This is a genomic window from Actinobacillus delphinicola, assembly GCF_900638385.1.
Taxonomy (GTDB): Bacteria; Pseudomonadota; Gammaproteobacteria; order Enterobacterales; family Pasteurellaceae; genus Actinobacillus_C; species Actinobacillus_C delphinicola.
Genome location: NZ_LR134510.1, coordinates 1,095,760 through 1,153,430, shown reverse-complemented (window position 1 = coordinate 1,153,430; position 57,671 = coordinate 1,095,760). Strand labels below are relative to the sequence as shown.

Here is a 57,671-nt window from a genome sequence, read left to right as displayed (position 1 = left end):
AACATTATTTGATAAAACTTCCGTTTCTTGTTTAGGAATATCCTGTAATAAATTTTGTTGTAGTTCCAATTTAGATTGTTCTAAATTATCTAATAAGCCTTGTTCTTCATCTTCTTGAATTTCTTTCAGACGATTAAAATAAAAGGCTTTATTTAACTCATCACGTACATGATCCGTAGAAATATCACTACTTTTGCTACGCCAAAGTGGATAAAATCCTATTAATGCAGCGACGAAGGTTATTAATAAACAAATTATCCAAAAATTCATCTAATTATCCTTTTTATTCAGTAATTCCTGCAAACGTTGCTCGTCATCCTGTGAAAGCTCTGTTTTATAGGTTTGAAGCGTATCATTCATTTCTGCTTTATTCTCAGAAACATCATTAAGGGTGTCATTCGGTTTATTAAATAAAAACCGTGGTCGCCATAAGAAAAACAACGCAAAGATAAGTATGCCAAATGGCACCACCCAAAGAATAATAGTAGAGGGTTCTATCGGTGGATTATAGGTAACGAAATTACCATAACGTTCAACCATATAATGAATAATTTCTTTTTCGGATTTACCTTGTTGTAACAAGGTAAAAACTTTACCTCGCATGTCTTGGGCAATCAGTGCATTTGAATCGGCAATATTGTTATTTTGACATTGCGGGCAACGTAATTCTTGCGTTAAACGATGATAGGCATCTTCTTGTTGCATATTCTGAAAGTTTAATGCATCAATCGCCCCCCAACTTACCGTTGACAAACAAAAATACGCAAGGACGATACTTAAAATTTTCTTGATCATTTATGATCTCCCTCGGCTTTATACTTTTCATAAAGTGGACCTAATGTATTTTTCCAGCCATCCGCATCCAAATTACCCGTCCAGCGGTAACGAATAATACCTTTACCATCGACTAAAAATGTTTCTGGCGTACCATAAATACCGAGATCGAGTCCTAATACTCCATTGCCATCATTAATGACCGCTTTATATGGATTGCCATATGTATGCAACCATTCTCGAGCAGCTTCAACGCCATCTTTATAATCTACCCCAACAATAGGTACGCCACTTTTTGCAAGTTCATCTAAAAATTGATGTTCTGCAAAGCATGTTGGACACCAAGTTGCCCATACATTTACCAATACTGGCTTACCATTTTTAAAGAGTTCATTGTAATTTAGGTGTTTACCCCAAAGCCCTTGTAAATTACTTGCAGGCATTGGTTGTCCAACCAACGCACTTTCTAATGCACGTGGATCATCACCATGTTCATTACGCAAAAGTTGTACAAAGAAAGCTATTGCGATAAGTAAAAATAAAACTAAAGGAATATAACGCTTTTTCATACCATATCCTGTAAAAATATTTCCGAAAATGGGGGCGTGAAATATTCTTCGCCCCTTTTCCTCTCTATTTTTGATCTTTTCGTTTTAATAAACGCCCAAAGCGATAACGTCCATCACCCATGCAAAGCAATCCACCAAATGCCATGAATAAGCCACCAAGCCAAATCCAACGTACAAATGGTTTATAATATAAGCGGAATGCCCAGCTACCATCATCAAATTGTGTACCAAGTGCTACATACAGATCTCGTGTAAGTCCAGCTGAAATAGCAGGTTCAGTCATCGTCATTTTACTTACGGTATAGAAACGTTTCTGCGCACGTAAGGTTGTGACATATTTACCATCACGAGTCACGGTTAATTTTGCAAAACCACCAATGTAGTTTGGTCCATTTTCATTTTCGATACGATCAAATTTAAAATTGTAACCTGCAACATCAACATGATCGCCAATACGCATTCTTACATCTCGTTCTACACTATAATTTTGACTAAAGGCAATGCCCCACACTGTCACTGCGACCCCAATGTGAGCGATGACCATTCCCCAATGAGAACGCGAAATTTTACGGATGCCTTGCCACACACTATGACGGTAAGTCGCTCTTTCTAATAATTCATATACACTTAGAATGAAAATGAAGACTGCCATCATTGCGCCCAATACTGCCGTTGCTTTTTCTTGATCGCCCAATAAAGGCGGTAATGCAAATCCAGCAATAATCATGATAATTAAGCTAATAATCACAGGACGACGTAAGCGAGCAAAAGAATCTCGGCGCCATTTAACCAATGGTCCTATTCCCAATAATAATGAGAATGGAATCATAATGATAACGAACATTTGATTAAAGAACGGCGCACCAACAGAAATTGAACCTAATCCAAGCTGTTTATGCACTAGTGGCAAAATAGTTCCAATAAATACCACCGCTAATGCCGCCATCAATAAAATATTATTTAAAAGCAACATCGTTTCACGAGAAAAACGTTCTGCATTTTGACGTGAGCGGATTTGATTTCCTTTGAATGCATACAATGCCAAAGAGCCACCGATAACCACAACAAGATAAGCTAAAATGTATAATCCACGCGATGGATCGGATGCGAATGCATGTACAGAGACTAAAATACCAGAGCGAACCAAGAACGTTCCTACTAAGCTAAGAGAAAACGCAAGAATCGCAAGTAAAACAGTCCATGCTTTAAAGCCCGCACGTTTTTCAGTTACAGTTAATGAGTGGATTAATGCTGTTCCTGCAAGCCATGGCATAAGAGAGGCATTTTCTACTGGATCCCAGAACCACCAGCCACCCCAGCCAAGTTCATAATAAGCCCACCACGAACCTAGAATAATACCGAGAGTTAAGAAAATCCAAGCGGCTAATGTCCAAGGGCGTGACCAACGTGCCCATGCTGTATCTAAACGCCCTGTCATTAACGAAGCGATAGCGAAAGCAAAGGCAACTGAGAAACCAACATATCCCATATAAAGTAATGGTGGATGGAAGATTAAACCAATATCTTGCAACATTGGGTTTAGTTCTTGCCCTTCCACAGGGAAATCAGGGAATGTGCGTAAGAATGGGTTTGAAGTAAAGATGACAAAGGCAATAAAACCAATAGAAAGTAACCCCAAAATACCTAACACACGTGCCACCGCCTCACGAGGCAAGCTACGGCTAAAGGTTGCTACTGCAGCTGTCCATAGACTTAATAACCATACCCATAACAATAATGAACCTTCATGCGAACCCCATACAGCAGCAAGCCGATACATCAGTGGTAAATTGGTATTCGAGTTATTAACAACATATTGCACCGAAAAATCATTTACGGCGAAAAGGTAAAACAATGAACCAAAGCTAAATGTTAATACAATAAATAAACTATAAGCTAATGGTCTTGCAAGACTAACAAATCGAGGTTGCCCTATTTCAGCGCCCCAAAGCGCAAAAAAGGCTAATAAAATTGCAAGCGCAAGACTTAATGCTAACGCATAATTTCCTAATTCGGCTACCATTATTTCACATCCTGCGGGTTTGCTTGAAGTTCACTACTAGAAACGCCATAATTTTTATGAACTTTTTCCATTTGTTTTTCTAAATCAGGTGGAACATATTTGGAATCATGTTTCGCTAATACTTGAGTCGCATCCAATACCGTCGGCGCAACCAACGTTCCTTGTGCAACAATTCCTTGTCCCTCACGGAATAAATCAGGAAGAATTCCCTCATAATGTACAGTAATAGATGGACCAATATCATTTAATTTAAAGGTCACTTTTAAAGTGTTTGGATCACGAATGACGCTACCTTTCACTACCATACCACCAACACGAATATGTTGTCCTACATTAGGTTTTTCAGATGGATTATGATCTTTACCATAGATAATTTCTGATGGCGTATAAAATAAGTCAATATTTTGTCGTAATGCATAAAGAACCAGCCCTGATGCGATAGCAAGTCCAATTAAAATGCTGACAATAAAAAAGAGTCTTGATTTACGTCTTGGATTCATACGCTCCCCCGCATTTTTTGGCGTTTTTCTCGTTGTTCAGCACGTTGCATTTCTTTGATTAATGCTTTGCGTCGCCAACTTTCTTCTGCGATTAATAAAATAATTGCCAGAAATGATAAACCATAGGAAAGCCAGACATAAAAGCCATAGCCCCCCATATTTATAAAATCCGACCAAGAATGAAAAAACATAAAGCCCCCTCTCTCCTATTCGATTATTTTTCTTTAAGTAATAATGCTTTTACCCACGGACGTTTCTGTTCAGCTAAAAGTAAGTCTGTACGATAACGAACGAGTGTGAGCCAAATATACAATGCTAGAAATCCAAAAATACATAAAATAAGTGGAATTAACATTGGTTCTGCGATTGATGATTTTCTAAAGCTTGTGATGCTTGCGCCTTGGTGTAAGGTATTCCACCACACAACAGAGTAATGGATTATTGGAATATTAATTACCCCAACAAGACATAAAATTGCTGCCGCTTTCATTCCTGTTTCTCTATTTTGAAAAGCAGAATAAAGTGCAATAACACCTAAGTATAGGAAAAATAAAATAAGTTCGGATGTAAGACGTGCATCCCAAACCCACCAAGTCCCCCACATAGGTTTTCCCCAAATAGCGCCCGTAATGAGTGCAATAAAGGTAAAAACTGCGCCAATAGGTGCCATCGCAATCATACTGATATAAGCATTTTTTATTTGCCATACTAAAGCTATCAAGCCAGCAATTGCCATGGAAACATAAATGCCCATTGACCAAATAGCAGAAGGCACATGGATATACATAATCCGAAATGCATTGCCTTGTTCGTAATCAGCAGGTGCAATAGCTAAGCCCCAGAATAATCCTACAACTAATAACAAAACTGATAAGACAGCAAAAAATGGAATAAATTTCCCGCAAATATCATACTGAACTTCAGATTTTGCATAGGGATGTAACCACTTCCACATATTTTTGTTCCTTTAATTTATTGATCAAGAGTCATACGCAATGCGGCAGCAATAGCAAATGGTGAAAATGTTATCGCTGTTACAAAAAACGCGCCTAAAATAGCCAGTTGTCCTTGGTAAGGTAAACCCAATGTCGCAGCTTCTAAAACAGAAGCAGCAAAAATTAAAACTGGAATAAATAAAGGTAGGACTAATAGACTTAACAATACTCCACCTTTCCTTAACCCAACCGTCAAAGCAACACCAATAGCCCCTAAACAACTTAATACTGGCGTACCAAGCAATAATGTCAAAACAAGCGCCCACCAAACAGGTTGTTCTAAGGATAAAAGTAATGCAGCTATTGGAGATAAAAGAATTAAAGGTAGCCCTGTCAATAACCAATGTGCAATTACTTTAGCTAATGCTGTTACATACAGAGGTTGCGGTAATAAAACTAATTGTTCTAATGAGCCATCAAGAAAATCATCTCTAAAAAGACGCTCAAAAGACAATAATGCTGAAAGCAGTGCAGCGACCCATGCTACACCCGTTGCTATTTTGCCTAATAAATTTGGATCAGGTCCAATCACTAATGGGAATAATGTAATAATAATTAAGAAAAACCATAGAGGATTAAGAATTTCAGCCTTTTTCCGGGTCGCAATTTTTAATTCACGTTTAATAATTTGTATGAAAATCATTCTCCCCCACCTAAATACTGGTAGTTCTCTAAATTTAATCGAGAAAGTTTACGACTCGGAATATCTTGATGGCTAGTTAAAAGCACAATACCGCCATTCTCCACATGCTTTTCGAAAAGCGTAGCAAGATTCTGTACGCCTTGTCTATCAATTGCTGTAAAAGGCTCATCCAATATCCAAAGCGGTGCTTCACTCAACCAAAGTCGGGCTAATCCTATCCGTTTTTGTTGCCCCGCAGATAACTGCCCTGCTGGCAAATCTTCTCGACCAAAAAGTCCCACTTTATCTAAAACTTCCCATAAAATTTCATCTCCTTGTCTACATGGCGTTACTTGTTGATAAAACTTTAAATTTTCCCAAGGAGTTAATTCTGGTTTAATGCCACTTTGATGCCCAAGATAAAGTAAATTTGCTGCGAACTCTTCTCGTTGTTTTTGAATATCCTCGCCTTGCCAAAAAACTTTACCGACTTTTGGAGTCGCTAATCCAGCAATTATTCGTAATAGGCTTGTTTTACCAATACCATTATGCCCCTCAATCTGCACAAAATCGCCTGATTTCCATTGTGCATTAAGATCAGTAATGAGCGTATTATCGCCACGTTGAATACAAATATTTTCTAAGGTGAGTTCTAATGTCATACAAATATCTTCAATAAAATAGGCAAGTTTGGCATTCTAACATAGCTTTTCTAAACTCCGACTAAATCTCAAGAATTTTTTATAATTTTTGTATCATTTCTATGCTAAAAATTTCCTCACTAAACTTAAACTATGATTTTAATCATTTTTTTGAATAATTTTAATTGGCTAATTCTATTAACTCATTAATATTAGCATAATATTTAAACAATAAATCACAAATAAATACCCCATAAAGATTAATAAAAACGTATTTTTTTGGGATTTTATTTGCAATTTTTTATCTACCATAATAAACTTACAATGTGTTTTAAAGTGGTGTTTTGTGGGAAATTATCTGTAAATTAAGACAACTTGCTATTTATTTTGTCTTTTTTATAAAAGAGGCATAAATCATGTTTCGTGGCGCATCAGCAATTAATTTAGATAGCAAAGGAAGGATTGCCATTCCTAAACGTTATCGGGCTGAAATTGTTGATAAAAGTCAAGGTTTATGTATTTGTACTGTAGATATTCGTCAACCTTGTTTGTTACTTTATCCATTACATGAATGGAAGGTCATTGAAGAAAAATTATTGACCTTATCGAATATCGATCCGATCCAACGTAGTCTTCAACGAATTATTTTAGGTTATGCGACCGAATGTGAGTTGGATTCAGCTGGACGAGTGTTATTAACTGGGCCTCTACGCCAGCATGCTAAATTGGAAAAAAATATCATGCTCATTGGGCAACTCAATAAATTCGAAATATGGAGTGAAGCCCTTTGGAATACACAAATCCAAGAAGATATTGCATTAGTTGCAAATACAGATTTAACCAATAGTGATGCCTTGTCCAACTTCTCACTATAAGCACCTATTCAGTTTTTTAATTGCTCCGATTCATAAATATTTCCGAAAATCGGGGCGTGCAGTATTTAAAAAGTATAAAGGTTGTTTTCTATGGACTTGCAGGCAAAATTTTCTTCCCAATCACATTTTACCGTTCTCCTCAAAGAGGCTGTTGACGGGCTTGCAATTATTCCTAATGGGACTTACATTGATGGGACTTTCGGTCGTGGAGGTCACTCTCGCTTTATTCTTTCTCAACTGGGTCAAAATGGTCGCTTAATTGGTATCGATCGTGATCCACGTGCTATCGCTGAAGCACAAAGAATCCAAGATCCTCGTTTTCAAATAGAACACAATACTTTTTCATCCATTTACCAAATTTGTGAAAAAGAAAATCTCATTGGTAAAGTCAACGGTATTTTACTCGATCTCGGCGTATCTTCACCTCAACTCGATGAAGCAGATCGTGGCTTTTCATTCATGAAAGATGGTCCTCTTGATATGCGTATGGACACAACACAAGGGCAATCTGCAAGTGAATGGCTCCAAAATGTTTCTGTTGAAGATTTAGCCTGGGTTTTAAAAACATTTGGTGAAGAACGTTTTGCTAAACGCATTGCTCAAGCCATTGTGTCTTTCAATCAGCAAGCGCGTCAAAATAACACTCCCCCACTTACACGCACTTTACAATTGGCGCAATTGATAGCTGATGCGGTTCCTTTTAAAGATAAACACAAACACCCTGCAACTCGCAGTTTCCAAGCTATCCGCATTTATATTAATGCTGAATTAGATGAATTAGAGAAAGTTCTTCAAGATGCACTTGCTGTACTAGCACCTGAAGGGCGTTTATCAATTATTAGCTTCCATTCACTTGAAGATCGTATGGTAAAACATTTTATGCGTAAACAAGCTAAAGGCATTGAAATACCTAAGGGTTTACCAATCCGAGAAAGTGAGATTGACCGTCAACAACAATTAAAAGTTGTTGGAAAAGCCATTAAGCCAACGGAAGAAGAGATTGCACAAAACCCACGTTCTCGTAGTGCGGTTTTACGTGTAGGAGAAAAATTGTAAATGCGTAAATGGTTTTCCTTCGGATTATTCAATGCGATTTTTTCTGATCTCGGAAAAAGTAATAAATCCGTTTTGTTTTTAACTCTCCTATTATTCATTACAGGGCTAGCAACCGTGTGGATTACACATGGTACACGTCTCATGATTATGGAAAAAGGAAAACTGACTTTTCAAAACCAAAGCCTTGCCCACGAAGCTGTGAACCTTACATTGGAAGAAACAACACTTTCTGATAAATCCCGTGTAGAAGATATCGCACAAAACTATCTTCACATGCAACCGGTTAAACATACTCAGGAAGTTTTATTGATGGAATAATTTATGGCAAAAATAAACAAAAAAAACCGTAAAAAACACAAGCTTCCAAGTTTTAAGCCTGTAAAAATAGTTTCTGGAGCAAAACCTGATGAGAAAAAAGATGAAATTACGTCTTCTTTTCTCCGCTCTCGTTTTCGCTTTATTATTATAATTCTGATTTTAAGTGTCATTGCATTAATCGCACGTGCTATTTATGTACAAGATTTTAATGCAAAATTCTTAAATAAAGAGGCAGATAGCCGCTCTTTACGTGAACAAAAGTTATTATCAGAACGTGGATCTATCGTTGATCGACACGGTAAATTACTTGCGGTAAGCGTTCCTATGTATGCCGTCATTCTCGATCCTAAAACAATTTTAGATAATAACGAGCTTACTGAGCGTAAACGCTATTGGCAGGCATTCGCTCAAGCCTTAGATACATCATATAGTGATATCAAAAAAGAAGTGGAGCGCCATCCACAATCACGCTTTATGTATGTATCACGTCAAGTATCTAAAACCATGGCAGATTACGTAAAAAGCCTTAAATTAAAAGGTGTTTTACTTGAACACACTTCTCGTCGATTCTACCCAGATGGTGAAGAAACCGCTCATATCATTGGTTACACCAATATTGATGGTGTCGGAATTGATGGTGTTGAGAAAAGTTTTGACTCTTTCTTACGTGGTAAAGCGGGAAGAAGAACTTATCGTAAAGATATGTTTGGCAAAGTCATTGAAGATGTATCTGATATTAAAAAACATGATGCACCAACACTCGTACTTAGCATTGATGAAAAATTACAATCCATGATGTTTGAAGCAATGCAAAAAGCCGTGAAAATGAATAAGGCCAAATCAGGTTCGGCAGTATTAGCTGATGTAAATACTGGTGAAATTCTCGGTATGGTAACTGTGCCTTCATATAATCCAAATGATCGTAGCACATTAGATCCCGCAACATTACGCAACCGTGTTATCACCGATACCTTTGAGCCTGGATCAACCGTGAAACCATTTGTAGTGCTCACTGCATTGCAATATCACTATGTAAAACGTAACGAAATTATCAATACGGGACCATTAAAATTAGATGGTCATGAAATTAGAGACGTGGCTCCTCGTGATCGCCAAAGCCTCGATGATATTTTGCGTAACTCCAGTAACCGAGGGGTAAGCCGTATTGCATTACGTATGCCTGAAGGACTTCTACGTGAAACTTACCATAAAATTGGTTTCGGCGAACCCACAAATCTTGGATTAGTTGGTGAAACTTCAGGTCGCATGCCATTCCATCCAAGTGATGGTCGCCCACATTGGTCTAAACTCGAACGTGCAACGATTGCATATGGCTATGGTATCAGTGTAACTCCATTACAATTGCTACGTGCTTATGTGACGTTAGGTAGTTTTGGTATTTATCGCCCTCTGTCTATTACCAAAGTCGATCCACCTGTACTAGGTACTCGAGTATTACCTGCTGGTGTCACACACGAAGTAGTAAACATGCTTGAAGAAGTTGCAGAAAAAAATAAACATGCTCTCGTTGAAGGTTATAGCGTAGGAATTAAAACAGGTACCGCAAAAAAACTCGTTGGTAAAAAATACGGTGATAAATATCTGTCCTACACAGCGGGCATTGCTCCACTAACAAAACCACGTTTTGCACTTGTTATCCTCATTGATGATGCAACCGCAGGTAAATACTACGGAGGAGCGATTGCAGCACCTGTATTCTCAGAAATTATGGGATATGCACTTCATGAAATGAATGTGCCACCAGATCGCTTAGGCGACAATGATAAAAATAAAATTGCACGTCGAATGGTTTATCTTGATGAGAAAAATCATTCTACCGCTTTGCAAGTAAATTAATTTGTATATGAAGAAGGCTAAAAATGGCAACACTTAAACAAATACTTGGTACTGAAAATGCAAAATATTTCTCGAAAATCGAGGCGTATTTAGATTTAGATTTCCGTACAATTTGCTCGGATAGTCGCCAAGCTCAGTCAGGCGCATTATTCCTTGCTGTTAAAGGGCAACAAGTAGATGGCCGTAAGTTTATTGATAGTGCCATTGCTCAAGGCGCAAAAGCCGTTTTATTTGAAACAGATATACCTGAACAACACCTAAACTTTGTCTTCAATGAGCATATTCCTTGCTTTGCATACTATCATCTTGGTCAGTCTGTTAGCCTATTAGCAGGAAATTTTTACCATCATCCAGCTGAAAAATTAACTTTAGTTGGGGTTACTGGTACAAATGGTAAAACCACAATTAGCCAATTACTCGCACAATGGGCAAACCTTCTTGGCGAACGTAGTGCCGTCATGGGTACAATTGGTAATGGTTTACTGAATCACCTCCACACAAGCCAAAACACCACAGGTTCACCATTACAAATTCAACAATGCCTTGCCGATTTCATTAAAGAAAAAGCGACTTTCTGCGCCATGGAAGTTTCTTCTCATGGACTCGATCAGTATCGTGTTGCAGGTTTGCCCTTTAAAGCGGCTATCTTTACTAATTTAAGTCGTGATCATTTGGATTACCACCATACTATGGCAAATTATGCCGATGCGAAAAAACGCCTATTTAGCGATTTTCATTGCCCGCATAAGATCATTAATGCAGATGATGATATTGGTAAAAAATGGCTTATCCAATTCAAAGATGCTATCGCAGTAAGTTGTCAAACAAATTTTGTTCCAAACCAATCTCAATGGCTTCATGCAAGCTCCATTCAATTTAATGCAAATGGTGTCGATATCACTTTTAATTCGACATGGGGAAATGGGATTATCAAAACTGGATTAATTGGTGCCTTTAATGTGAGTAATCTCCTTTTAACATTAGCCACTCTTTTAAGTTTAGGTTATCCACTTTCCCAATTGTGCCAGACTGCTTCCCAACTTAAAGGCGTATGTGGACGCATGGAAATGTTGAATAAAACAGGTTTTGCAACCGCAATTGTAGATTACGCTCACACACCAGACGCCTTACAAAAAGCATTAGCTGCTGCACGTCTCCATTGCCACGGGACTTTATGGTGCATTTTTGGATGTGGTGGAGATCGAGATCGAGGTAAACGTCCAATTATGGGAAGCATTGCTGCAGAATTTGCTGATGAGGTTATCCTTACAGATGACAATCCAAGAACAGAAAATGCGGCTCAAATCCTGTTGGAAATTCAAACTGGTATGCCACAAGATCATTCACACTGGCAGGCTATCCATGACCGTAAACAAGCAATCGAATATGCGCTCTCTCATGCGACAGTAGATGACGTTATTTTGATCGCAGGAAAAGGGCATGAAGATTATCAAATTATTGGAAAAGAATATTTACACTTTTCCGATCAAGAAGTTGTTAAAAATTATCAAGAAGATAAAACATTATGATTAAGATTACCACAGAGAAATTAAGCGAAATCTTAGACGGTGAACTGGTTGGTAATGGCGATATCACGCTAAGCAATATCAGTACGGATAGCCGTAAACCGTGTCAAGATGGCATCTTTTTTGCATTAAAAGGTGAAAATTTTAATGGTCATCGCTATGTAAATGATGCGATCGAGCAAGGTTGCCGTGCATTAGTTGTTGAAAAACTCTGTAAAATTTCTGAAGACGCTCAAGTTGCGCAAATTATCGTTAAAAATAGTAAACTTGCGCTAGGTAAATTAGCCAAGTGGTTGAAATTCACACTTTCTCCGCAAACTGCTGCTATTACAGGCTCATCGGGAAAAACAACCGTCAAAGAAATGACGGCAGCTATTTTGCAACAAACTGCTCATCGCCTCGGTTTAAATAACGATGCCGTCTTATTTACTCAGGGTAATTTTAATAATGATATTGGCGTACCGCTTACTCTTTTACGCTTAACTGAACAAACAAAATTTGCAGTTATTGAGTTAGGTGCAAATCACCTTAAAGAAATTGCCTATACCACTAAAATCGCTAATCCAGATATTGCAGTCATTAATAACTTTGCACATGCTCATTTAGAAGGTTTTGGTTCATTACAAGGCGTCGCTAAAGCAAAAGGCGAAATTTTCCTTGGGTTAAAAGAAAATGGTACGGCTGTTATCAATTTAGACTGTCAAGATCTTCCACTATGGCAAAAAAATATTGCAGATCGTGAAATTCAATCTTTTTCCATAAAAGATCCGCAAGCCGACTATTTTGCAGATGATATTTTGCTCCTCGCACAAGGTACTACCTTTAATTTACATACCCCTGCTGGCGATATGGAAATTTATCTTCCATATGCGGGTATGCATAATGTCAGCAATGCTCTTGCTGCTACCGCACTTGCAATGAAATTAGGAGCAAATTTAAACGACGTTAAACAAGGATTGCATCAGCGTATGCAGGTTAAAGGTCGTCTTTATTTTGAAGATATCAATGACCATCTAACCCTCATTGATGACACTTACAATGCCAACGTGTCTTCTATGAAAGCGGCTATCTCTGTTTTAAAACAGCAATCTGGTTTCCGCATTTTAGTTTTAGGCGACATGGGTGAACTTGGTGAAAATAGTACAACTTGTCACCAACAAGTAGGCGAATTTGCTAAAAATGCACAATTGGATTGTGTTTTCACGTTAGGTGAGAAAAGTCAAAGTATTGCTAAGATTTGTGGCGGTAAAGCCTTTTTCAATCTAGAAGATATGATGGCATTCCTTATTCCTTTTGTTCAATCTAAATGCCAACAACAAAAAGTCACATTACTCGCAAAAGGATCTCGTTCAATGCATATGGAAAATGTCATCAGTTCATTAAAGGATAATTTATCATGTTAGTTTGGTTAAGTAGTTATTTACAACATTTTTATACTGGTTTCGGTGTTTTTCAATATCTCACCGTACGTGCCATTATGGCTTTGCTTACAGCATTACTTATCTCACTTTGGATAGGACCAAAAGTCATTCGTCGCTTACAAATTTTAAAATTTGGACAAGAAGTTCGTAATGATGGTCCACAAAGCCACCTCAGTAAACAAGGTACACCAACAATGGGCGGTATCATGATTTTATTCGCGATTACCGTTACAACTTTACTTTGGGCAAATTTAACTAATCCGTATATTTGGGTATCATTATTTGTTCTCTTAGGATTTGGGGCTATCGGTTTTGTCGATGACTATCGCAAAATTACGCGCAAAAATACTGACGGTCTTGTTGCCCGCTGGAAATATTTTTGGCTTTCTGTTGTGGCGCTAATCGCTGTTTTTATTCTATATGCAATTGGCAAAAATACTGATGCGACACGTTTAATCGTACCATTCTTTAAAGAATATATGCCACAACTTGGGCTCTTCTATATCGTACTTTCTTACTTCGTAATCGTAGGGACCAGCAATGCAGTAAACCTTACTGACGGTCTAGATGGTTTAGCCATCGTTCCAACTATTTTAGTTGCTGGTGCATTTGGTCTAATTGCTTGGGCGACTGGGAACGTTGACTGGGCAAAATACCTCTATATCCCCTATATTAAATACGATGCCGAAATGGTCGTATTCTGTACTGCTATTGTCGGCGCAGGTTTAGGTTTCTTATGGTTTAACACTTACCCTGCCCTCGTTTTCATGGGGGATGTCGGTTCGCTTGCTCTAGGGGGAGCATTAGGAATTATTGCGGTACTTGTTCGCCAAGAATTATTACTTGTTATTATGGGAGGCCTATTCGTCGTAGAAACTCTATCAGTAATCTTACAAGTTGGATCTTATAAATTACGTAAAAAGCGTATTTTCAGAATGGCACCTATCCACCACCATTTTGAATTAAAAGGCTGGCCAGAAACACGCGTTATTATCCGTTTTTGGATCTTATCTTTTATCTTAGTGCTTCTTGGTCTAATCACCTTAAAATTACGCTAATAAATTCATACGTTAGAAAAGAGAGAAAAATATGAAAAGCCTTTTTAAAAATAAAAATATTTGTGTTGTAGGTTTAGGGAAAACAGGCTTATCTTGCGTGGATTTTTTACAAAAACAGCAAGCGAATATTTTTGCAATGGATACACGTAAAAATTTTACCTTACCTCAAAATTTTCCGAGTACAGTTGCCGTCGAAATTGGTAGCCTAAATGAAGAATGGCTTCTTAAAAGTGATTTAATCATTTTAAGTCCTGGTCTCTCTCTTAAAACACCTGAAATTCAATCTGCTATTTCAGCGGGTAAAAAAGTTGTAGGTGATATTGAAGTCTTTTGCCAAATGGCAAAAAAACCGATTCTAGCAATTACAGGTTCAAATGGAAAAAGTACAGTAACAACATTAGTTACAGAAATGGGGAAAGCTGCTGGCTTAAATGTTGGTATGGGAGGCAATATTGGTATTCCTGCACTTTCTTTATTGGACAAAAACTGTGATTTATATGTATTAGAACTTTCTAGTTTCCAACTAGAAACTACCTATAGCTTAAGCGCTCAAGGTGCGACTGTGCTTAATATCAGTGAAGATCACCTCAATCGCTACAAAGACTTAGAAGATTATCGCCAAGCAAAATTAAAAATTTATCAACGTTGCCGTTATGCAATAACCAATGGTGAAGATCCGCTTACAAAATGGGAGTCTTATATTCAAGACGCCCCAATTTTCGATAAAATTTTTGCGGAAAATGGTGGCGATTACTGGATCAAAACGAAAAATGATAAACGTTATTTAATGGCAAAAGACGAAACAATTCTTGCTTGTGATGAAATGGGAATTAAAGGTCGTCATAACGAAATGAATGCTCTTGCTGCAATTGCACTTGCTGAAAGTACCAATATTCCTCGAGATGCCATCCGCCAAGCACTAAAAGAATTTACAGGGCTGTCACATCGTTTCCAATGTATCCATGAGAAAAATGGCGTGCAATGGATTAATGATTCAAAAGCAACTAACGTAGGTAGCACGGTTGCCGCATTAGCGGGCTTACCGCCATTAAAAGGCAACTTGCATTTACTACTTGGTGGTGATGGTAAAGGGGCTAATTTTGATGAATTAAAGCCTTACCTAAATAAGCCTAATATTTATACCTATTGTTTCGGACAAGACGGCCAAACATTGGCAAATTTATCCAAACAAAGTACTCATGTATCAACAATGAAAGAAGCCATTGATCTTATAAAAACACAAGTGAAGTCGGGGGATATGGTTCTACTTTCCCCTGCTTGCGCAAGTTTAGATCAATTCCGATCATTTGAAGAACGTGGGGATATTTTCACTGCTTTAGCGAAAGAATAAAAATTATGAATATGCTCCGCAATTTTTATCGAAAATATGAAAAATGGTTCCAAATTACGCCACCTGACGCAAGTTACGATCGTGGTTTGGTCTTACTATTTATCTTTTTTCTACTTCTCGGTTTAGTTGCTGTTTTTTCTGCGTCAGTTCTCGATCCTGCTTATTTAGCAATGAAACCTGCCCAGAAATTAACACATCATCCTGATATGTTCCGTTTTTTAAAAAGCGACACTAAGAATGTTATTTTAGCCTTTATCCTATTTTGTATTGTACTTTGCATTCCAATGAAAACTTGGAAAAAGAAACTCAATGCGCCTCTATTCGTTCTTACATTGGGTATGCTAATTCTCCTTGCACTAGGAATAGGACATAAAATTAATGGGGCAACACGCTGGATCCCGCTCGGCATAATGAACTTCCAACCAGCTGAATTATCAAAACTCGTACTAATCTGTTTCCTTGCTAGCTATATTGCTAGACGTTACGAAGAGGTCCGTACTAAAAAACTGAGTTTGGCTAAACCCGCAGCAGTTGTTTTACTTTTCGGCGTTCTACTTTTACGTCAACCCGATACAGGAACAGCGGCAGTATTAGCGATGATCATGCTAGCCATGTTTATTATGGCAGGCGTTAAAAAGAAACAAATTCTTGTCACTGTTGCCATTTTAGGAGTCGTATTTACTGCAACAATTTTAATGAACCCATATAAATTAGCTCGGGTATCCAATTTTACGAATCCATTTAGTGATCCTTATGGTAAAGGTTATCAATTAAGTAACTCACTCATTGCCTTTGGGCGGGGAGGAATTTTTGGTGAAGGTTTGGGAAACTCTATCCAAAAATGGGCATATCTACCTGAACCGCATACTGACTTTATTATGGCCGTATGGGGAGAAGAATTGGGCTTAGTTGGTATTTTATTCATGATTTCCCTTTTATGCATTCTTATTTGGAAAGCATTAAAAATCTCTAAAGATGCTTTAGAACTCGAAAATCGTTTTGGTGGTTTTTTTGCTTGCGGAATCGCAACGCTCATATTCTGCCAAGGCTTTGTAAATTTAGGTGCAGCGCTAGGTCTATTACCAACGAAAGGGCTTACCTTTCCTCTCATCAGTTATGGCGGCTCAAGTTTATTAATTATGGCAACAGCCATCGCCGTTTTATTACGTATTGACTATGAAAATCGTCAACAACGTTTACAAAATAAAGAAGAACAAGGACAGCAAGATTATGCAACAGCATAACAAAAAAAGATTACTCGTAATGGCAGGCGGTACTGGAGGGCATGTATTCCCAGCCATTGCCGTTGCTCAAGAATTACAAGCAAAAGGCTGGGAAATTTTCTGGCTTGGTACAAAGGATCGTATGGAAGCCCAATTAGTGCCTAAATACGGCATTCCTATTGAATTTATCCAAATTTCTGGATTGCGGGGCAAGAGTTTTAAAAGTCTATTAAAAGCCCCTTTTGCTATTTTCCGAGCAATTTTGCAAGCTCGAAAAATAATCAAAAAAATTAAACCTGATGCCGTTTTAGGAATGGGTGGATATGTTTCAGGTCCAGGTGGTGTCGCAGCAAAACTCTGTGGCGTCCCTGTCGTACTCCATGAACAAAATGCAGTTGCAGGCTTAACAAATGCATGGCTTGCTAAAATCGCAACAAAAGTCATGCAAGCATTTCCGACCGCATTCAAAGATGCAGAAGTAGTCGGTAATCCTGTGCGTGAAGTGTTTTGGGCTCAACCTCTCCCAAATGAGCGTTTTGCGGATCGTAGTGGGAAATTACGTATTTTTGTTGCTGGCGGTAGCCAAGGTGCAAAAATTTTAAATGATGTTATCCCCCAATTTGCCGCCCAGTTTAAAGATAAAGTCATTATCCATCATCAAGTGGGTGCAAATAATATCGAGAAAGTCAAAGCACTTTATGAAGCTAATCATGCGATGAGTAATGATATCCAATTATCTGAATTTATTGATGATATTGCTACCGAATATGCATGGGCAGATTTAGTAATTTGCCGATCTGGTGCCTTAACAGTATGCGAAATAGCAGCTATTGGTGCAGCTGCGATCTTTGTACCTTTCCAACATAAAGATCGCCAACAATATCTAAATGCAGAATTTCTTGCGAAAAAAGGGGCGTCAATTATTATTGAGCAAAATGAATTTACCCCTGAAAAACTTGCACATACCTTTGAAAAGCTTGATCGCTCAGTACTTCTAGAAATGGCCAATATTGCCAAAGATCAAGCTACACCACAAAGTGCAAAAATTGTAGCGAATGAAATTATTAAAATTACAAAATAAAAGTAAAGGATTATCAATGCAACATAAAAATCAAAATGCTTTTATCCCAGCAATGCGTCGTATTAAACGCATCCATTTTGTCGGCATTGGCGGTGCTGGCATGGGGGGAATCGCAGAAGTTTTATTGAACGAAGGATATGAGATTAGCGGTTCAGATTTACAGCCAAATGCCACAACTATTCATCTTATGGATAAAGGGGCAAAAATTACCTTTGCTCACCAAGCAGAAAATATTGATAACGTTGATGTAGTGGTAATTTCTAGTGCTATTAAAAAAGATAATATCGAAATTGTTACCGCAATCGAAAAACATGTTCCTGTTATTCAACGTGCGCAGATGTTAGCAGAAATTATGCGTTTCCGTTACGGTATTGCAGTAGCAGGTACACATGGGAAAACCACGACCACTGCGATGTTAGCCACTATTTTTGCACATGCAGATCTTGACCCAACTTTTGTAAATGGTGGATTAGTAAAATCACTTGGAACGAATGCCCATCTAGGTGACAGTCGTTATCTTATTGCGGAAGCCGATGAAAGTGACGCTTCATTTTTACACTTACAACCTATGGTATCAATTGTTACCAATATTGAACCTGATCATATGGATACCTATCATGGTGATTTTGAAGAAATGAAACAAACTTATGTGAACTTCCTTCATAATCTACCTTTCTATGGTCTTGCTGTCCTCTGTGGAGACGATACAGAATTAATGAGTTTACGGGATCGTATTGGTCGCCCTATTCTTACTTATGGTTTCTCAGATAATGTCGATTATCAAATTAAAAATTACCACCAACAAGGATTCCAAGGTCATTTTGATATCGCTTGCCCTAGTGGTAAAGAATTACACGTAACACTCAATGTTCCAGGGCACCATAACGCCTTAAATGCCACAGCTGCCCTTGTTGTGGCTAAAGAAGAAGGCATTGAGATCGAAAAAATTATTGATGCACTCCAACAATTCCAAGGAGCAGGTCGTCGTTTTGATGAACTTGGTGAATTTGATGTAAACGGCAAACAAGTCATGCTTGTGGACGATTATGGTCATCATCCTACGGAAGTAAATGTTACTATCCAAGCAGCACGCCAAGGCTGGGAGAAAAAACGCCTTGTCATGATTTTCCAACCACATCGTTACTCAAGAACACGTGATCTCTTTGATGATTTCGTCCGTGTATTATCCCAAGTAGATGTACTATTAATGTTAGATGTGTATGCCGCAAGCGAAGCCCCTATTGCAGGTGCAGATAGCCGTAATTTATGCCGTTCCATTCGTAATCTTGGCAAAGTAGATCCAATTTTAGTAGCAGATAAAAATCAACTTGCAGAAGTATTAGAACAAGTTTTACAAGATGACGATTTAATTCTCGCTCAAGGTGCGGGAGATATCAGCCGTTTATCACGCAGTCTTGCTGAGAAATGGTCAAAATAATTTACTTAAATATTAGTTGCCCAATTAATTCAAAGAGAAAAGAAAATGAAAGCATTAAAAGAAGAAAAAATTGCTGTCCTCATGGGTGGCTCATCTGCAGAACGTGAGATTTCACTACAATCTGGTGCAGCGGTTCTTAACGCATTAAAATCTCAAGGTTTTAATGCTGAAGGCATTGATCCACAAAATTATCCTGTTGCTACATTAAAAGAGGCTGGATTTGATCGTGTATTTAATATTTTACACGGTCGTGGTGGTGAAGATGGTACGATGCAAGGCTTATTAGAACAGATCCACTTACCTTACACGGGTTGTGGTGTTTTAGCTTCTGCTCTTTCTATGGATAAAATGCGTACAAAAATGATGTGGCACGCATACGGTCTTCCCGTTGCCAAAATGGTTGTTATCACTCGCAATACTCTTAATAATTTAGATCCTGTCGCCATAGAAAAAGAACTTGGCATGCCAGTTATGGTCAAACCATCATTAGAAGGGTCTAGCGTGGGTTTAACCAAAGTAAAAAATGTAGAAGATTTAAAATCAGCTGTGTTACACGCTCTAGAATTTGATGAAACAGTACTGATTGAAGAATGGCTTGATGGTGAAGAATTCACTGTGCCAATTTTAGGTGAAGAAGCACTCCCAGCTATCAAAATTGTGCCTGCAAACGAATTCTATGATTATGAAGCTAAGTATCTGCTAGATAATACGCAATATTTTTGCCCAGCTGGGTTAAGCGATGAGAAAGAACAAGAAATTCGTCAATTAGCTAAAGCGGCATTTAATGCACTCGGTTGTCGTGGTTGGACGCGTATTGACATTATGAGTAATGCGAAAGGTGAATTCCGCCTTGTTGAAGCAAATACTTGCCCAGGAATGACAAGCCATAGCTTATTTCCGAAATCAGCTGCACAAGTTGGCTATTCCTTTGAACAATTAGTCGTGAAAATCTTGGAGTTAACACGTTAATGGCAAAAAGTACCCAAATCATCAAGCAATACTGGTATTTGGTTAAAAACACTGTTTTTAGAAAATGGTTCTTTATCAGCTTGTTGTTTATAATAGGCTTTATTGCGATCATGAATGCACCTTGGATATCAATTATTGATAATTTAGATACACAACCTTTAGACAAAATCACTTTAAAAGGTGATCGTATCTATACACAAGAAGAAGATATTCAAGATGCTTTAGAACGTATGGGCGGCCTAAAAAGTTTTTTGGCTCAGGATACCCAACAAATTAAAAATCAACTTGCACAATTATCGTGGATAAAAACATTAGTAGTACATAAACAGTGGCCAGATAGTTTATACCTTTGGGTACAGGATTATCAGCCTATCGCAATGTGGAATGGAAATAATTTTCTTGCGGATGATGGAACAATTTTTTCTTTGCCACCCGATAAGAATTATCCAAGCAATTTACCGAACTTAAACGGTCCAAATAATAAAACCCAATTGTTGCTGTCAGTATGGAATGCAATGTCTGCCCAATTACAGCAACAACATTTAATTTTAAAAAAATTATACTTAACCGACCGTGGAGCGTGGACAGCCATCATATCTAATGGAATGGTGCTGAAACTAGGTAGCTCAAATTGGGAGAATAAATTAGCAAATTTCTCTAAAATTTATCCTAATATTGAGATCCCTGCGGACAAAAAAATAGCCTATGTTGATCTACGTTATCCTTCTGGTGCAGCAGTAAAATTGATTGATAGCGATTCAAATCAAAGTGAGAACAAAAAATGAAAAATAATGGTGAACAAAAACTTATCGTTGGTCTTGAAATTGGCACCTCAAAAGTGGCTGCCGTAGTAGGTCAGGTCTTCCCTAATGGGATGATCGAGGTAAGCGGCTTTAGCTCTCATCCTTCAAAAGGAATTAGTCAGGGCGGTATCACTGATTTGAATGCCATTGCTAATGCTATTCAACGAGCTATTGAATCAGCAGCTGATGTAGCTCATTGTCAAATTGAAAGCGTAATTATTTCTATTACAGGTAAACATATTCATTCTCTTAATGAAAGTGGTGTTGTGGCCATTGGTGAAGATGAAGAAGTCACACAAGAAGACATTGATCAAGCCGTCATGACTGCTCGTTCTGTTAAAATTGGTGATGGGCTTTCACTTCTCCAAGTTATTCCCCAAGAATTTGCACTGGATGATCGTATGAATATTACAGACCCTCTTGGTTTACAAGGTATGCGTCTCACCGCACGTGCACATTTAATTGCTTGCCAGCAAGCCGCATTAGCAAATCTCAAAAAAGCTGTCGGACTATGTCATTCTAAATTAAACATCCCATTACAAGTTGATCGTGTATTCTATTCAGGCTACGCCTCTGCTGAAGCTGTTTTAACGGAAGATGAAAAAAATCTTGGCGTTTGTGTCATTGATTTCGGTGCAGGAACAATGGATATTGCCGTCTATACACAAGGGAAATTACGTTTAAGTAAATCCCTTACTTATGCGGGCAATCGTGTTACTAATGATATTACTCATTATTTCTCTACTCCATTCCATGAAGCAGAAGAAATTAAAATTCAATATGGAAGTGCGATGTATCCACCACGTACTCAACAAAATGCCGAAATTAAAATTAAAAGTGCAACGCCAGGTCGTGTTTTAACTTGTGATAAAAGTGAATTATCAGAAATTATTGCGCCTCGTTATTTTGAATTATTAAATCTGGTTAAAACAGAATTAAACAAATTAAAAGAAGAGCTTGATAGTAAAAAAATCAATTCTGAATTAATTTCTGGCATTGTTATTACAGGTGGGGCAGCCCTTACTCAAGATTTAGTCCAATGTGCAGAGATCGTATTCCAGTGTCCTGTAAGAATTGGATACCCTATTGATGTTTCTGGTATGACAGATTACGTAAATAATCCAGCGTATTCTACAGCAATTGGTTTATTACGTTGTTATCAAAACCAAGATACAGGTATTGAAGATAAAGATGAAGACAGTTTATCCAAAAAACTCTATTTTAAATTGAAAAAATTTGTCAATAAAGTTAGGTCAGAGTTTTAAAATGTATGTTTTTCATCTACAATAAGAGATAATTGCAATTATAATAATGCTACCTATATAGAAGTAGCATATTACGGAGATTAACTATGACTATCGAACCAGTTGACTATGAATATGAAGATTCCGGCTCACTTATTAAAGTAATCGGTGTAGGCGGTGGTGGCTGTAATGCGGTCAACCATATGGTAGAACAAGAAAATAAATTATCGCCTCAGTTTTTAAATGGTGACGACGACGCTGAAACACAAATAGTACAGCCAACAATCAGCGAAGATTTCCTATATCCAAATTTTGATGATGAGTTCGGTAAAATAGAATATTATGCAGTCAATACTGATGCACAAGCATTACGTACAAGTAAAGTGCCTCAAACCATTCAAATTGGTGGCGCATTAACTCGTGGTCTTGGTGCAGGTTCTAATCCAAATGTAGGTCGTAAAGCCGCTGAAGAGGATCGTGAGGCTTTACGTCAAGTTTTAGAAGGCGCCGATATGGTGTTCTTAGCCGCTGGTATGGGCGGTGGTACAGGTACAGGTGCAACACCAGTTATTGCACAAATTGCAAAAGAACTTGGTATTTTAACTGTTGCCGTTGTAACTAAACCTTTCTCATACGAAGGTCGCAAAAAAATGTACTTTGCAGAATTAGGGATCAAAGAGCTATCTCAATATGTTGATTCGCTCATTATTATTCCTAATGAAAAATTAATTAAAGTACTTGGTAAAAATATTACTATTCCAAATGCATTTAAAGCAGTAAATGAAGTATTACATAATTCTGTAACTGGTATTTCTGATATGATTACCTCTCCAGGTATCATCAATGTGGACTTTGAAGACGTTAAAACTGTTATGTCTGAAATGGGTCGTGCAATGATGGGTACTGGTTTTGCTAAAGGTAAAGCATCTGAAGATCGTGCTGAAAAAGCAGTCCAAGAAGCTATTGCAAGCCCATTACTTGAAGATGTTGACTTACAAGGTGCTAAAGGTATCTTAATTAACGTAACTGCGGGTCCAAATTTAACCCTTGGTGAATTAGATACTGTTGCAAGTGTAGTACATGGCTTTGCTTCTGAAGATGCAATTATTAAAGTGGGTACTGCTCTTCTTCCAGAATTAGAAGATGAAATCCGCGTAACTCTTGTTGCGACTGGTATTGGTGAACGTGAAGAACCAAATATCCGTATCCGTAACGCAAGTTTAAATGAAGTGAATCATGCTGAAGCAAAACCTGCGGCAGAAACCACTTCACCTTCATCAGATGAAAATACTGATGAACCAAAAGATACACTTGATACACCGACTTATGAACGTAAACGTGATTTTAGTCAGTTCAATGTGGCTCATTTTACAAATAAATAATTATTAATAAGAAGATAATGCGATGATCAAACAACGTACTTTAAAACAAAGTATTAAAGTTACAGGAGTAGGGTTACATAGTGGTAATAAAGTTACCCTTACCTTACGTCCTGCGATGCCCAATACGGGTGTGATCTATTGCCGTACAGATCTCAATCCGCCTGTCACTTTCGTAGCAAACGCTAACGCAGTGCAAGATACGATGCTTTGTACCGCATTAGTTAATGAAGACGGTATCCGTATTTCAACTGTTGAGCATTTAAATGCAGCGTTGTCAGGCTTGGGTATTGATAACATTATTATTGAAGTAGATGCACCAGAAATTCCGATCATGGATGGTAGTGCGAATCCTTTTGTCTATTTACTATTAGATGCTGGTATTGAAGAACAAGATGCAGCTAAAAAATTCATTCGTATTAAAGAAAAAGTACGTATTGAAGATGGTGATAAATGGGCAGAGTTCGAACCATTTAATGGATTACACTTGGAATTCACTATTGATTTCCAACATCCAGCAATCAGTAAAGATGTGCGTCATTATGCGACAGATTTTACAACCGAAACTTTCATTCAACAAATCAGTCGTGCAAGAACCTTTGGTTTTATGAAAGATATTGAATATCTTCAATCACAAGGTTTAGCACTAGGCGGTAGTTTAGATAATGCAATTGTATTAGATAATTATCGTATTTTGAATGAAGAAGGCTTACGCTTCAAAGATGAATTGGTACGCCACAAAATGCTTGATGCAATAGGCGATCTCTATATGGCTGGACACAACATTATTGGATCTTTTAAAGCGTATAAGTCTGGTCATGGTTTAAATAATAAATTGTTACGTAAACTATTAGCGGATGAAAAAGCGTGGGAACTTGTTACTTTTGAAGACAAAGTTGAAGCGCCGCAAGGTTACCTCATTCCAGAGCAAGTATTAGCTTAATCGTTTGTAACAAATTTAATTAAATAAAAAAGCGAGATATTTATCTCGCTTTTTTGTTTTCATTCAAAGTTCTACAAATTAGTAAGCTAAGATTGCACGACGATCTTTTGCGTAGTCAGCTGCAGTGTGACCTAATACAGCTGGTTTTTCTTCACCATAAGAAATGGTAGAAAGTTGTGCTTGGTTTACACCTTTGCTTAATAAGTAAGTTTTTACTGCATCTGCACGGCGTTGACCTAATGCAATATTGTATTCAGGTGTACCACGTTCATCGGTATAACCTTGAATTTGCACGTGTTCAGCTGGGTTAGCCATTAAATATGCAGCTTGTGCATCTAAACGTGGCAAATATTGAGGATCAATATTGTAACGATCAAATGCAAAGTAAACGGTGTTTGCTTGCTGATCTTGTTGTAATTGTTGTGCAGTAAATCCACCGAATGTAGTTGGTGCAGTTTCAGTTGGAGTGGTTGAACCACATGCCGCTAATACTGCAATAGAACCAGCTACTGCAAGCATTTTTGTGATTTTTTTCATCACGTTCTCCTAAAATTAATTTAAATAAGGTGACCATGCAGGGAATTTAACCTGACCATCACCACTAGGTAAACGAGCTTTAAAATGCCCATCTGCCGATACTAATTGTAACACCTTTCCTAAACCCTGAGTAGAGCTATAAATAATCATTAAATCATTCGGCGATAAACTTGGACTTTCATCTAAGAAAGTCGTAGTAAGAAGTTGTTTAGTTCCAGTTTCTAAGTTCTTTTTCACAAGATGGTCATTAGAAATGAAAATCAAGTTTTTACCGTCTGAAGTTAATTGCCCACTATAATTTAAACCTTGGTTAGTCAGTTGTTGAACATCACTACCATCACGATTCATCATATAAACTTGTGGGTTACCGTTACGATCTGATGTAAAAATAATATGTTGACTATCAGCACTCCAAGATGGTTCTGTATTATTACCTGCATTCTGTGTTAACTGAGTAATTTGGTGCGTACTCAAATTATAGAGATAAATATTAAGTTTACCGTCTTTAGATGATGAAAAAGCAAGCGTTGTTCCATCAGGTGAGAAAGATGGCGCACCATGATGTCCAGGACCTTGTACGATTACGTTACGTTGCCCTGTCGCAAGATCTTGCATAATTAATCGAGATTGTTGATTTTCAAAAGAGCTATACGCCATTTTACGACCATCTGCAGACCATGCTGGTGACATAATCGGTTCTGCACTACGGAAAATGATATGTTGATTATGACCATCATAATCAGCAACACGTAATTGATATGGGCGATCGCCACTATTTTCTTGAATCACGTAAGCAATCTTCGTTCTAAATGCCCCTTTTACTCCGGTAAGCTGTTGGAAAATGGCATCACTAATCGTGTGAGCACCAACACGTATTTTACTTGCAGGAATTAAGTATTGTTTTTGTAATAGTACACGACCTGCAGCACCAGAAACACCTAAAGTATCAACAAGTTGGAATGCGACGGCATAACTATTACCATTTGGCGTAATTTGCCCAACAACCACATTACCAATTCCTAATTTAGCCCATTCCGCTGGTTTCACTTGCGTAGCTGAATTAGGTTGTTGAGGCATACTTTGGGTGGGATATGCTTGGAACATTCCACTATTGGTTAAATCTGCTGCAACAATACTGGAAATATCAATCGGTTTACTACCCTGTCCATTCCAATGGAAAGGGACAACGGCAATTGGTCTTGCAAATACAGAACCGCCATCAATCACAATGCGGACTTCACTTTCTGCCTTTGCCGTTTGCAATAAAAATAGTACACCAAAAAATAGTGTCACTATCATTTGTTTTAGCTGTTTCATTCACGTTCTCCTTTCAGCGTCGAAACTTCTACTTTTACGTATTCTAGCCTATTTTTATAAGAGTAAAAATTCTTACATTTTATTAGACGCCTCAATTTTCGGAAAATTTTATGTTTTTATAAAAATAAATAATAAATTCATTATATTAGCAATTATCCTTTTTCACCGCTGAAATTAGCCGTTAGCATGGTTTTCCGTTATAATCTTTAACATGTTAAAGCCAATGAGATATTAAATTTATGACACAGATTGCCCATAATCCACTTGTACTAGTGGATGGTTCCTCTTACTTATATCGTGCCTTCAACGCCTTTCCACCTCTTACCAATGATAAAGGCGAGCCAACTGGTGCGATGTACGGCGTTTTAAATATGTTAAAAAGCCTTATTTCACAAGTAAACCCAACTCATATTGCCGTTGTTTTCGATGCAAAAGGGAAAACATTCCGTGATGAATTGTTTGAAGAATACAAATCTAATCGCCCTCCAATGCCTGATGATTTACGTTGCCAAATCGCACCATTACACAACATGATCAAGGCATTAGGTATCCCCTTACTTGTAATTGATGGCGTTGAGGCTGATGATGTTATCGGAACCTTGGCTACTGAAGCGTCTAAAAAAGGACAAAAAGTTCTGATTAGTACAGGTGATAAAGATATGGCACAACTTGTTGATGACAATATCATGCTCATCAACACCATGAACAATACACTCCTGGATGAAAAAGGCGTAGAAGCAAAATACGGTATTCCACCAGCGCTTATTATCGACTTCCTTGCACTAATGGGCGACAGTTCGGATAACATTCCAGGCGTTAAAGGTGTTGGTGAAAAAACTGCACTCGCATTATTGCAAGGTATCGGTAGCCTTAAAGAGATCTATGCAAATTTAGATAAAGTGGCAACATTAACCATTCGAGGTGCAAAAACCCTTGGAGCAAAATTAGAGGCTGAAAAGGCAAATGCCGAACTTTCTTATTTACTCGCGACAATTAAAACAGACGTAGATTTACATGTTTCAACCGATGCACTTACCGTAAAACCTGCGGATATGCCTGCATTAATCGAAAATTTTGATCGCTATGGCTTTAAACGTTGGTTGAAAGATGCGCAAAATGGAATCGCATCCATTACGACAGCCAGTGACACGACAACAACCGCTCCAAAAACTAGCGATACATTACACAAAGAAATTACTCGCAAACCACTTACTGGTAAGACTAAAAAGAGTACGCAAATTAGTGTTGATCGTAGCAAATACGAATGTATTTTAAATGAAGACCAATTAGAAGCATGGTGCCAGAAATTACAAACTGCTTCTCTCTTTGCTATTGATACTGAAACTGACGCATTGGATTATATGCAGGCTAACCTCGTAGGTATTTCTTTTGCGCTTGAAAATGGCGAAGCAACTTACTTACCTTTGCGCCATGATTACACAGGTGCGCCACAACAACTAGATTTTGAAAAAACGATTCAAATCTTAAAACCGATTTTAGAGAATGAATCGCTTAAAAAAGTGGGACAAAATCTAAAATATGATGCTCATATTTTCGAGCGTTCTGGTATTCAGTTAAAAGGAATCGCTTTCGATACGATGTTAGAAGCCTATGCATTAGATAGCACAGGTAAACATAATCTTGATGATCTTGCAAAAGAGTATCTAAATTATCAAACGATTACTTTTGAAGAAATTGCAGGAAAAGGTAAAAAACAACTCACCTTTAATCAAATTCCAGTAGAAACAGCAACTGAATACGCAGCCGAAGATGCGGATATTACCATGCGCCTACATCTTTTCCTCAATGAACAACTCAAAAAAGATCCGAAAATCGAGGCGTTATATTCAGAACTAGAACTTCCGTTACTCCCAATTTTACAAAAAATGGAAAGTACAGGTGTGCTCATTGATAGTGATGCGCTTTTCCTTCAATCTACTGAAATTGAAAGTAATCTACAACAATTAGAACAACAAGCCTCTACACTTGCTGGAGAAAGTTTTAATCTTTCTTCGACCAAACAATTACAAGAAATTTTATTTGATAAATTACATTTGCCAGTCCTTAAAAAAACACCAAAAGGTGCTCCGTCCACCAATGAAGAGGTGCTAGAGGAACTTGCTCTTGAACATGAATTACCGAAAGTCATTGTCGAGCATCGTGGGCTAAGTAAGTTAAAATCAACCTATACAGATAAATTACCTCAACTTGTTGATGAATCAGGACGTGTACATACCTCTTATCATCAAGCGGTTACCAGTACTGGGCGTTTATCCTCTAGCGATCCAAATTTGCAGAATATTCCTGTCAGAAGCGAAGAAGGTCGCCGTATTCGCCAAGCATTTATTGCACGAGATGGCTTTAAAATTATGGCTGCCGATTATTCACAAATTGAATTACGCATCATGGCACATTTGTCTAAAGATGAAAATTTAATCAATGCCTTTAACACGGGGAAAGATATTCACCGTGCCACCGCCGCTGAAATTTTTGGATTACCGCTAGATGAAGTAACAAATAATCAACGCCGCAATGCAAAAGCAATCAACTTCGGTCTCATTTATGGCATGAGTGCTTTTGGCTTAGCGCGCCAATTAGGTCTTGCTCGTAACGAAGCTCAAGATTATATCAAACGCTATTTTATGCGTTATCCTGGTGTGCAGGATTTTATGCGTCAAGTACCAGAACGAGGCAAAGAAACAGGCTATGTCGAAACCCTATTCCATCGCCGTTTACATCTTCCTGGATTAACTGCAAGTAATGCAATTGCACGCAAAGCAGCAGAACGTTTGGCAATTAACGCACCAATGCAAGGCACAGCGGCGGATATTATCAAACGTGCTATGATTGCGATTGCTAAAGAGATTCAAGACTCAGATGAAATTCAAATGATCATGCAAGTGCACGATGAACTAGTCTTTGAGGTACGAGAAGATAAAATTGATTTTTGGTCACAAAAAATCAAAAATTTAATGGAAAATGCTGCCGTGCTTGACGTGCCACTTATTGTGGATGTTGGGATTGGTGAAAACTGGGACGAAGCCCACTAATAATCCATACCTTAGATATTATTCCAAAGAAAAAGCCCGAATTAAATCGGGCTTTTTTATGCATTATGTAAAGCGGAGAATTAAAGAATATCTAATAATTCAACTTCAAATTCTAATGGGCTATTTGGTGGAATAGCAGCGCCAGCACCACGTTCACCGTATGCTAATTCTGCAGGAATCACAAGTTTCCATTTAGAACCAACAGGCATCATAGTTAACGCTTCAACCCAACCTGGAATTACACCACCAACTGGGAACTCAGCTGGTTGACCACGTTGTACTGAGCTATCAAATACAGTACCGTTAGGTAATTTACCTGTATAGTGAACACGAACATGATCATCTTTAGAAGGAACTTTACCGTTACCTTCTTTTAATACTTCGTATTGTAAACCACTATCAGTTACTTTAACGCCATCTTTTTTTGCATTTTCAGCTAAGAATTTTTCACCTTCTTTTTTCGCTGCTTCTGCTTCTGCTTTTAACACTTCAGATGCTTGTTTTTGTAATTCTAATAATGCGTTTTGAACGTCCATTAATTCAAGTGCAGGTACTTGTTGCATTAATACATCATAAATACCTTTACCCACAGCAGCTGGAGTAATTTCTAATTTACTTTCTAATAATTGTTGACCAATTTGTAAACCAATCCCGTAGCTACCTTTCGCAGAGGTGGTGCTTAAATCTACGTTTTCAAAGATGTTATCTGTCATTTTGTTTTCCTCTGTTAATAAAAACTGTTATCTGAAATTACTTCGTGATCGTACCAAGCAATTCACCCATTTTAACAGGATGCCCTACTGTCAATTCTGGCGCTAATGTCATGCTATCTTCAACAAATAGGTTGATTACTGTTGAGCCTAGTTGGAAAGCTCCCATTTCTTGACCTTTTTTAAGTGAAACGGCATCCTCACCATCATAATACCAGTCAACCACACGTTTATAGCGAGGTGGATTAATCACACCCGCCCATACGGTTTTCATACTAGCCGTAATTGTCGCCCCAACAAGAATTTGTACCATCGGTCCAAATTCAGTATCGAATAAACAGATTACTCGCTCATTACGTGCAAAAAGATTTGGCACATGTTCTGCTAAAAATGGATTTACAGAAAATAACTCACCTGGTACATAAGTCATTTGACGTAATGTTGCATCACAAGGCATGTGAACACGATGATAATCTCTCGGTGAGAGATATGTGGTGGCAAAAATTCCATTTTCAAATGTTTTTGCTAAATTTTTATTGCCACCAAGTAAATCTTCTAAAGAAAAGTAGTGTCCTTTCGCTTGAATGAGCAAATCTTCTTCAATTTTACCACATTCACTGATGCGACCATCCGCTGGTAAACAGAGATTTTTATCGCCTTCTACAATTGGACGAGCTCCCTCTTTTAGTTCACGGGTAAAAAATGCATTAAACGTTGGATAATCGTTATAACTCGATTTTGCCGCTTCTTGCATATTTATATCGTATTTTTTGGCAAACAACTTAATCACCAAATGAGTAAATCCGCCCCATTCTTTCTCGGCTAAATAACCTGCAATGCGGGTCATATAAATCTGAGGCATAACATATTGGAAGGCGACTTTAAGTCTTTGCCAATAACTTGGTCTAAAAGAATTATTTGTTGCTGACATTGTAAAATGCTCCTTAATTCAGATTAACGTTTACGACCAATACCAGGAAGTCCGCCAAGACCACCCATGCCACCAAGTCCACCCATCATGCCTTTCATGCTACGCATCATCTTAGCCATGCCGCCTTTACGCATTTTCTTCATCATTTTCTGCATTTCACCGAATTGTTTCAGCAATTTATTTACATCTTGTACGGTGGTGCCAGAACCTTCCGCAATACGACGGCGTCGGGATGCTTTAATAATGTCTGGATAAGCACGTTCCTTAAGCGTCATGGAATTAATCATCGCTTCCATTTTGGCAAACATTTTGTCATCTACCTTATTTTTTAGATGATCTGGTAAATTTTTCATGCCAGGAAGTTTATCTAGCATAGAAGTTAATCCACCCATTTTTTTCATTTCAATGAGCTGTTGACGGAAATCTTCTAAGGTAAAATCATCACCTTGTTTGAATTTTTTCGCTAATTTCTCTGCTTTTTCTTGATCAACGGTACGTTGTAAGTCTTCGATTAAAGACATCACATCGCCCATACCTAAAATACGAGAAGCGACACGATCAGGATGGAATGGTTCTAATGCCGTTGTTTTTTCACCAACCCCAAGGAATTTAATTGGTTTACCAGTAATTTGACGAATAGAAAGCGCCGCACCACCACGCGCATCCCCATCAACTTTAGTTAAAATCACACCCGTTAATGGTAAAGCTTCATTGAAAGCTTTTGCCGTATTTGCTGCATCTTGCCCTGTCATCGCATCAACGGTAAAGAGTGTTTCAATCGGATTTAATGCTGCATGAACTTGTTGAATTTCTTGCATCATTTCTTCATCGACATGTAAACGCCCTGCTGTATCGACAATCAACACATCATAGAATTTAAGTTTTGCATCACTTAATGCGGATGTTGCAATATCCACTGGACTTTGTTGAGTGGAAGATGGATAAAAATCAACACCCACTTCACTTGCTAAGGTTTCTAATTGTTTAATCGCTGCTGGGCGATAAACGTCAGCAGAAACGACAAGCACTTTTTTCTTTTCACGCTCATGTAAGAATTTAGCAAGTTTTGCAACACTCGTTGTTTTACCCGCCCCTTGTAAACCAGCCATAAGGATAACTGCAGGCGGTTGACAAGCTAAATTTAAACTTTCGTTCGCATCCCCCATTGCCACTTCTAATTGGCGTTGGACGATTTTTAAAAATTCTTGCCCTGGTGTTAAGCTTTTATTAACTTCCTCACCAATAGCTTGTTCTTTAACTTGTTTAATAAATTCACGGACAACGGGAAGTGCCACATCCGCTTCTAATAATGCCATGCGTACTTCACGCAAGGTATCTTTAATATTATCTTCGGTTAAACGCCCTTTCCCTGTGATATTGCGTAGGGTCTGCGAAAGGCGATCTGATAAATTTTCAAACATAATAAATCCTAAATTCGCAAATAAAATTTCGGCTGATTATACTAAAAACTAAAGATTTTTTCATTAGTTGCAATAAGAAAAGCCATTTTCATAAAAGACGTCGACTAACAAAAAAATTAATTAATGCTGTTATTTTCATTCATATAACAACAAGATAAAAATAAAAAAGAAAAAATTTCCCCAATAAATCAATTAATCATTGTATAATATCCGCACATTTTAATTTTTTAAAATGATCGGGCAAAGTCAAACTATATTTCACTTTGCCTTTATATTCACTCACGCAGGATCATATTATTTTGGACAGTATTCCCCTTAGTACACTATTTATTATTTTAATTATCTTATTAATCCTTTCTGCCTATTTCTCAGGTTCTGAAACGGGATTACTTTCTGTCAATCGCTATCGTATGCGTTTCCTTGCCGAAAAAGGCAATAAAGGCGCACAAAAAGCCGAAAAATTATTAAATAAAACCGATCGTCTTTTAAGCCTTATTCTTATTTGTAATAACCTCATTAATATTTCCGCTTCTGCTATTACCACTATAATTGGAATGCGTATTTCTGGTGATCTTGGTGTAGCCGTAGCAACAGGGGTTTTAACCTTCTTCATGCTTATTTTTTCTGAAATTTTGCCAAAAACAATTGCTGCAATTTACCCAGAAAAGGTTGCTTTTTTCTCTAGTCACGTCCTTGTTCCGCTCGCTAAAATTTTAAGTCCTATCGTATTTTTGATGGATCTTATTATCAAAGGTTTAATGCGTTTACTTGGCTTAAAGAATGAAGCAAAAAACCATACGCTAAGTGCAGAAGAATTACGTTCAATTGTGATGCAATCAGGCAAATATATCCCTGGCTCTCACCAACAAATGTTGTTATCTATTCTGGATCTCGCAGAGGTAACGGTTGATGACATTATGGTTCCTCGTAATGATATCGGAGGAATTAATATTGAGGATGATTGGAAATCTATCATGCGTCAATTAAACCATGCTGCACATAGCCGTGTTGTTCTTTACAAAGATAGTCTTGATGAGCAAGTGATCGGTATCTTACGTATCCGTGAAGCTTATCGTTTAATGTTAGACAAAAATGAATTTAGTAAAGAAACATTAATTCGTGCCGCTGATGAACCTTATTTCATTCCAGAAGGTACACCACTCAATACTCAACTTTTAAACTTTAGAACAAAAAAAGAACGTGTTGGTCTAGTTATTGATGAATATGGAGACATTAAAGGGCTTATTACCCTTGAAGATATTTTAGAAGAAATTGTTGGCGAATTTACTACTTCAACAGCCCCTTCAATTGACGAAGAAGTCGAACGTCAATCTGACGGTTCTATCATCATTGATGGAAGTGCAAATCTTCGGGATTTGAACAAAATGTTCCACTGGGATTTAGATAACGAAGAAGTCAGAACTTTCAATGGTTGGATCATTGAACATTTAGAAGAAATTCCTAAAAAAGGACAAATATTTAAAATTGAAGGACTAAAAATTACGATTCTGGAAGTTGCCGATAATATGGTTAAACAAGCAAAAGTTGAAAAGTGTGTTTAAACCATTAATCACGCCTCAATTTTCAAAAAAATTTCTATTTATCAAATAGAAGATCGGCGGGGAAAATGCCCCGCTATCTTGCTAAAATTTCAAGGAAAGTGGATAATACCAAGGTTTTTTGTGTTCATAATAAACACAGAATATTCATATTATTGATACCTTTAATGCAGCGAATGGCATAAGACATAAAGTAGCAATAATTTTCCAAGTCACGGATGTGTACCCATACTTTTAATGAAGAATTTATTGTAAATCTTCTCAATGGTTTTTAAAGCACCCAGCAACTGACAGTCGAGAGATTGACATTTTGCGACAGACACGAGGTCGAAAACCCTGTACTGCTGTGACATAATATTTTCATAATTAGAAAGAGAAATGTAATGAAAAGAATGTTAATTAATGCGACACAAAAAGAAGAGCTTCGTGTCGCACTCGTGGACGGTCAACGCTTATTTGATCTAGATATCGAAAACACCAGCCATGAACAAAAAAAAGCTAATATTTATAAAGGTAGAATTACCCGTGTTGAACCAAGTTTAGAAGCAGCCTTTGTTGATTACGGTGCTGAAAGACACGGATTCCTACCCCTCAAAGAAATTGCCCGCGAATATTTCCCTAAAGATTACGCTTATCAAGGACGCCCTAATATCCGTGATGTTCTTACAGAAGGTCAGGAAGTTATTGTCCAAGTAAGCAAAGAAGAACGTGGAAATAAAGGTGCGGCACTTACTACATTTATCTCACTTGCTGGTAGTTACTTGGTTATTATGCCAAATAATCCTAAAGCAGGTGGTATTTCGCGCCGTATTGAAGGTGACGAACGTACAGAATTAAAAGAAGCATTAAGTTGCTTAGATGTACCTGAAGGTGTTGGGTTAATTGTAAGAACTGCAGGTGTAGGCAAATCACCAGAAGAATTACAATGGGATCTTAAAGTCCTTCTCCATCATTGGGAGGCAATTAAGCAAGCTGCTCAAAGTCGCCCTGCACCATTCTTAATTCACCAAGAAAGTGATGTTATTGTTCGTGCAATTCGTGATTATTTGCGTCGAGATATTGGTGAAATTCTGATTGATAATCCAAAAGTCTTTGAAAAAGCGAAGCATCAAATCAAGCTTGTCCGTCCAGATTTTCTAAACCGCGTAAAACTTTATCAAGGCGAAGTTCCTCTTTTCAGTCACTATCAAATCGAATCCCAAATTGAATCAGCATTCCAACGTGAAGTGCGTTTACCATCAGGCGGTTCTATTGTTATTGACGTAACTGAAGCTTTAATTGCAATCGATATCAACTCCGCTCGTGCAACCAAAGGTAGTGATATTGAAGAAACCGCACTTAATACCAACCTAGAAGCAGCAGATGAAATCGCACGCCAATTACGCCTACGTGACTTAGGTGGTTTAGTCGTTATTGATTTCATTGATATGGGACCAGTGCGTAACCAACGGGAAGTTGAAAACCGTATGCGTGAAGCCGTACGCCAAGATCGTGCTCGCATCCAAATCAGCCGTATTTCACGTTTCGGTTTATTAGAAATGTCTCGCCAGCGCTTAAGTGCATCGCTTGGTGATTCTTCTTCTCATATCTGTCCTCGTTGCCAAGGAACTGGAAAAGTTCGTGATAATGAATCATTGTCTTTATCTATTTTACGTTTACTGGAAGAAGAAGCATTAAAAGAAAATACCAAACAAGTTCACTGTATCGTACCTGTGAAAATTGCGACTTATCTTCTTAATGAAAAACGTAAGGCCATTCATAAAATTGAGCAACGCCATAATGTATCCATTATTGTGGTACCGAATGAAAGCATGGAAACACCACATTTCCACGTTTTCCGTATCCGTGATGGTGAGGAATCTAATGTACTTAGCTACCACTTAACTAAATATCATGAAAAACATGATGAAATGACCGATCAAGAAGAAGCCTTGATTTCCCGTCAAATTGAAGCAGCAAACAACTGCAATAGTGATAGTCCAGCTGAAAATGCGGCAGTATGTTTAGCGATTGATACGCCTGCTCCAACCCCAGTGAAAACAAAATCACCATCGCTCTTTAGTCGTTTCCTTAAAGCGATTCGTAATTTTTTTGCAGCTGAAGAAGAAAAACAACAGCCAGTGAAAAAACAAACACGTAAAAATAATCGTCCAAAACGTACTAATGAAAATCGAGCTCAACGTCGTCGCCAAGAACCTTGCAATACACAGCGTACAGAACGTCCAGAAAATACGGATAAACTTGAACAACGCCAAGAACGTAAAGTCAGAGCACGTAAAGAAAATAAACCACAAGCTGCGGTAAATCTAGAGAATACTCAAGATAGCAAAGCAAAAGTGGCGAAAGAGAAAGAAACTGTTGTAAAACAAGAACGTCGTGCACGTCGTGAACTGAATAAAAAAGTTCGTGTAAATAAAACGACTCAACCAACAGCAGTAGAAAATGCCAAAGAAGTTGTCGCTAAAAATACTACAGAATCCACAGAAATAAATACCATGGATTCTCAGGCATTGGCGCCAACACCAAAAAAAGTACGCCTTTCTGAACATAAGAAAAATCAGCGTAATGTGGCGAATAAACAGGTAACAACATCAGAAGATACCGTTGTAAAAGCGAAAGTTTCTGAAGATCAGACACCTACTACATCTAGAGAGAAAACAAAGGCTCCTATTGATCATTCTCATGCCTTAACCAAACAAGCTGACAATGAAATCAATTTAGCGCCCCATGTTTCTAAAGAGGTAGTAATTGAAAATGATGAAACGGTAGAAAATACCAATAAAAATAATCGTCAACGTCGCTTACCGCGTCATTTACGTTTAAATAATTCTCGTCGACGTCGTCAAGATGAGAACAAGGCACCGATGCCAATTTCAGGAGGCGTCGCTTCTCCAGAGTTAGCAATGGGAAAAGTATGGGTACAACAACCTGCATCGCCTAATAATGCCAAAAAAGCACCAGCTACAATGCCATTTATGTCAGTAGATGAGCTACTTGCAAAAGAAAAAGCGCAACAAACCACATTGCCAGAACCAGCAGAAGCATTCATTGTGACAGAAGAGAAAACACAAGCAGTGGTTCCTTTTGAAAATATGATTGCACAACCTGCTAATGAAGCAGTAGCGAAAAAAATCCAACAATCATTAGATCGCCTGAGTAGTTCAGAGCCAACACAATGTGTAGCTCAACCTCTACCGTCTAATGAAACAACATTAGCAATGCAAGCCTACCAATCTCATTATCAATTTAATGGTCGAATTGGTACATTCTCAACAGTAATGCACACTATGTCCGAACCGACTCAAGCAATCGCTGTTGAAGAAGCCCATGCCATCATGCCAATCCAAATTTGGCAGCACTCTCGTTACCATTTTAATGGTAAAGGTAGTGCGGGATACAAAGGTGCTACAAGCCATGTTCATTCAGAACCAACTCTTGCATCCTTTGCGGAATAACGCATCATCTAATAAAAAATCCAGCTACGGCTGGATTTTTTATATCTATTTAGGCTCAATACTCAAAATCTTAATAAATTCTTCCGATTTTTCGGGCGTCTCTTGAAAAATTACGTGCCAACGAATATTAAAATCATAAAGATCCACGCCATAAACTCGATCTTGCCCTTTGTCCTTATGATAAGCAGGTCTCGGATCCTGTGCTAAAACATCGTTAATAAAACGTATAAAATTCGGGATCCTTCGTGATATTTCTTGTGCCTGTTGTAATGCCAAATCAGTAAAAATAACATCTAATCGTGGTTGAGGTTTCTCTTGAGCAAAACTAGATTTTGCATTTGGCTCACTGTCTGCATATGCCAGATAAGGCTTTATATCTAAAATTGGAGTACCATCAACAAGATCAACGGCGCCAACTTCTAGAAAAACTGTTCCCTGTTCACAAACGATCCTTTCTAAAGCAACTTTTGAAAGCCCTAATGGATTCGGACGATGCGTAGCACGAGAGGCAAAAACACCAACACGTTTATTTCCTCCTAAACGTGGCGGACGAACCGTTGGTTGCCATTTCCCTGTTACTATATGGTTAAACTGAAAAATTAACCATAAATGTGAAAATTCCTCTAATCCACGTACAGCTTCAGGCGTATTATATGGTGGTAATAATTCTATTCTTCCTTTCCCATCTCTCACTAAATCAGGTTGTCGCGGTACCGCAAATTTCTCTTTATATGGCGTATGAATGATGGCTACGGTATTTAAAATTAATTTGTCATTCATAAATATCACTTAAATTTTAAAATTTAGAATAAAACATTATAGCATAATTAGATATTCTATTTTTAGATAAAATTACTTTTATTATCTTATATTTATAAAATAAATATTTCATAAAAATATAAATAAATTTTATTTTAATCTCATTCTATAACTCACTTTAGTAATGCCAAAAATATTTCTTATAATATATAAAGTACTACTTATCCGACCAGTTTATATGAAAATTTACTATCTGATATTTCTCAACCTATAATCGTTAAAATTTAAAAATTACTTTAAGGGTCATCATTTATAATGATAAAAAAATTAACCATATTCTCAATAGTTATTGGTACCATTCCATTTTCTTACGGTCAATTTAAAGACCCATTACGTCAAGAAGAAAGTAGATTAAAAAATCAAAAAACACAAATAGAAAGTGAAAGAGCTTTAATCAAAGCTGAAAAATTTTTATCTTTACATACCACTAAAGAAGTAAAAGAATCACAAAAAGTACCAACAGGAAAGATTTATAAAATTAATACTATTAGTGTAGATCTAAATCATGAAAATATTAATTTAAATTTTGAGCCTATACTTAAAAAGTATGAGAATCGTAATCTTACAACGTCCCAAATATTGGCATTAGTAAAAGAATTAACAGAAGTTCTTAAGCAAGCTGGATATTCTACTAGTGCTATTGGATTAAAGAATAATGATATTTCTAATGGAAAACTACAATTCATAATTCACTGGGGAAAAGTAAAAGGATATAAAGTAAATAATGCTATTGCTTCATCTTTTAAAGATAAAGCTATGCTGACTACGTTACCAAATTTAACTGGAAAACCATTAAATATTTTTGAACTCGACCAACTGATTGAATTAACCAATAGAATCAATAAGTCAACCAATATTAGAATCCTTGCTAGTGAGGAGTTGGAACAATCTTATATTGATTTAGAGACGAAGCGTACGACACTTCCTCATTTCTATTTAGGTTTCAATAACTCTGGTGCAGAAAATAATGAAAATGGTAAGAATCAGCTCACTGCATCTGTCTTTGGGAGTGATTTATTAGGTATCAATGACTATTGGTCCTTGTCATCAGGGTACCGATTGTACAAGCATTCTAAACGAGATCATCAAAATAATTTCTCCGCAAATTATGGTTTGCCATTAGGTTTCTATAATTTGGATTTAAGACTATCTCGTTCTGATTATAGTCGCGAATTAATTGGAAATTTTGGGCGCTATAAAAGTGAAGGTAAAAGTAAAAATGCAGGGGCAAGAATTACCTATCTTCTAGAACGGAATAAATACCATATTATTAACCTTTATGGGGATATAGACTTTAAAAAGAAAGAAAACTATCTTGTAAATCGACTTATTAGTAATGATAAAGAAAATAGAGCAACATTGGGTATTTCTGTAATAGGCAATATTTTTAATGGAAAAATATATACTAATCTAAGTTATAGCCATGGTTTAAATTGGTTTAATGCAAAAAAAATGGCAATAAAAGATAATCATGCCAAAACGATGCATCTTTTAAATCTAGATATAACATGGGATAAAGACTTTCTTTTAGGGAGAGTTTTTAATTATCAAATAAGATTTGGTAGTCAATATAGCCCAACTAACTTATTACCCGATAGCCAGTTTAGTATTGGGGATGAATATACAGTAAGGGGATTTAAAGGCAGTAATATTTCAGGGGATAGTGGATTTTATCTATCACAAACATTAACACTCCCCTTTTATCCTCAGAAAAGTTATCTCCACTCCCTATCACCTTTTATCGGATTTGATATGGGTGAAGTAATACAAATGTATCCAAGGAAACGAACAAATATATCTGGATTTGCGATAGGTGTGAAAGCCAACAATCCTTATTTCTCTACTGCAATTACTTATGCCAAACCATTAAAAAATATTTCCTACAACACTAATGGTAATAAGCATGTAATTTATTTAAATATGTCCGTATTTTTTTAACTTTTAAGGAGTTCATATGAACAAAAACAAATATAAGCTTATATTTAGTAAATCTAAGCTGTGCATGATTCCTGTTGCAGAAAATATTACGACTGCTTCAGGTGCAAACAAGGATAAATCAGAGAAAAACCAAACTGATAATACCATGTTTTTTGGCATTAATCGTCTATCTGCCCTTGTACACATTAATTTATCTTCATTCAAACAAATCGTTAGCTTAAAAGCTTTATCTGCTTTTATTTTGGCAACCTCTTCTGTAACTACTTTTGCTAGCGATGCCCTTAAAGAAATCAATAATATTCGTGTAGATAATACGCAGACAACACTCCGCCAAGCGCAAAATGGTACGGTGATCGTAGATATCGCAAAACCAGAATTTGATGGTATCTCAGATAACCGCTTTAAAGAATTTAGCACTCAAAATGGTGCTGTTTTCAACAACAGTTTACAAAATATGCAATCTCAACTTGCGGGAAATGTCTCTGCGAATAGTCACCTACAAGGAAATCACGCAAAAGCAATTTTAAACCAAGTAACTGGTAACGATCGAAGCTACCTGCAAGGTGGTTTAGAAGTCTTAGGTGGAAAAGCTGATCTTCTTATCATTAACCCACATGGAGTGACGATCAATGGTGTACAAACCTATAATACAGACCGTTTTGTCGTTTCAACCAGTAACGTAATTGATCCTAAAAAGGGTTTACACCTTGATGTTGATAAAGGCGATATCCTTATTGGAAAAGATGGTTTAGCAACGGATGGTCTATCATATTTAGATCTTGTTGCTAAAAAAATTCATCTACAAGGTGCTATTGCTCAAATTAATAAACAAAAAACCTCTGGCACAGAGATCAACCTTGTTGCAGGTTCTTCACAATATGATGTAAAAAATCGCCAAGTAAAATCAAAAAATGTTACAAATAATGATGTTGTAATTACAGGTGATGAAGCGGGTGCAATGTATGGTAAACGTATTAATTTCATCACGACAGATAGCGGTGCTGGTGTAAAACATAAAGGTATTATTCTTTCTGAAAGTGATCTTAATTTTGATACAAATAAAGGCAGTGTTGATCTAGATCGTACCCATGCCAAACGCAAAATTCACGTAAAAAATACAAAAGACTTGACTGTTCGCCAAAAACTTGAAGCATCTCAAATCACAATTGATACCGATAGCTTACATAATGAAGGCGCTATAAAAGCAGCCCGTCATTTAAATATAAAAACTAAAGGTGTGAATAAAAATACGCATACCAATGATTTCCATAATAATGGCGAGATCATTAGTAATGATAAGGCAACATTAACTTTCAAGGATAAAACCAGTTTTGATGCGGCTAAACACAAATTGGTCAAAGCAAAAAATGATCTTACCTTGAATACTGAAGAATTTAATCTAGATAAATCTCAAAAAGTTGAACTAGGATCCAATTTCCACCTCAATTCTACGCTTTTTGAGAATAAAGGACGATTGATTGGCACAAAAGACATCGATTTATCCGTAACTGGACCTATCCAAAACCACGGCATAATTGGTTCAAAAGGTAACCTATTACTTCAATCAAAAAATAGTAGTGTAAACAACTTTGCCACAGGCTCAATTTTTACTGAAGGTTTCCTAAATATTGATGCTAAGCACGAGGTATATAATCTTGGCGATATTTTTGCGAAGAACAAGATCACTATTGCTGCAACACATCTAACTAATGATGCGAAATTAAAGGGTCAAGTTACGACAGCTAATGGTAATACGCTTACAGCGAACCACTACCATTACCATAGTTCTCGTTACGATGATTACCACGCAGAACTCAAAGTGCCTGAATTCCAAAATCAACTTGGCGTAGAAAGTTTTGGTCGAATCCATGGTGAGAATGGATTTAAATTTATCCAAAAATCACCTATGGCTGGAGAAAAAGCAGGGATCTTCAATCATAGTATTCTTAGCATCAATGGCAGATTCGATAATGAAGGAACCAAACAGATTGTTAACCAAGCCAAAAATAAAGTTATTGACCTCATTAGCGACTATTTAAAAAAACCAGCAGAAGCATCCGTATCGTTTACACCAAGAGCGCTTTTATTTAATAGCGGTTTAAGCGGAACTGTAACGCTTAAAGCTCAAAATTTATATGGCTTATTAAATCAAATTCTATCAAACGAGTATCCATTAAAAACATGGAACTATTATGGTAGTGCCGTAGAGGCAATGAAAACGCTGAAATCGGTAAAATCAGAAACATTCCAGAAAATGATGACTGTTATCTTTGGTCAAAACTGGGATCAGCAAAATTATCAAACATTAAAAGAAAATTGGGCAAGTTTTAATAATCATACAGAAAGTCGTCTCCTTAATTTCTATTCTTCAGCTAACAAAGCTAAATTGCTTGCAAGCGAAATAACAGGACAAGCTCAGCTCTTAAAAAATGGCTACAATGGTGAAAAAGGGAAATATCAACGTCAAATTAAAATTGGCGAGAAATTTATTAAAGTTCCAGAAGTAACCTTTGCATCATTAGAGGATGTAGATAATGCTGTATTAAAAGCTGGAATTATTAAACTTAAGACTCAACAAACACACAATGTTGGTGATATTAAGGGACAACACATTGATATCGAAGCAAAACAAAAGATTATCAATGAAGGCAATATCATTGGCGATAAAGAAGTTCGTCTTAAAGGACATAAAGGTATTGAAAGTAAAAGCACGGTCATTGTAAATGGTGATGGTAGCACTTCATTACATCGTGCGAATATTCAATCTAAAGGGCATCTTCACCTTGAGACCGATCGTCAACATGACATCGATATTGAAGGCTCTAACGTTGAAGGCAAAACCGGTTTCATTAAAACCAAAAACCTCAATTTAAAAGATGTGAAAACAACATCTAGTGAACGTAAAGAAACCAATATTCATTCAAGACTTTCAAATAGACTTATTGGTACTCAAACCACCGAACAAGCGAAAGTTAAATCAGAAGGAACAAATGCCGAATTTGATCACTTACATCTTGCTATAGAAGGCGATGTAAATCAGAACGGTAGTGATGTGAAAACAAAACGTTTAACAGGTATCGTTAAAGGTAACTACAATACGAAAGCTGGAGAACAAATTACCCACACTGAAAAAAGCGAAAACGTGACTCAAATTGAGCTAGGTATAGCGGCCAATGTAGGGGGTAAAAAGGCTGCACTTCGTCTAGATGAACGTAAAGGTTTTGAGGCAAATGTTACTGATGACGATAAATTTGGTTTAACCGCTGATTCTGGTATTCGCTTTATTAATGAAAAATCAAAACGTACAGAACTCACACATAAAAATAGCCAACTAACAGCAGAAACTGGGACATTACATGTCCTTGGTAACGCAAACATTGGCGGTGTAGATATTAATGCAAACATTACCTCAACTCCACCAACAGCTGGAACAAACAATGTTCCAACGGAAAATAAAGGTAGCGACAACACAAAAATATCTCCAATTCCGAAACTAAGCGAAAGCGAAATTCAGAATTTAATGAGTGAAAAAAATGCAGATTTCTATAAGAAAGAAGCTCAATCTCATAAGCAAGAGAAAAATCAAGGATTTACTCTAGATGCGCAGCGCATTACTTCGGAAAAACAGAAAGATGAATTACACGAAAGCCAAACAAAATCTAACCTAAAAATTGGATTATCTACTGAAGGGCATTCAGCTATTGGTGATACGGCTAATAAAATTATCCGTCATAGTACTGAATTAGTAAAAGGTGATGCAAATGCAGCACTTAAACTTGCAAATGATGCATTAAGTGGAATAACAGGCGATGCCATCGGAGGAAGTCTAACTGGTGGACTCGATGCAAATAAATCGACAAAAGTTGTCGATCAAACATCAGATAACCGTACACGTCTTGGAGGAAATACTCGTTTAGTTTCTCATAGTGACATCGAACTCAAAAATATTGAGTCGAATAAAGATAGTAATATCACATTAAAGGCTCAAAACAATGTGACATTAAAAGCAGGTGAAACTGATCGCCATGAAACATCACAGGAATTGAAAATCCAAACATCTGCAACAGTAAGCGGAAGTTGTGGTCTCACATCTAGTGGCTGTGCTATTGGTATTAACCATAAGATCGGTGGCGACTATAATCGTCAAAATACGACAAGCAAAACTTTCCAAAATAGCAAATTACAAGGTAATAATATCAGTATTAGCGCTGGAAAAGACTTAACACTTGCTGGGGCGAATGTAACGGGTGATCACGTTCATTTAGATGTAAAAGGTAAAACACACGTTGAATCCAAACAGGATGAACTCAATCGTCGCGGATACAATGCAGGCTTACACCTTAATACAGGCGCAAGTATTGCAACCGATCTTTCTGTCAAACCAAGCATTAATATCAGTGCAAAAGGAGGGATAGAAGTTGAAAACAAACGCCAAGTTAATGAGCAGTCTGGAATCAAGGCGAATGCTTTAACGGGTCATTTAGAAAATCTAAAACTTGTAGGCGGACATATTATTGGTAACAAATCTGAATCTAATCTCACTGTTGCTAATAAAATTAGTGCGAACGAATTACAAGACTCCCATCATAAAGATGGCGGAAATTTAGGTCTTTCTATTAAGATCGATATCAAAGATGATGGGGATACAGACTTATCAAAAAGTTTTATCAACGGTGGTCGAGCAGCACAAAAACATTATGAAGCAACTCAAAATGTTACAGTAATTGGTGTAAATCCTGCCCAAGGTATTGATGGCAAAACAGTTAACCAACTGAACCAACAATCTACTATTACGCAAAATACTGATGTCGCAGCAAGTCAAATACAACTTTCACCAAAAGACATTAAAGATATAGTCGATAAAGCAAAAAATGCTCATGAGAAAGCTGAGAAAATTGTAACTAAGCTCAAAGAAGCGGCCCATACCGTTAAAGAAAAACTTTCTGGTATTAAAGATACTATTCCAGCCCCTCAACAAAAATAATTTTTTGTAGCATCACATAATAGAAAAGGTTAGCCGAGTTGCTAACCTTTTTTATCACGTCTATTCTGAAAAATATCAGTTGGTAGCACTTCTAAGAATTAAAGAGTAAAATAGCGCCTCTTTTCTAAAACAGTTAAACTACACTTTAATTTGAATTATGAATACATCTTTTCTCAAAAGCTGGCTCGAAACTACTCGGCCTAAAACGCTACCATTAGCTGCTGCCTCTATCATCATGGGTTCGGCACTTGCTGCATGGTCACACCATTTCAGTTGGGGAATCACCTTACTTTGTTTACTTACAACATTATTCTTACAAATTCTCTCAAATTTCGCCAACGATTATGGCGATCATCAAAAAGGATCGGATACTGAAGAGCGTATTGGACCACTTCGTGGTATCCAAAAAGGCGAAATGACTGCTAAACAATTAAAACTCGGTATGATCGTTATGATTATATTAAGTTTAATTAGTGGTGCGTCTGTCATTGCCCTCGCCTATACCCAACCTTCTGATATTTGGATATTTTTAGGTCTTGGTATTCTTGCGATTCTCGCAGCAATTACTTATACCGTTGGCAAAAAGCCTTATGGTTATTTAGGACTTGGCGATCTTTCCGTATTAATTTTCTTTGGGCTACTTGGCGTTTGTGGAACGTACTACTTACAAGCTCACCAACTTCCAGGAAATATCTTTTTACCTGCTTTTGCAACAGGTTTCCTTGCCTCTGCTGTTCTAAATATCAATAATTTACGAGATGTCGATCAAGACAGAAAAGTAGGTAAAAACACATTAATCGTCCGAATTGGGGCAAGAAATGGTTGTATTTACCACGTCTGCTTACTTACCCTTGCAGCCCTTTTTGATCTTATTTTTGCAAGTTTTTATTTTACCCACTGGTACTGCTATATTTTCCTTATTGTTTATCCATTCCTTTACAAACACTTACGTTTTGTTTGGAAACATCAAAAAGGCGAAGCATTACGCCCATTGTTAGGTCAAATGTCATTGCTTGCCCTCGCAATAAATTTATTATTCAGTTTAGGTTTAATCTTAAGTTAATTCGCATTATACTAGTTTGAATATCTGAGCAAAAAAGGAGCATTTTATGTATATTGATACTTCCGAAATCTGCGATTTTTATCCAGATGATGTCGATGTTATGGATCCAATTTTTACGCATTTCGGTGGCATTCAAGCCTTTCATGGAAAAGTCACTACGGTAAAATGTTATGAAACTAACGGCTTAATTGCAGAAATCCTTGAAGAGGACGGCCGTGGGCGTGTTCTCGTCGTTGATGGTGGTGGCATTATGCGTAGTGCCTTGGTTGATGCGGAACTCGCACAACTTGCAGCAGATAATCAATGGGAAGGTATTGTCGTGAATGGTGCCGTACGCCAAGTACAAGAACTTGCACAAATTGATATTGCCATTATTGCATTAGGGGCATTCCCTGTTGGTGCGTTTGATGAACAACTCGGGGATACCGATGTCCCGGTTAACTTTGCAGGCGTTAGCATCTATCCCGATGATTATATTTATTCTGATACCACAGGTACTGTCTTGTCAGGTATTCCATTAGATATCGATCATGATTTAGATGATGAAGAGCTTGATGCTGACGCATTAGATAAATAAAAACAAGATCAATAAAACACGCCCCAATTTTCAAAAAAATTTATGAAAATTGGGGCGTTCTACTAAATAATTATTTATAAACTTTCAACTGAACTTATTACTTTAAACTACCCACCATATCTTCTGGTTTTACCCATTCATCAAATTGTTCAGGGGTAACATAACCTAAGTTAATGGCTTCTTCGCGTAAAGTAGTCCCATTTTTATGTGCAGTCTTCGCAATTTTTGCCGCTTTTTCATAACCAATATGCGTATTCAATGCAGTCACCAACATCAATGAATTTTCAAGTTGCATTTTGATGCGTGCATAATTTGGTTCGATACCTTGAGCACAATGTTCGTTAAATGATTGGCAAACATCACCAAGCAATTGCGCTGATTGTAAGAAATCTGCCGCCATAACGGGTTTAAATACATTAAGTTGGAACTGCCCTTGCGAACCAGCAAAAGAAATAGTGGTATCATTACCTAGCACCTGTACACCAACCATTGTCATTGCTTCACATTGCGTTGGGTTAACTTTACCCGGCATAATTGAAGAACCTGGTTCATTCGCAGGAATAATAATTTCACCAATCCCGCTACGTGGACCTGATGCTAATAAGCGAATATTACTTGCTACATTAAATAAGCTCATAGCTAACTGTTTAAGCGCACCATGAGTTTCAACAATTGCATCATGCGTCGCCAATGCTTCAAATTTATTTTCTGCAGTAACAAATGGTAATCCTGTGAATTTCGCAATATATTCTGCAACTTTTACATCATACCCTTGTGGTGTATTTAAACCTGTACCGACAGCAGTACCACCTAGCGCTAACTGAGAAAGATGCGGTAAAGTATGCTTAATCGCTTCAATAGCAAATTTAATTTGTGCCGCATAACCAGAAAATTCTTGCCCTAACGTAAGCGGTGTCGCATCCATAAGATGAGTACGCCCAATTTTTACGACATCTTTAAATTCTTCAGATTTGGCAGCGAAGGTTTTTTGCAATGCCTCAACGCATGGCAATGTGTGTTCTACAACTTTTTTATAGGCTGCAATATGCATCGCAGTTGGGAAAGTATCATTTGAAGATTGAGATTTATTTACATCATCATTAGGGTGAATATAAGATTTTTCACCGAGTTTGCCGCCGTGAAGAACATGAGCACGGTTTGCCACAACTTCATTCACGTTCATATTAGATTGCGTACCTGAACCTGTTTGCCAAATAACGAGCGGAAATTCATCATCTAACTTGCCTTCAATAATTTCATCACACGCTTTAGCAATCAAATCACGTTTTTCTAACGATAACACGCCAAGATCATAGTTCGCATATGCAGCAGCTTTTTTTAAATAACCAAACGCCTCGATAATTTCTTTTGGCATAGATGCAGCTGGACCTATTTTAAAATTATTGCGGGAACGCTCTGTTTGGGCTCCCCAATATTTGTTAGCAGGTACGTTTACATCCCCCATTGTGTCATGTTCAATACGATATGTCATTGTAATACCTCTTAAAAATATAACTCTAAATGGAGTGTAGCACTTAGATAAAACTAACTAAATAACAAGAAAAGAAAAACGAGATCATGATCACATTTTTTATAAAAAAAGTACTGCACCGAAGTGCAGTACTTTTATTAATTTGTCATTAACTTCTATCAAGATCAGTTATGATTAAAGCCACCGTGATCTGCGCCCAATGCTTTCACTGGATGATGTTCTTTAAGTTCGTCAATAGCTCGTGCAAAATCTTGTAATAACAAGCTTGCCATATCAAGACCGAAACCTTGTTTTACAATAATACGTTGAACGACAATGCTTTCTGCATTCGCTGGTAATGAATATGCTGGAACTAACCAACCTCGAGAACGTAATTTATCTGCTAGATCATACAGGCTAAATCCAAGATCTACGCCTTTTTTGAAGGTCCACGTTAATGCTGGGATACCTTCTTTTGGATCGCCACGATAAATAAAATCAAAGTATCCCATTTTATCCAATCCGTTTGATAAAAATTGTGCAGTTTCATAACAAGCACTTTGGATCTTTTTATATCCTTCAAAACCTAAACGGGTAAACAAATAGTATTGTGAAATAATTTGTCCTGCTGGACGGGAGAAATTAATTTGGAAAACTGGCATATTACCGCCAAGATAGTTCACATTGAAAATTAATTCTTCAGGTAAGTAAGATTTATCTCTCCAAACAACCCAACCCGCACCAAGTGGAGCTAATCCAAATTTATGACCAGATGCACTAATTGATTTAACGCGATCTAGACGGAAGTCCCAAAGTAAATCTGGTTGGCAGAATGGTGCGCAGAAACCACCACTCGCTGCATCAACGTGGACTTGAATATCAAGACCTTTTTCTTTTTGTAACTGATCTAATGCAGTACAAAGTTCTTGAACAGGTGCATATTTACCTGTGAAAGTTAAACCAAACGTTGCTACCACACCAATCGTATTTTCATCAATTTGGGAAAGCATGCTTGGCCCATCCATATAAAAACGATCGGTTTCCATCGGAACTTGACGCATTTCAACTTCCCAATAACGACAAAATTTATCCCACACAACCTGTACAGGACCACAAACTAAGTTTGGTTTATCGGTACTTAAGCCTTTAGCTTTACGTGCATTTTTCCAACGTCTTAGCATAGCCATACCGCCTAGCATACAAGCTTCTGATGAGCCAATACCAGAAGTCCCTACTGGATTTCCTGTTTTGGGTGCATTCCACAAATTAGCAACAATATTCACACAACGACGTTCAAGCTCTGCAGTTTGTGGGTATTCATCTTTATCAATTAAATTTTTATTGATTGATAAATTCATCAAGTCACGAACATCATCACAAACATAAGTTTGGCAAAATGTTGCTAAATTTTGGCGTGCATTACCGTCTAAGAAGAGTTCATCTTTAACTAATTCGCGGATGACACTAGGATCATTCTCTTGTTGAGGCATCACTTTCTTAGGTAAAAGCGATTCAGATTCTTTGGTCCCAAAAGTCGGATCATCATATTTACTAGCTGCATTAATTTCATATAAAGCCATATATATCTCCTTAGTTCTTCAAATATAGGCTATACCCAAGTGTATTGGCAAAATGAGTAATCATTTTCAGACCTTTTACACTATTACCACCAGCATCTAGTGGTGGTGCAAAAGCAGCGATACCTAACACATTCGGGACCACGGCAAGCAAACCACCTCCAACGCCACTTTTCCCTGGTAATCCCGCTGTATAGGCAAAATCACCTGAACCGATATACAATCCTTCCATCACCATTTCTGCAAGAATATGAGGAACGTACGTTTTATGTATAACTTGTTCTTTGGAAATTGGATTTTGACCGCCATTGGCAAGCGTTGCGGCCAAAATAGCAAGATCTTTTGATGTAACTAATGTTGAACATTGTTGCGTATAAACTTCGCAAGCCTCCATAGGATCACAGAACATATGCTCAGCAGAATAAAGTAGCCACGCAATTGCTCTGTTATGGAAATTTGTCGTTTGTTCAGATTGATTAACGATATCGGAGAGTTTCACATCCGATGTCATCATTTTTTGTTGCATGTTTAAAATGCTTTCCCAGCGTTCTTGTTTATTCGCTGCTTTCAATAAACTCACAGTGGACATTGCACCAGCATTCACCAATGGTGAAAGGGGTTTATCTTTATGCAATTCCAATGCCATGACAGAATTAAATGGTAATCCTGTCGGGCTATCGCCGATTTTTGTACGTACTTTTTCCACGCCGACCTGTTCCATGGCAAGTGCGAGCGTACACACCTTAGAGATACTTTCGATAGCAAACGGATAAGTATCATCACCAATGGAATAAATTTCCCCATCAACCGTTACAACAGTTAAAGCTGTAAGTTTAGGATCAACCTTTGCAAGACAAGGAATATAACTCGCATTTTTTCCTTCAGTTATATCCTTATATTTTTCAAACGATTCTTTCAATACTTGTTGAATTTTTTCACTTGTGTTCATTATCTAACCCTCATTAAATAACTTATTAACCTATTTCAATTAAGCCTTAGCTGTATCATCTGCTTGTGATTGCGATGATGATGCATTGGCTTTATTTTGAAAATGAGCCTCCACGAGTTCATTCGTCTCTTTTGTAGATGGATTAATAATACCGTTGTGAACTTTTTCAATTTGCCACGTAAATGGTGCGAATGTTGAATTTGGATCGACCCAAATTGATTTACGACGTGCATAAATAACAAACGGAATAATGCAGAAAATCGTAGTTAAAACAAGGAGAATCAACACATAAGTATATGGACTACCAACTGGAATTTGACTTGGTGGAATAAAGCTAAAACAAAATGCTAAAGCAGAACCTAAGAAACCAACCCCTCCAACAACCCACATTCCAGCATTACCGCCCGGAATTTTATATGGACGTGGACGATTTGGTTGACTGTAACGTAGATAAATTGCCGCAGCAAACATGAGTAGATACATGATCAAATAAAGAATCACTGTTAATTGACTGAGAATTTGATATGCAGCTTGTACAGATGGAAGAACTACAAAAATAATTGATAGGAAAGTTACAATAAATGCTTGGATCAGTAATAAATGTGTCGCAACACCATGTTTATTACTATATTGCCACCAGCGTGGTAAATACCCTGCTCGGCCCACCGCTAACATACCTGCAGATGGTCCTGATACCCAAGTAACAATACCAGCCAATACCCCTAAGGCTAACGCAATAGCAATAATTGGTGCAGCCCATGGAATACCTGCCCATTGGAACATTTTATAGAAAGTGATAAGTAAACTTTGAACTAAGTTAATATCTTTTTGTGGAATAACAAAAGCAATTCCCAATGTACCAAATACAAAAATACATACCGTAACTGCGGAAGCGATTAAAACCGCAATCGGATAATTACGTTTCGGATTATCAATTTCAGTAACATGAATCGCATTCATTTCCATCCCAGCATAGAATAAGAAAATACTTGCAGCTAATACTAAATTATTAAAATTAGTAAAATCTGGGAAAATATCAGATGCTTTTAAAGGAATTTATGATGGATCACCTGCAATTAGATAAGCGAAACCTAGAATAATTAGAATAGCTGCTGGAATAATGGTACCAATAATACCACCCCATTTTGCTACTTGAGAAAAAGCTCTAGTACCTTTTAATGAAATGAAAGTCGCGATCCAATAAATGGCTAAGACAACGAATAAAACAAAACCTTGATTCGCTGCAATTGATGATGCCTCACCAGTATTTGGATCTATAAATGCTAAAGATACAGCACCGAAGGTTAGACAGGTAGGAAACCAAATTGTTACCTCTATCCATAACATAAACATTGCTAGAAAGGCCCACTTCGGTCCAAACGCCTCACCAACCCATCTAAATACCCCACCAGTCTGAGGATAAGTAGATGCTAATTCCGCTGCGACCAATGATACTGGTATTAAGAATACAACGGCTGCAAAAATATAATAAAATATGGAACTCATTCCATATTCTGCCTCTGCGGGTAAACCACGCAAACTCACTACGGCAACAATATTTAATACAATCAAACTTGTTAATGTGAGTGCTTTACCCTTTTTCTTTTGAGTTGTTGACATAATCATCTCCTCTTAATAATTGGATAAAATATTTTTGCAGGATTCCATCAAACTGATACCCATTAGCAAAACCTAACCATAAAATTATCTAGGGGATCTATTAGATCATTTTATGAACTAATTGTTGTTATACTCAACTAAAGCTGCATTATAAATACTCATTTATTATTAATGTGATGATTAATTGTTAACCTTATGATTTATAATTATTTTTTATAATAACTATAAATTTGTATTATTTCTAAATATGTAATATTCCTAATTAAATAAAAACTATTTCGTTTTATAAAATAGGAAAATACAATGAATCAAAAATAAATAGAAATTAAAAAATAAAGGAATATATGAAGAGAAATAAAATAGAAATGAATAATTATTAAATAATAATTTATTTATTGAATTATTTATAATAAAAAAGGTAATACCTTTAAGAGTATTACCTTCTATAATTTATATAATCTAATTAAGCAGTCAGAATTGCAATTAGCAAACCTACAGTATTCTGATAAAATTGGGTCTTAGTTGGAATCTTCTGTACTTTTTCATAAAAAGGTACCAACCATGTCAATAAATAGTGTTCAACAAACAATTGTTGCTCAGACTCTGACACAACCGGAATAAGCTTATTTAGAATTTCTAAATAAACACACAGATGATCACTCGGCTCTTTACTTTCTTTATTGATTTGTAATTGGAAACGATCCAACATGCCATCCATAAATTTTAAGTTAGTCTCGGTAGCCTCTTCATCTAAATAAGCAGACGCATACGGTAAGGCACTGCTTTCCCCATCTAACAAAAACGTTTCGGTAAAATCCGCAGCCAATTCTAAATAACCAAATTTATCGGCCTTTAAATTTGCCAAAGCATCTTTCATGCCAATAACGTATTTCCCAAAGCCTTCTTCCTCTAGTGCTTGGAATAAAGGCTCAAAAACGCCTTCCTGATACTGATTAAACTGCTCTTCACTCAATTCGTGACCTAGCACATTGCTAAGCCACTGAATTAAGAAAGCATTTTCTTCGGGTAACGCTTTAATCATAGATCAACCACGATTGGACCAGTAAAGCCATTTGGTGCAGGTGCTTTACCTTGATATTTCTCAACATTTACTAAGCAAGTATTTGATGATACTGCTTGTGCAAGTTCTGAAGTAGGAATATCAATTGTCATAGTATTCGGGTCACCATAAGTATCAATTGCACCAATTTTTGCATCAAGTGGTGAATACCATGCACCTTCTTGTAAGCGTACAATACCTGCAGGATAATCGTCTGATAAATGTGCACCAACAATCGCTTGACCACGGTCGTTATAAACACGAACTAAATCACCTTGAGCAATACCTAAGGCTGCTGCATCTTTCGGGTTGATATAGAGTGGTTCACGACCTTGGATTGTATAAGTTTCACGTAAAGGCGCTGATTCACAAAGTTGTGAGTGCAAACGTTTATTCGGGTGAATTGATTGCATCCAGAATTTATATTCATTTGATTTTGGACCACCATGTGAACGTTCTTCTTTTTCGAACCACATTGGGTGTCCTTTACAGTGTGAATATCCATAGCTTGCAATCTTACGACTATAAATTTCGATAAAGCCTGAAGGTGTACCTAATGCATTTAATTCAGGATCATTACGGAAATCTTCCATAAAGGTAAATGGTTTACCTTCTGGGAATAATACGTAACCTTTTTCCCAAAATTCTGCAAATGGTGGCATTTCAAATGCTTTACCTTTCGCATTATTTTCTTTACGGCAACCTTCGTATAAGAATTCTAACCATTGCATTTCGTTTAGACCACGAGAATATTCTTTCTCTTTACCGAAACGTGCACATAATCCTTTGAAAATATCAAAGTCAGAGCGTGCATCATACATTGGATCGATCAATTGTTTCATTGCAATCACACCACGGTTACTGTATGAACCATACGCATCAATATCGTTGCGTTCATAAGGTGTAGTTGCAGGTAATACGATATCAGAGAAACGGCAAGTTGCTGTCCAGCTATAGTTTACAGAAACGATAGTTTCTAGACGGCGGAACGCTTCTTTCATCTTATTACGTTCAGGTTGGCGGTGCCATTGGTTACAACCAGAGAAAATTACCATTTTGTATGGTGAGTAAGTTACTTTAGAACCATTATAATTAATGGTTTCGCCTGGGTGTAATAAGCAATCTGTTGCACGAGCAATAGGAATAACAGAGCTATAACCTTTATAGTCAGTGCTTGGATATTTTGGTGTTTGACCTGGATCTAAGTTCAATGGGAATGCACCTGGCATTGCTGCACCAGAACTTGGTACACCAATTGAACTATAGTGGTGAGAATAACTAATACCTCCACCAGGTAAACCAATTTGACCAAGCATAGAAGCCAACACCGCAGCCATCCAATATGGTTGTTCACCATGTTGTTGACGTTGAATTGACCAACCGAAGATTAACTGAGTACGTTTGCCTGCAAGCATACGTGCAAATTCACGGATACGATCAGCTTTGATACCACAGATTTTTTCTGCCCATTCTGGTGTTTTCGCTACTTTATCTTCTGTTTTACCTAAAAGATAAGGTAAGAATTCTTCGAAACCAACAGTGTACATATCCAAGAATTTCTTATCATAAAGTTTTTCTTCGTAGAGTACGTATGCAATTGCTAGCATGAATGGTACGTCAGTTTGTGGATTCACATACTGATGATCACATTCTAAGAATTTTTGTGTTTTTGTTACAACTGGGTCAACACTAATTACATTAACTTTTTTATCTGCGATTTTTTGTTTTAATTTTTTCAACCATGCAAAAGATTCATGAGTTTCACAGTTCCAGCCAACTTGTAAGTTTTTAACTGGATCAGTTGACCAGAAAATAATGTTTTCACTTTCTTTCAGAATGATTTCCCAAGAGGTGTTATTTGCATATACAACTGTTGAACCTAACACGTAAGGTAGAATAATTTGTCCAGCACCAGTTGAATAGTCACCTGCTGTACTTACAAAGTTACCATGCATACTAATCGCACGGATCATATTATTTACACAGCTATGAAGTTGACCTGTAGAGCGCCAACCGCCACCACCAACTTGTAGTGCCCATGGACCATAATTTTGTTGAATACGTTCTAATTCTTCATAGAACATATCTAAAGCTTGATCCCAAGTCACACGAACAAAACGGTTATCACCACGTTGTGTCGTATCACTATGTTGACGATTCTTAAACCAATCTAAACGAACCATTGGATAACGAACACGAGCAGTACTATAGATAAGACCTTTAATACCTTGGATCATTTCAGTTGGGTTCTTATCATAACCAAAAGCTTTAATTTCCTCTACTCGACCATTCAAAATTCGAGCTTCAAAGGCCCCCCAGTGGGAGCCTGAAAGACGCCAATCATTCATGAAAGCGTTTCCTGCTGCTTGTCCATTTACTTGAGCAGCATTTGCTTTTCTTGCGACAAGGAAAGATGGCATAGCAAAAGTTGCCGCCATTGCAGAAACGCTAGTTAAAAATTGTCTGCGAGATTGTTTCATAATATTCCTTCCCTATTTACTTGTTTCTGGAGCAGCGTCTGATGCGTGCATTTGTAAATAACGTAATACTTGTTTTGCTTGCACTGGTGTTAAGCTTGTAAAGCCTTTCATACCATTAAACACGCCCACCCAGGTATTAGAATCAAAATGTTTTACATCTGGTTGTTTGTGACAAACAGAGCATGAAGTTTGGAACATATCTTTTGCATGCGCCCAAATTGGTGCAATATCCGCAGTAAGTTGTCCTTGGTGGATCCAAACTTGCATTTTTACTTTTTCCCAAGTAATACCAGTTAATGGATCAACTTTTGTTTCAACACTTTGATATTTAGGATTTGACTGCATAAATTCTTTAGTTAATGCAGCATCCATGATACTTTTCGCAAAATCATTGTACCAAATACGTCCGAAACCTTTTTCTTTACGCCACATATTTAATTCAACTAAATCTGCATTACCGCTAGATTTAATATAGGTAACTGGTGAAATGCCTTCTAAGTAACCGATTTGATTTTTCAATGCATCAGTTGCATAAATCGGAGTTTGTACTTGAGTATAATAAACTTTATTTGCGGTTAATGAAGACGCAACTAAGTTAGGATCGATACCATTGTTAGCACCTTTAGGTGGTTTTGGAATTGGGTGAGCAATACCTTTATGGCAGTCGATACAGCTTTGATCTTTCGCAGCAGCCGCTTTCATTGCAACACGTGCTTTGTATGGCATTTTATCAAAGTCCATACGATCATAACGGTGACATGCTTTACATTCTGCAGAACCGTTTGCTTCCATACGAGCCCATTCTTTTTGAGCCATTCTGTAACGATCAGCATCAAATGAACCTGGTTTATCGTATTTTCCTGTAATAGTTTCATATACTTCGTTAAGTGCTTCTATTTTACGAATGTACATTGGAATTTGTTCATGCGGTAAGTGACATGCAGCACAGTCAGCAGTAACACCAAATTGGTTATGACCATGTGGTGTTTGCATCAAGGTTTGTTCATTCCATTCCATTGTGTGACAACTTACACAGAATTTTTCTTGACTTGTATGGTGAAGTGCTGTGTCAAAACTGACTTTAGCAATAATACCGACAATAGCACCAAGGACTAGTAATATACCTAGACCGAGCTTTCTTGACGGTTTGAAGAAGAAATTCTTCAAAGATTGACAGATTTTCATAGATCCCCCGATAAATTTAAATACAGTGACTCTCCCCCAACCTTATTTAAGTCAAATAGTGTAACTTACTTATAAGGACGGTTTAGCCATAACTGAACATTCTACTGCTTTAGAATCAATCATTCATTGTTCTATATCAAAAAAATATACAATATCAGTTTATAACAATTTCATGCTAATTGCAGGTAATATCACAACCAACAATACTAATTAACGATATTTATCTAAAAAACGGTAGTAACGAACACCAATTGCCGTTGCAATTTTTTTCACTAATTTACCACCATAAACAGATGGTACTC

At 37.2% G+C, this 57,671-nt stretch carries 45 protein-coding genes and 1 pseudogene (2 of these 46 only partly in view); 23 read left to right on the top strand and 23 right to left on the bottom strand.

Going from position 1 to position 57,671, the window contains the following annotated elements; genetic code table 11:
• The 9 genes from ccmI to ccmA all read right to left on the bottom strand — a co-directional run.
• A protein-coding gene (ccmI, locus tag EL259_RS08775; protein ID WP_126599708.1) for a c-type cytochrome biogenesis protein CcmI crosses the window boundary here: on the bottom strand, positions 1–270 show its start. The gene continues 687 nt to the left of window position 1, outside the view; 270 of the gene's 957 nt are visible here — the first part of the coding sequence; the start codon lies at positions 268–270; its stop codon lies beyond the left edge, outside the window.
• A complete protein-coding gene (locus EL259_RS05390) occupies positions 271–795 on the bottom strand; it encodes a cytochrome c-type biogenesis protein (RefSeq protein ID WP_126599706.1) in 525 nt (174 codons plus the stop codon).
• Positions 792–1,343, bottom strand: coding sequence for a DsbE family thiol:disulfide interchange protein (locus EL259_RS05385; protein ID WP_126599704.1), 552 nt, complete (start codon positions 1,341–1,343; stop codon positions 792–794). The genes EL259_RS05390 and EL259_RS05385 overlap by 4 nt, the downstream gene beginning before the upstream one ends.
• A gap of 64 nt (positions 1,344–1,407) precedes the next feature.
• Entirely contained in the window at positions 1,408–3,366 is a 1,959-nt protein-coding gene (locus EL259_RS05380; RefSeq protein ID WP_126599702.1) for a heme lyase CcmF/NrfE family subunit, read from the bottom strand.
• Positions 3,366–3,866 carry a cytochrome c maturation protein CcmE gene (gene ccmE / locus EL259_RS05375; protein ID WP_126599700.1) on the bottom strand — a complete coding sequence of 167 codons (501 nt, stop codon included), beginning with the start codon at positions 3,864–3,866 and terminating at the stop codon, positions 3,366–3,368. The genes EL259_RS05380 and ccmE overlap by 1 nt, the downstream gene beginning before the upstream one ends.
• Positions 3,863–4,057: a heme exporter protein CcmD gene (gene ccmD / locus EL259_RS05370; protein WP_126599698.1), complete on the bottom strand. Its 195-nt coding sequence runs from the start codon at positions 4,055–4,057 to the stop codon at positions 3,863–3,865. The genes ccmE and ccmD overlap by 4 nt, the downstream gene beginning before the upstream one ends.
• Before the next feature lie 23 nt (positions 4,058–4,080).
• Positions 4,081–4,821, bottom strand: a complete 741-nt coding sequence (locus tag EL259_RS05365) for a heme ABC transporter permease (protein ID WP_126599696.1) — start codon at positions 4,819–4,821, stop codon at positions 4,081–4,083.
• 17 nt (positions 4,822–4,838) lie between these two features.
• Complete coding sequence (gene ccmB / locus EL259_RS05360) at positions 4,839–5,504, bottom strand: heme exporter protein CcmB (RefSeq protein WP_126599694.1); 666 nt, start codon at positions 5,502–5,504, stop codon at positions 4,839–4,841.
• The gene (gene ccmA, locus EL259_RS05355; RefSeq protein WP_126599692.1) at positions 5,501–6,145 is read right to left on the bottom strand and encodes a cytochrome c biogenesis heme-transporting ATPase CcmA; all 645 of its coding nucleotides are present in this window, start codon (positions 6,143–6,145) and stop codon (positions 5,501–5,503) included. The genes ccmB and ccmA overlap by 4 nt, the downstream gene beginning before the upstream one ends.
• 395 nt (positions 6,146–6,540) lie before the next feature.
• Here ccmA and mraZ point away from each other — a divergent pair, with 395 nt between their 5' ends.
• The 16 genes from mraZ (at position 6,541) to lpxC (ending at position 24,666) form a co-directional block, all read left to right on the top strand.
• Positions 6,541–6,999, top strand: coding sequence for a division/cell wall cluster transcriptional repressor MraZ (gene mraZ / locus EL259_RS05350; RefSeq protein WP_126599690.1), 459 nt, complete (start codon positions 6,541–6,543; stop codon positions 6,997–6,999).
• A 90-nt stretch (positions 7,000–7,089) separates the two neighbouring features.
• Positions 7,090–8,055 carry a 16S rRNA (cytosine(1402)-N(4))-methyltransferase RsmH gene (gene rsmH / locus EL259_RS05345; protein WP_126599689.1) on the top strand — a complete coding sequence of 322 codons (966 nt, stop codon included), beginning with the start codon at positions 7,090–7,092 and terminating at the stop codon, positions 8,053–8,055.
• On the top strand, positions 8,056–8,373 hold the full coding sequence (ftsL, locus tag EL259_RS05340) for a cell division protein FtsL (RefSeq protein ID WP_126599687.1): 318 nt from the start codon (positions 8,056–8,058) through the stop codon (positions 8,371–8,373).
• Between the two features lie 3 nt (positions 8,374–8,376).
• Positions 8,377–10,230 carry a penicillin-binding transpeptidase domain-containing protein gene (locus tag EL259_RS05335; protein WP_126599685.1) on the top strand — a complete coding sequence of 618 codons (1,854 nt, stop codon included), beginning with the start codon at positions 8,377–8,379 and terminating at the stop codon, positions 10,228–10,230.
• A gap of 23 nt (positions 10,231–10,253) precedes the next feature.
• Positions 10,254–11,759 carry a UDP-N-acetylmuramoyl-L-alanyl-D-glutamate--2,6-diaminopimelate ligase gene (gene murE / locus EL259_RS05330; protein ID WP_126599683.1) on the top strand — a complete coding sequence of 502 codons (1,506 nt, stop codon included), beginning with the start codon at positions 10,254–10,256 and terminating at the stop codon, positions 11,757–11,759.
• Positions 11,756–13,159: a UDP-N-acetylmuramoyl-tripeptide--D-alanyl-D-alanine ligase gene (locus EL259_RS05325; RefSeq protein WP_126599681.1), complete on the top strand. Its 1,404-nt coding sequence runs from the start codon at positions 11,756–11,758 to the stop codon at positions 13,157–13,159. Before murE ends, EL259_RS05325 begins: the two co-directional genes overlap by 4 nt.
• Positions 13,153–14,235, top strand: a complete 1,083-nt coding sequence (gene mraY / locus EL259_RS05320) for a phospho-N-acetylmuramoyl-pentapeptide-transferase (RefSeq protein ID WP_126599679.1) — start codon at positions 13,153–13,155, stop codon at positions 14,233–14,235. The genes EL259_RS05325 and mraY overlap by 7 nt, the downstream gene beginning before the upstream one ends.
• Before the next feature lie 31 nt (positions 14,236–14,266).
• Positions 14,267–15,586 (top strand): UDP-N-acetylmuramoyl-L-alanine--D-glutamate ligase, encoded by a 1,320-nt coding sequence (gene murD, locus EL259_RS05315; protein ID WP_126599677.1) that lies wholly within the window; start codon positions 14,267–14,269, stop codon positions 15,584–15,586.
• Between the two features lie 5 nt (positions 15,587–15,591).
• Positions 15,592–16,830, top strand: coding sequence for a putative lipid II flippase FtsW (gene ftsW / locus EL259_RS05310; RefSeq protein WP_126599676.1), 1,239 nt, complete (start codon positions 15,592–15,594; stop codon positions 16,828–16,830).
• Positions 16,817–17,890, top strand: a complete 1,074-nt coding sequence (gene murG, locus EL259_RS05305; protein WP_126599674.1) for an undecaprenyldiphospho-muramoylpentapeptide beta-N-acetylglucosaminyltransferase — start codon at positions 16,817–16,819, stop codon at positions 17,888–17,890. Before ftsW ends, murG begins: the two co-directional genes overlap by 14 nt.
• A 16-nt stretch (positions 17,891–17,906) precedes the next feature.
• Positions 17,907–19,328, top strand: a complete 1,422-nt coding sequence (gene murC / locus EL259_RS05300) for a UDP-N-acetylmuramate--L-alanine ligase (protein WP_172594223.1) — start codon at positions 17,907–17,909, stop codon at positions 19,326–19,328.
• Between the two features lie 45 nt (positions 19,329–19,373).
• A complete protein-coding gene (locus EL259_RS05295; protein WP_126599670.1) occupies positions 19,374–20,297 on the top strand; it encodes a D-alanine--D-alanine ligase in 924 nt (307 codons plus the stop codon).
• Positions 20,297–21,082: a cell division protein FtsQ/DivIB gene (locus tag EL259_RS05290; protein ID WP_126599668.1), complete on the top strand. Its 786-nt coding sequence runs from the start codon at positions 20,297–20,299 to the stop codon at positions 21,080–21,082. Before EL259_RS05295 ends, EL259_RS05290 begins: the two co-directional genes overlap by 1 nt.
• Positions 21,079–22,365 carry a cell division protein FtsA gene (gene ftsA / locus EL259_RS05285; protein ID WP_126599666.1) on the top strand — a complete coding sequence of 429 codons (1,287 nt, stop codon included), beginning with the start codon at positions 21,079–21,081 and terminating at the stop codon, positions 22,363–22,365. The genes EL259_RS05290 and ftsA overlap by 4 nt, the downstream gene beginning before the upstream one ends.
• Before the next feature lie 86 nt (positions 22,366–22,451).
• Positions 22,452–23,726: a cell division protein FtsZ gene (gene ftsZ, locus EL259_RS05280; protein WP_126599664.1), complete on the top strand. Its 1,275-nt coding sequence runs from the start codon at positions 22,452–22,454 to the stop codon at positions 23,724–23,726.
• A gap of 22 nt (positions 23,727–23,748) precedes the next feature.
• Positions 23,749–24,666: a UDP-3-O-acyl-N-acetylglucosamine deacetylase gene (gene lpxC / locus EL259_RS05275; protein WP_126599662.1), complete on the top strand. Its 918-nt coding sequence runs from the start codon at positions 23,749–23,751 to the stop codon at positions 24,664–24,666.
• A 78-nt stretch (positions 24,667–24,744) separates the two neighbouring features.
• On the opposite strand, the gene pal is transcribed toward lpxC, so the two are convergent.
• Together pal and tolB are read right to left on the bottom strand one after the other, a co-directional pair.
• A complete protein-coding gene (gene pal / locus EL259_RS05270) occupies positions 24,745–25,203 on the bottom strand; it encodes a peptidoglycan-associated lipoprotein Pal (RefSeq protein WP_126599661.1) in 459 nt (152 codons plus the stop codon).
• Positions 25,204–25,218: 15 nt separating this feature from the next.
• On the bottom strand, positions 25,219–26,520 hold the full coding sequence (gene tolB / locus EL259_RS05265) for a Tol-Pal system beta propeller repeat protein TolB (RefSeq protein ID WP_126599659.1): 1,302 nt from the start codon (positions 26,518–26,520) through the stop codon (positions 25,219–25,221).
• Between the two features lie 239 nt (positions 26,521–26,759).
• On the opposite strand from tolB, the gene polA reads away from it, so the two are divergent.
• A complete protein-coding gene (polA, locus tag EL259_RS05260; protein ID WP_126599658.1) occupies positions 26,760–29,570 on the top strand; it encodes a DNA polymerase I in 2,811 nt (936 codons plus the stop codon).
• Between the two features lie 80 nt (positions 29,571–29,650).
• On the opposite strand, the gene EL259_RS05255 is transcribed toward polA, so the two are convergent.
• The 3 genes from EL259_RS05255 to ffh are packed head-to-tail and all read right to left on the bottom strand — an operon-like array spanning position 29,651 to position 32,632.
• The gene (locus EL259_RS05255; protein WP_126599656.1) at positions 29,651–30,283 is read right to left on the bottom strand and encodes an FKBP-type peptidyl-prolyl cis-trans isomerase; all 633 of its coding nucleotides are present in this window, start codon (positions 30,281–30,283) and stop codon (positions 29,651–29,653) included.
• A gap of 37 nt (positions 30,284–30,320) precedes the next feature.
• The gene (gene asd, locus EL259_RS05250; protein ID WP_126599654.1) at positions 30,321–31,211 is read right to left on the bottom strand and encodes an archaetidylserine decarboxylase; all 891 of its coding nucleotides are present in this window, start codon (positions 31,209–31,211) and stop codon (positions 30,321–30,323) included.
• Positions 31,212–31,234: 23 nt separating this feature from the next.
• Positions 31,235–32,632, bottom strand: coding sequence for a signal recognition particle protein (ffh, locus tag EL259_RS05245; RefSeq protein ID WP_126599652.1), 1,398 nt, complete (start codon positions 32,630–32,632; stop codon positions 31,235–31,237).
• A gap of 299 nt (positions 32,633–32,931) precedes the next feature.
• Between ffh and EL259_RS05240 the strand changes: the two genes are divergently transcribed.
• Positions 32,932–34,194, top strand: coding sequence for an HlyC/CorC family transporter (locus tag EL259_RS05240; RefSeq protein WP_126599650.1), 1,263 nt, complete (start codon positions 32,932–32,934; stop codon positions 34,192–34,194).
• 380 nt (positions 34,195–34,574) lie between these two features.
• Positions 34,575–37,646 carry a ribonuclease E gene (rne, locus tag EL259_RS05235; protein ID WP_126599648.1) on the top strand — a complete coding sequence of 1,024 codons (3,072 nt, stop codon included), beginning with the start codon at positions 34,575–34,577 and terminating at the stop codon, positions 37,644–37,646.
• Between the two features lie 45 nt (positions 37,647–37,691).
• Here the strand turns inward: rne and tsaA are convergent, their stop codons facing one another.
• Positions 37,692–38,426: a tRNA (N6-threonylcarbamoyladenosine(37)-N6)-methyltransferase TrmO gene (gene tsaA, locus EL259_RS05230; protein ID WP_126599646.1), complete on the bottom strand. Its 735-nt coding sequence runs from the start codon at positions 38,424–38,426 to the stop codon at positions 37,692–37,694.
• Positions 38,427–38,720: 294 nt separating this feature from the next.
• Here tsaA and EL259_RS05225 point away from each other — a divergent pair, with 294 nt between their 5' ends.
• From EL259_RS05225 to rraA, 4 genes are all read left to right on the top strand, one after another.
• Positions 38,721–40,403 carry a ShlB/FhaC/HecB family hemolysin secretion/activation protein gene (locus EL259_RS05225; protein ID WP_126599644.1) on the top strand — a complete coding sequence of 561 codons (1,683 nt, stop codon included), beginning with the start codon at positions 38,721–38,723 and terminating at the stop codon, positions 40,401–40,403.
• A 16-nt stretch (positions 40,404–40,419) separates the two neighbouring features.
• On the top strand, positions 40,420–45,387 hold the full coding sequence (locus EL259_RS05220) for a two-partner secretion domain-containing protein (protein ID WP_126599642.1): 4,968 nt from the start codon (positions 40,420–40,422) through the stop codon (positions 45,385–45,387).
• 157 nt (positions 45,388–45,544) lie between these two features.
• Positions 45,545–46,450 (top strand): 1,4-dihydroxy-2-naphthoate polyprenyltransferase, encoded by a 906-nt coding sequence (locus tag EL259_RS05215; protein ID WP_126599641.1) that lies wholly within the window; start codon positions 45,545–45,547, stop codon positions 46,448–46,450.
• 46 nt (positions 46,451–46,496) lie between these two features.
• On the top strand, positions 46,497–47,027 hold the full coding sequence (gene rraA, locus EL259_RS05210) for a ribonuclease E activity regulator RraA (RefSeq protein ID WP_126599639.1): 531 nt from the start codon (positions 46,497–46,499) through the stop codon (positions 47,025–47,027).
• Positions 47,028–47,124: 97 nt separating this feature from the next.
• Here rraA and fumC read toward each other — a convergent pair whose 3' ends face one another.
• The 8 genes and pseudogenes from fumC to EL259_RS05170 all read right to left on the bottom strand — a co-directional run.
• Entirely contained in the window at positions 47,125–48,519 is a 1,395-nt protein-coding gene (gene fumC, locus EL259_RS05205; RefSeq protein WP_126599637.1) for a class II fumarate hydratase, read from the bottom strand.
• 164 nt (positions 48,520–48,683) lie between these two features.
• On the bottom strand, positions 48,684–50,078 hold the full coding sequence (locus EL259_RS05200; protein WP_126599635.1) for a glutamate decarboxylase: 1,395 nt from the start codon (positions 50,076–50,078) through the stop codon (positions 48,684–48,686).
• Positions 50,079–50,088: 10 nt separating this feature from the next.
• The gene (gene glsA / locus EL259_RS05195) at positions 50,089–51,024 is read right to left on the bottom strand and encodes a glutaminase A (protein ID WP_126599633.1); all 936 of its coding nucleotides are present in this window, start codon (positions 51,022–51,024) and stop codon (positions 50,089–50,091) included.
• 39 nt (positions 51,025–51,063) lie between these two features.
• Positions 51,064–52,644 (bottom strand): annotated as a pseudogene (gadC, locus tag EL259_RS08710) (putative glutamine/gamma-aminobutyrate antiporter GadC).
• 463 nt (positions 52,645–53,107) lie between these two features.
• Positions 53,108–53,686 (bottom strand): molecular chaperone TorD, encoded by a 579-nt coding sequence (gene torD, locus EL259_RS05185; protein ID WP_126599631.1) that lies wholly within the window; start codon positions 53,684–53,686, stop codon positions 53,108–53,110.
• Complete coding sequence (gene torA, locus EL259_RS05180) at positions 53,683–56,184, bottom strand: trimethylamine-N-oxide reductase TorA (protein WP_126599629.1); 2,502 nt, start codon at positions 56,182–56,184, stop codon at positions 53,683–53,685. The genes torD and torA overlap by 4 nt, the downstream gene beginning before the upstream one ends.
• A 12-nt stretch (positions 56,185–56,196) precedes the next feature.
• On the bottom strand, positions 56,197–57,369 hold the full coding sequence (locus EL259_RS05175) for a NapC/NirT family cytochrome c (protein WP_126599626.1): 1,173 nt from the start codon (positions 57,367–57,369) through the stop codon (positions 56,197–56,199).
• Positions 57,370–57,579: 210 nt separating this feature from the next.
• Positions 57,580–57,671, bottom strand: partial view of an NAD(P)/FAD-dependent oxidoreductase gene (locus EL259_RS05170; RefSeq protein ID WP_126599624.1) — the 3' portion only. Its footprint extends 1,204 nt past the window's final position; only the last 92 of its 1,296 coding nucleotides appear in the window; the start codon falls outside the window, past its right edge; its stop codon occupies positions 57,580–57,582.

Coding starts and splice junctions, on each gene's coding strand:
- EL259_RS05215 (WP_126599641.1), top strand. CDS start 45,545: ATGAATACATCTTTTCTCAAAAGCTGGCTCGAAACTACTCGGCCTAAA.
- rsmH (WP_126599689.1), top strand. CDS start 7,090: ATGGACTTGCAGGCAAAATTTTCTTCCCAATCACATTTTACCGTTCTC.
- ffh (WP_126599652.1), bottom strand. CDS start 32,632: ATGTTTGAAAATTTATCAGATCGCCTTTCGCAGACCCTACGCAATATC.
- EL259_RS05290 (WP_126599668.1), top strand. CDS start 20,297: ATGGCAAAAAGTACCCAAATCATCAAGCAATACTGGTATTTGGTTAAA.
- EL259_RS05255 (WP_126599656.1), bottom strand. CDS start 30,283: ATGACAGATAACATCTTTGAAAACGTAGATTTAAGCACCACCTCTGCG.
- rraA (WP_126599639.1), top strand. CDS start 46,497: ATGTATATTGATACTTCCGAAATCTGCGATTTTTATCCAGATGATGTC.
- glsA (WP_126599633.1), bottom strand. CDS start 51,024: ATGAACACAAGTGAAAAAATTCAACAAGTATTGAAAGAATCGTTTGAA.
- murE (WP_126599683.1), top strand. CDS start 10,254: ATGGCAACACTTAAACAAATACTTGGTACTGAAAATGCAAAATATTTC.
- EL259_RS05390 (WP_126599706.1), bottom strand. CDS start 795: ATGATCAAGAAAATTTTAAGTATCGTCCTTGCGTATTTTTGTTTGTCA.
- EL259_RS05220 (WP_126599642.1), top strand. CDS start 40,420: ATGAACAAAAACAAATATAAGCTTATATTTAGTAAATCTAAGCTGTGC.
- ftsA (WP_126599666.1), top strand. CDS start 21,079: ATGAAAAATAATGGTGAACAAAAACTTATCGTTGGTCTTGAAATTGGC.
- ccmB (WP_126599694.1), bottom strand. CDS start 5,504: ATGATTTTCATACAAATTATTAAACGTGAATTAAAAATTGCGACCCGG.
- ftsW (WP_126599676.1), top strand. CDS start 15,592: ATGAATATGCTCCGCAATTTTTATCGAAAATATGAAAAATGGTTCCAA.
- murG (WP_126599674.1), top strand. CDS start 16,817: ATGCAACAGCATAACAAAAAAAGATTACTCGTAATGGCAGGCGGTACT.
- tsaA (WP_126599646.1), bottom strand. CDS start 38,426: ATGAATGACAAATTAATTTTAAATACCGTAGCCATCATTCATACGCCA.
- tolB (WP_126599659.1), bottom strand. CDS start 26,520: ATGAAACAGCTAAAACAAATGATAGTGACACTATTTTTTGGTGTACTA.
- EL259_RS05175 (WP_126599626.1), bottom strand. CDS start 57,369: ATGAAAATCTGTCAATCTTTGAAGAATTTCTTCTTCAAACCGTCAAGA.
- EL259_RS05295 (WP_126599670.1), top strand. CDS start 19,374: ATGAAAGCATTAAAAGAAGAAAAAATTGCTGTCCTCATGGGTGGCTCA.
- lpxC (WP_126599662.1), top strand. CDS start 23,749: ATGATCAAACAACGTACTTTAAAACAAAGTATTAAAGTTACAGGAGTA.
- EL259_RS05225 (WP_126599644.1), top strand. CDS start 38,721: ATGATAAAAAAATTAACCATATTCTCAATAGTTATTGGTACCATTCCA.
- mraY (WP_126599679.1), top strand. CDS start 13,153: ATGTTAGTTTGGTTAAGTAGTTATTTACAACATTTTTATACTGGTTTC.
- mraZ (WP_126599690.1), top strand. CDS start 6,541: ATGTTTCGTGGCGCATCAGCAATTAATTTAGATAGCAAAGGAAGGATT.
- EL259_RS05335 (WP_126599685.1), top strand. CDS start 8,377: ATGGCAAAAATAAACAAAAAAAACCGTAAAAAACACAAGCTTCCAAGT.
- asd (WP_126599654.1), bottom strand. CDS start 31,211: ATGTCAGCAACAAATAATTCTTTTAGACCAAGTTATTGGCAAAGACTT.
- murD (WP_126599677.1), top strand. CDS start 14,267: ATGAAAAGCCTTTTTAAAAATAAAAATATTTGTGTTGTAGGTTTAGGG.
- ccmA (WP_126599692.1), bottom strand. CDS start 6,145: ATGACATTAGAACTCACCTTAGAAAATATTTGTATTCAACGTGGCGAT.
- rne (WP_126599648.1), top strand. CDS start 34,575: ATGAAAAGAATGTTAATTAATGCGACACAAAAAGAAGAGCTTCGTGTC.
- ftsL (WP_126599687.1), top strand. CDS start 8,056: ATGCGTAAATGGTTTTCCTTCGGATTATTCAATGCGATTTTTTCTGAT.
- EL259_RS05385 (WP_126599704.1), bottom strand. CDS start 1,343: ATGAAAAAGCGTTATATTCCTTTAGTTTTATTTTTACTTATCGCAATA.
- ccmD (WP_126599698.1), bottom strand. CDS start 4,057: ATGTTTTTTCATTCTTGGTCGGATTTTATAAATATGGGGGGCTATGGC.
- torA (WP_126599629.1), bottom strand. CDS start 56,184: ATGAAACAATCTCGCAGACAATTTTTAACTAGCGTTTCTGCAATGGCG.
- ccmE (WP_126599700.1), bottom strand. CDS start 3,866: ATGAATCCAAGACGTAAATCAAGACTCTTTTTTATTGTCAGCATTTTA.
- fumC (WP_126599637.1), bottom strand. CDS start 48,519: ATGACATATCGTATTGAACATGACACAATGGGGGATGTAAACGTACCT.
- EL259_RS05380 (WP_126599702.1), bottom strand. CDS start 3,366: ATGGTAGCCGAATTAGGAAATTATGCGTTAGCATTAAGTCTTGCGCTT.
- EL259_RS05325 (WP_126599681.1), top strand. CDS start 11,756: ATGATTAAGATTACCACAGAGAAATTAAGCGAAATCTTAGACGGTGAA.
- pal (WP_126599661.1), bottom strand. CDS start 25,203: ATGAAAAAAATCACAAAAATGCTTGCAGTAGCTGGTTCTATTGCAGTA.
- torD (WP_126599631.1), bottom strand. CDS start 53,686: ATGATTAAAGCGTTACCCGAAGAAAATGCTTTCTTAATTCAGTGGCTT.
- murC (WP_172594223.1), top strand. CDS start 17,907: ATGCAACATAAAAATCAAAATGCTTTTATCCCAGCAATGCGTCGTATT.
- polA (WP_126599658.1), top strand. CDS start 26,760: ATGACACAGATTGCCCATAATCCACTTGTACTAGTGGATGGTTCCTCT.
- EL259_RS05200 (WP_126599635.1), bottom strand. CDS start 50,078: ATGGCTTTATATGAAATTAATGCAGCTAGTAAATATGATGATCCGACT.
- ftsZ (WP_126599664.1), top strand. CDS start 22,452: ATGACTATCGAACCAGTTGACTATGAATATGAAGATTCCGGCTCACTT.
- EL259_RS05365 (WP_126599696.1), bottom strand. CDS start 4,821: ATGTGGAAGTGGTTACATCCCTATGCAAAATCTGAAGTTCAGTATGAT.